This window comes from Streptomyces halobius, assembly GCF_023277745.1.
Classification (GTDB): domain Bacteria; phylum Actinomycetota; class Actinomycetes; order Streptomycetales; family Streptomycetaceae; genus Streptomyces; species Streptomyces halobius.
In genome coordinates, this window is sequence record NZ_CP086322.1 from 5,228,598 (window position 1) to 5,285,570 (window position 56,973).

Below are 56,973 nucleotides of genomic sequence, written 5' to 3' on the forward strand. Positions count from 1 at the left end.
CCTGGGGGCCTCGCATCAGGTCCTCCTTGAGGAGGAGCACGGCAGCTGTTCCGAGACGGTCGCCTGTATGCCGGGAAGCAGTACGCCGCTTCCGCTGGGTGTCGCGAAGCGGCTGGGTGACTGGGAGTACGAATTCGCCGCGCACGTCGAGACGTTGTCGCGCGGATCGTTCGCGGGGCGCGCGCAGGAGTTGCTCGCGCTGGTCGCCGAACATCCGCATGGCCTCGCCGGGACGTTCCCCGGCTCGCCGCACGCGTTCACCGCGATGTTGGCGCAGCGTCAACCAGGACAGGTGCACTGGCGGACCTGGCATGCGTACCCGCAGGAGGGCCGGCTCGTGGCCACCCGTACACGCGTCGGCGTACGGGCGGCGGTCGTCGCGGTCTAGTCGTGGTGGCCCGGGGGATGTCTCGGAGGGCGAGGCGGGTCCCCCTGCTCCTGAAGAGCTCGCGGGAGGATGGCTCGGGGGCGTGGGGCGGGTGTCCGCAGGGGGTGTGAGCGACGTGTCTATCTGCCATTCGGCCGCTGGGTGTAGACCGCAGAGTGCACTCGTGTGGGTGACAAAGGGGTGCGGAACCGTCACGTAGCGTTCATTTCATGATCGACCCGCCAGAGCCCGCTCTCACCGGCGCCCTCCGGCCGTCGGAGGCCATGCAGTCGGCGCGACTGCCCGTGCCGTCGGGGCTCGGCCGACTGCTCGTTCTCGCCGTGGTTTTCGTCTGCGCCGCCTGCGGTCTGGTCTATGAGCTCGAACTGGTCGCTCTGGCAACGTACTTGGTCGGCGACTCGGTCACCCAGGCGTCGGTTGTCCTCTCCGTCATGGTCTTCGCGATGGGCGTCGGCGCGCTGCTGGCGAAGCGACTGCGCTGCCGGGCGGCGGTCGGATTCGGTGCGGTCGAGGCGGCCCTCGCGCTCATCGGCGGCACCTCGGCGATGGCGCTCTACGCCTGCTTCGCCTGGTTCGGCGAGTCCCGCTCCGCGCTCGTCGGCTTCTCCCTGGCCATCGGCGTACTGGTCGGCGCCGAGGTGCCGCTGCTGATGACGCTGATCCAGCGGGTCCGCCGCCAGGACGCGGGCGGTGCGGTCGCCGATCTCTTCGCCGCGGACTACGTGGGCGCGCTCGTCGGCGGCCTGGCGTTCCCCTTCCTTCTGCTGCCCCGCCTGGGGCAGTTGACCGGGGCACTGGTCACCGGCGGGGTCAACGCGGTGGCCGGCGGCGCGCTCGTGCTGTGGCTGTTCCGCCACGATCTGACCGTCCGCGCGCGCTGGACGCTGCTCGCCGTCAACGCGCTGGTGCTCGCCGTGCTCGCCGCGGGCGTGTTGCTGGCCACGCCCTTCGAACAGGCCGCCCGGCGGGCGGTGTACGGCTCGGCGGCGCGGGTCGCGGTGCAGACCGACGTCCAGGAAGTGGTGATGACGGGCGGCGCGGGCCATGGAGCCGGTGCGGGACGGGGGAGGAAAGGTTCCGGCCGTCCGCTGGAGCTCTATCTGGACGGCCGGCTGCGGGTCAGCGCGGACAACGAGTACCGCTACCACGAAGCGCTGGTGCATCCGGCGATGTCGGGCGGCCCGCGCGGCCGGGTACTGGTCCTCGGCGGCGGGGACGGACTCGCCGTCCGCGAGATCCTCCGTTACCGCGCGGTCCGTTCGGTGACCCTGGTCGAACTCGATCCCGGTGTCGTGCGGTTGGCGCGAACGGACTCTGGACTGTCGGCCCTCAACCGGCATTCGCTGAGCGATCCGCGGGTGCGGGTGGTGACGGGGGACGCCTTCGACTGGCTGCGGCGGCAGGGCGCGTCCCCCGGGCGTCGGCGGCCGGTGCCGTACGACGTCATCGTCTCCGACCTCCCCGATCCCGGGATCACCGCCAGCACCAAGCTCTACTCCGAGGAGTTCTACGGCCTCGCGGTGCGCATGCTGGCCGACGACGGGCGGCTGGTGGTGCACGCGGGGCCGCCGCGGGTGCGGCCGCGGGCCTATTGGACGGTCGAGGCGACCCTGCGGTCGGTGGGCCTGTCGACAGCGCCCTACCGCATGCCCGGCCGGTACACGGACTTCGCCGGTGGCCCGGACCGCGAGCTCGGCCTCCCCGGGCCCGGCGGCCCGCCCGGCCTCGGCGACCTGATCGACCTGGATTCGCCCGCCGTCCCGCCGGGCCCGAGGACCGTGCCGACGGCCGACCGGACCCGGTACTGGGGCTTCGTACTCGCCGCGCGACGACCGCCCCGGCCGGCCTTGGCCCCCGACGCGCCACCGCTCGTCGCCGTCACCCGCGAGGCACTACGGGCCAGTGCCCGGGCATCGGCCCGCGCGCGGATCCCCGGTCTGCCGGCGTCGACGTTGATGCATCCGCGGTATCGGGAGTAGGGGGCGTCGGGTGGGCGGGAGGCCCATCCGACGAACTGCCCGGGGGCCGCACCGGGTGCCTGGAGGCTTCGGCTTCTGTCCGGAGGCTTCAACGAGCTCGGCTCCCGTGAGGCGTGACGGCCCCGAACCGCCCCGATTCACACACCACGGACCCTGCGAGGGGGTCCCCGCGGCGCCGGGAAACGAATTAGGCTCCCATGCCATGGAGCATGAGGTGTTCGTTCCGTTTCCCGTCGGGACCGTGCGGCAGGCGCTCACCGAGCCGGAGCGGGTGGCGCGCTGTGTGCCAGGCGTCCAGCTCGACGCCGACGCGACCCCGGACAACCCCGAAGGCCGACTGCGGCTGCGTATCGGCAGCTCCACCATCACCTATCGCGGCACGCTGACGGTGGGGGCCGCCGACGCGGGGGGCGCCGAAGAGGCCGGGGTGACCGTCGAGGCGCAGGGCACCGAGGCGCGCGGCGACGGATCCGTGGCGCTGACGCTGGCCGTCCGGCTGTCCCAGGCCGCCGAACCCGGTCCCGGTACGACGCTGACCTGCGTCGGCACGGTCCAGGGCGACGGCCGGCTCGCCCAGGTCACCGATCAATCCGCCGAAACCGCGGGCCGTCGCCTGCTGGATCGTTTCGCGGCGAACCTGGCCGTGGATCTGGAGCAGCGGCCGGTGGGCGACCAGACGTCGGGTTCGGAGCCGACATCGGGTCCGGAGTCGGAGGTGGGCTCGGAGCCGGAGGCTGGCTCCGAGCCGGAAGCGGGCTCGGGGGACGGGCCTGAGGTGTCCGCCGAGCCGTCCGGGCGTGGGGTGTTCGACACCGAGGTGCCGCCGCCATCGCTCGATCCGCGCAGTGACATGGACGAGACGGGTGAGGCGGATGACGCGGACGGCACGGACGCGGCGGCGGACGCGGCGGAGGCCATGGACGCGGGCGATCTGGCCGACTTGGGAGACGTAAGCGATGCGGACGCCGCGTACGACCACGCCTACGACGACGACATCGACGGCGCTGTGCCCGCCGAGGCCGCGCATGCCCGCCGCACCATGATCGGCCGCAGCGCGGAGGAGGTCGACCACGCACCGCCGCGCGGACGGTACGCGCCGGTGCCCCCGCCGGAGACGAGCGGCACGTCGGCAGCCCTCCGGTGGGCGGCGCCGGCGGCCGCGGTGGTGATCGCTTCCGCTGTGGTGGTGGGTCGCGTGCTGCGCCGCCGCCGATAGGCGCTGCGCTGTGCGGTGGCCGGCTTGGTTGCTCGCCGGTCGCCTGCGGCGGGCCTGCGTCCCACGTTGCCGGCTTTCCCGCCGTGAGGGGGTCGCCTGCGGCGGACGCCCACCGCAGGTGCAGCGGCGGGACAGCCAGATACGTCGGCTCAGGCACAGCGCAGCGGACGCCCACCGCAGGTGCAACGGCGGGACAGCCGGAACGTCGGCTCAGGCCCGCCGCAGGCGAACCCCCACGGCTGGACAGCCGACAACGTGGGGCCCAGGCAAAGCGCAGCGGACAGCAATAGGGTCACCCCGTGAGCATCGACAAAGACACCCAGCCCGCGCCGCAGGCGGCGGGCGTCTCGTTGGCTGCCGGGGACACCGAACTGACCGTTCATCCGGACAACGGCTGCCGCATCGGCAGCTTCCGGGTCGGGGGGATGGAGCTGCTGCGGCAGGGCGCGGCGTATGGCTGTTTCCCCATGGTCCCGTGGTGCGGCCGGATCGACCACGGACGGTTCCGCAGTGGCGGCGTGCTGCATCAGATGTCGGTCAACGACCCGCCGCACGCCCTCCACGGCACCGGCCGCGATCTTCGCTGGCGCACGGCGCGGGCGAGCGCGACACAGGCCGCGTTCACCTACGATCTCGCCGATACGGCGGCCCCCTGGCCGTATCCGGGGCTGGTCACCCAGCTCGTCGAACTCGCCGGGGACGGCCGTTCGCTCACCCTCACCCTGGGTGTCGAGGCGAGCGGCGACTCCTTCCCCGCGCAGGCCGGTTGGCATCCGTGGTTCGTACGGTATCTCGGCGCGGCCGATGGCGAGGGCGGCGGCAGCGGGGCCCAGGTGCAGCTCGACTTCACCGCGGAGTGGCAGGAGGAGCGGGGTGAGGACCACCTGCCGACCGGCCGGCGGATCGTGCCGAAGCCGGGTCCCTGGGACGACTGCTTCGGTATGCCGCGCGGTGTCGCGGTGACGGTCACCTGGCCGGGCCGACTGGAGCTGAAGATCACCAGCCGCGCGGAGTGGGTTGTCGTCTACGACGAGCAGGCGGAGGCGGTCTGCGTCGAACCGCAGTCGGGCCCGCCGAACGGTCTCAATACACTGCCGCGCCTGGTCACGCCCATCGATCCCCTGGAGATCTCCACGACGTGGAGCTGGCGGCCGCTGGCTTAAGCTCGTGCGCATGAGCGACGACGTACGTGGCGATCTGCTGCAGCAGATCAAGGACAAGGCCGTGGTGCACGGCAAGGTGATTCTTTCGTCCGGCAAGGAGGCCGATTACTACATCGACCTGCGCCGGATCACCCTGGACGGCGAGGCATCGCCGCTGGTCGGTCAGCTGATGCTGGATATCACCGCCGATCTGGACTACGACGCGGTCGGCGGGCTGACGCTCGGCGCCGACCCGGTCGCGACGTCGATGCTGCACGCCGCCGCCGCGCGGGGCCGGCGGCTGGACGCGTTTGTCGTCCGCAAGGCGCAGAAGACGCACGGTATGCAGCGCCGTATCGAGGGGCCGGACATCAAGGGCCGCCGGGTGCTGATCGTGGAGGACACCTCCACCACCGGCGGTTCCCCGCTGACCGCCGTCGAGGCGGCGCGCGAGGCAGGTGCCGAGGTCGTCGCGGTCGCCACGATCGTCGACCGCGGCGCCGCGTCGGCCATCGCCGAAGCGGGCGTGCCGTACATCACCGGTTTCCAGCTCGGTGACCTCGGTCTGGCCTGACCGCAGCCGGTTGTGATCGCGGCTTCGGGTGAGCGCGGCCCGGCTTGGCCGGTGCACGACGGAGCTGATCGCGCTGTGAGGGAAGCTGCCAAGTCGTGACGTCGTCCTCGCCGCTTTGCGCAGATCGAGCTGACCTGGGGCTTTCTCGAAGTGGGGTTGGTTTCACGTGAAACCAACCCCACTTCGCGCAGGGCCGGCGTGCGGGCGATGTGGAGCAATCCGGCAAGTCTGGGAAGATGGGCCCGGCGAAGTCGTCGCCCCCTGGTCAGGGCCAAGCACGCACACCCCGCACACACAAGGAGCGGACAGATGCCCATCGCAACTCCCGAGGTCTACAACGAGATGCTGGACCGGGCGAAGGCAGGCAAGTTCGCCTACCCGGCCATCAACGTGACTTCGACCCAGACCCTGCACGCCGCGCTGCGTGGCTTCGCGGAGGCCGAGAGCGACGGCATCATCCAGATCTCCACCGGTGGTGCGGAGTTCCTGGGCGGCCAGTACAACAAGGACATGGTCAGCGGTGCCGTGGCGCTGGCGGAGTTCGCGCACATCGTCGCCAAGAAGTACGACATCAACGTCGCGCTGCACACCGACCACTGCCCCAAGGACAAGCTGGACGGCTACGTCCGCCCGCTGCTGGACATCTCCGCCGAGCGCGTCGCCAAGGGCGAGAACCCGCTGTTCCAGTCGCACATGTGGGACGGCTCGGCCGAGAACCTTGCCGACAACCTGGCCATCGGCCAGGAGCTGCTCGCCAAGGCCGCCGCCGCCAAGATCATCCTTGAGGTCGAGATCACCCCGACCGGCGGCGAAGAGGACGGCGTCAGCCACGAGATCAACGACGAGCTCTACACCACGGTCGACGACGCGCTGCGTACCGCCGAGGCGCTGGGCCTGGGCGAGAAGGGGCGCTACCTGCTCGCCGCGTCCTTCGGCAACGTCCACGGCGTCTACAAGCCGGGCAATGTCGTGCTCCGCCCCGAGCTGCTGAAGGACCTCCAGGAGGGCGTCGGAGCCAAGCACGGCAAGGCCGCCCCGTTCGACTTCGTCTTCCACGGCGGCTCCGGCTCCACCGAGCAGGAGATCGCCACCGCGCTGGAGAACGGCGTGGTCAAGATGAACCTGGACACCGACACCCAGTACGCCTTCACCCGCCCGGTCGCGGACCACATGTTCCGTAACTACGACGGTGTCCTGAAGGTGGACGGCGAGGTCGGCAACAAGAAGACCTACGACCCGCGCAGCTGGGGCAAGCTGGCCGAGGCGGGCATGGCCAAGCGGGTCACGGAGGCTTGCGCGAACCTCCGCTCCACCGGGACCAAGCTCAAGTAGTCGCACGTTGTCGAATGGCCCGCCGTGAGGGGGCGCCTGCGGCGGGCCTGCGCCCCACGTTGTCGGCCTTCCCGCCTGGGGTTCGCCTGCGGCGGGCTTGCTCCGTTTCGGCTGTCCCGCCGTGTGGGTGTTTCGCCGTTGGTCCCCCACGCCCTGTAGGCAGTGGGGGAGCAACAGTGGGACGGACGAAGCGTCGGCCAGGCAAAGCGCAGCGTCGACCGGGCAGACTTAAAGCATGGCCATTCACGAAAACCTCCTAGGGGGCCCGCCCCCCACCCACCTGCCCGATGACCCGGAGCCCCGCGAGCTGCTTGCCGCGGGCACCGCGCCGGCCGATGTTGCCGCGAAGTACCCGACCTCCTCGCTGGCCTGGGCTCAGCTCGCGGATGACGCGTTCGAGGGCGGACGGATCGTCGAGTCGTACGCCTATGCCCGCACCGGCTACCACCGTGGCCTGGACTCGCTGCGCCGGGCCGGCTGGAAGGGCCACGGCCCCGTGCCGTTCGAGCACGAGCCCAACCGCGGCTTCCTGCGTGCCCTGCACGCCCTCGCCCGCGCCGCGCAGGCGATCGGTGAGCAGGACGAGTACGAGCGCTGCACGACGTTCCTGCGTGACTCCTCCCCGACGGCCGCCGACACGCTCGGCTGATTCGCCCGGTCACTCGATGCGGCCGGTCACTCGTAGTTCTGGTCACTCTTAGTATCCGCGGTCACCTTTAGTACCTGCGGTCATGTCTAGTCCCGCCCTTCCCTGCCGGTGAGTTCTCACCGGTGGGAGGGGCGGGGGAAGCCCCGCAGGGCCGGAGCGGGAGGGCACAGCCCGTCGCATCGAGCGCATCCGCCCCGCCGAAACTCCGTCCCCGTGATCGGGACCCATGATCGGGATCGGCTCTTGCGCGGTCCGTGTCCAGCACGGATGATTTTAGTGGGCCGGGTCATCCTGAGCCCGAGGGGACCGGGGCTCCCGAGCCGACAAGGAAGGAGCGGACCGCTACCCGGTAGTTCGCACCTGAGGAGTCCCTCATGTCGCAGCCTTCTCCCATTCCTCCGTCCGGCGACGCGTCCAGAGACGCGGCGGATCCGTCGTTCGCGCCCGATCTGAGTATCGGCAGCCGCACCACGACCCCGTACGAGGACTACGTCCAGGCGGATGTGCTCACCCACCTCCAGCACCCGCTCTCCGACGACCCCGGCGAGATGGTCTTCCTGGTCACGACCCAGGTCATGGAGCTGTGGTTCACGGTCATCGTCCACGAGTGGCAGACCGCCGCCGATGCGCTGCGCCGGGATGAGCTGACGGTGGCGATGGACGCGCTCAAGCGCTCCACGTACGAGCTGGAGGCGCTGAACGCCGCCTGGAAGCCGCTCGCCCGGCTGACCCCGGCGCAGTTCAACGCGTACCGCGGCGCGCTCGGCGAGGGCTCCGGATTCCAGTCGGCGATGTACCGGCGGCTGGAGTTCCTGCTGGGTGAGAAGTCCGCCTCGATGCTGGTGCCGCACCGCGGCGCATCGCGTGAGTACGCCGAGCTGGAGAAGGCCCTTCAGGAGCCGAGTCTGTGGGACGAGGTGCTGCGGCTGCTCGCGCGCCGCGGCTATTCGATTCCGGACGCCGTGCTCTGGCGGGATCCCACCGTCCGTCATGAAGCGGACCCGGCTGTCGAGGCCGTCTGGGCGGAGATCTTCGCCGGCCCGCAGGAGTCCGAACTGGTCCGGCTCGGCGAGGCGCTGACGGATGTCGCCGAGCTGGTCTGGCGCTGGCGCAACGACCATCTGGTGGCGACCCGGCGGGCGATGGGCGCGAAGCCGGGGACCGGCGGTTCCGCGGGGGTGGCCTGGCTGGAGAAGCGGGCCCGCAAGAACGTCTTTCCCGAGCTGTGGACGGCGCGCAGTCATGTCTGAGTCCCCCGGAACCCCTGAGCCGGCCGAGGCCCCGTCCCCCGACGTCGAGGCACAGGCCGCCCAACAGGTCGCGCACGCACGGCGGTTGGACACCGATGACCCGCTCGCCGCGCTGCGCGACCGCTTCACCCTCGACGACGTCACCTACCTCGACGGCAACTCGCTCGGCGCCCTGCCCCGTGCCGTGCCCGGCCGGATCGCCGATGTCATCGCCCGCGAATGGGGCGAGCTGCGCATCCGGTCCTGGACCGAATCCGGCTGGTGGACCGCGCCCGAGCGGATCGGCGACAAGATCGCGCCGCTGATCGGGGCGGCGCCCGGCCGGGTCGTGGTCGGCGACTCCACCAGCGTCAATGTCTTCAAGGCCGTGGTCGGCGGCATCCGGATGGCCGGGAAGGGCTGTACGGAGATCCTGGTCGATGCGACGACCTTCCCGACCGACGGCTATATCGCCCGGTCCGCGGCCCGGATGACCGGCCTCGCGGTGCGGCCTGTCGAGCCTGCGCGGATCTCCGACGAGGTCACCGAGCGGACCGCGCTCGCGCTGGTCAACCATGTCGACTACCGCACCGGAGCGCTCAACGATCTGCCCGGCATCACCCACGCCCTGCACTCCGCCGGCGCGCTTGCCGTCTGGGACCTGTGCCACAGCGCGGGCGCCCTGCCGGTGGGGCTGGACGCGCACCATGTCGACCTCGCCGTCGGCTGCACCTACAAGTACCTGAACGGCGGCCCGGGTTCGCCCGCGTATCTCTACATCCGCGAGAGCCTCCAGAACCGGTTCGAGTCACCGCTGCCCGGCTGGAACTCACACGCCGAACCGTTCGGCATGGACCCCAACTACACCCCCGCCGACGGCATCGTGCGCGGCCGGGTCGGTACCCCCGACATCCTGTCGCTGCTCGCACTGGAGGCGGCGCTGGACGTCTGGGAGGACGTCTCCATCGAGGACGTACGCACCAAGAGCCTCGCCCTGACCGACTTCTTCCTCGACTGTGTGGCCCTGTACGCGCCGCCCGGCCGGGTCCGTTCGGTCACGCCGTACGACCACAGGCGGCGCGGCAGCCAGGTGTCGTTGGAGTGCTCGCGGGCCGGCGGCGTGATGGACGGGCTGATCCGGCGCGGGGTGGTCGGCGACTTCCGGGAGCCGGATGTGCTGCGGTTCGGCTTCACCCCGCTCTACACCTCCTTCGTGGACGCGGAGCGGGCGGCACGGGTGCTCGGCGAGGTGCTGCGGGAGCTGCCCGAGGAGCAGCCGGAGCCGGCCGGGGACGGCGGGTGAGCGCATCGGACGAGGAGTCGGCGCTGCTGGGGCTCGCCCCGGTGGCGCCGGACCGGACGGTGGCGTACGGGCCGCATCCGGACCAGATCGTGGATCTGTACGAGCCGACGGGCGCGGGGCCCGGCAGCGGCGCGCGCCCGCTTGCCGTGCTGCTGCACGGAGGGTTCTGGCGCGCGGCCTACGACCGCCGTCATCTCTCGCCGTGCGCCGCCGAGCTGGCCCGGCACGGTCTGCCGGTAGCGCTGGCCGAGTACCGGCGGGTCGGCGCGGGCGGTGGCGCACCACGGACGTTCGAGGATGTGACGGCGGCCATCGAGGCGGCACGAGCAGAGTTTCACGTGAAACAGTTTCACGTGAAACATCGCCCAGTGACGGCACCTGCGGCCGGGGACGAGCGGGCGGCACCCGGCGGCCTCGTCCTCGTCGGGCACTCGGCGGGCGGCCATCTCGCGCTGCTCGCCGCTGCCCGCCCCGGCACCCCGGTGACGCGTGTCCTCGCCGTCTCACCGGTCGCCGACCTCGCCCGCGCCCACGAGCTGGAGCTGAGCGAGGGCGCGGTCGCCGAGCTGGTGGACGCCAGGGGCGGGGATGCTGTCGACGCCGGAGACGGGGACGCCGGCGACGACGGGGAAGGGGACGCTGTCGGCACCGGGGAGGCGGACGCGCCCGCCCTCGCCGCCAGGATCGCCGCGGCCGATCCGATGTGCCACCCCTTGCCCGCCGACCTCCCCGTCACCCTCCTGCACGGCACCGACGACGCCGACGTCCCCCTGGAGATCTCCCGTCGCTACGCCGCCGCCCACCCCAGCGCCACGACGCTCTTCGAGCTCCGCGGCGTCGGCCACTACGCCACCGTCACCCCGGGCACCCCGGCCTTCCGTACCCTCCTCGCGGCCCTGCTCGACGAGTGACCGGCGGATGACCTGACGGGATATTCGGCAGGGGACGCGGCCGCGCCCTGCCCGCGGCTGCCCGCTCCCTGCCCGCAGCCCTGTGACCTGTGCCGAAGCCTTCTCCGCCCCCGTAGTACTTGAGACGGACCCCCACGGATCCCCACTGGTGGGGACGCCTGCCACGCTCCCACTGCTTACCGTTGTCAGCGTGAACGAGAAGACCCCGCCGCGGAGCACCCTGCACTCAGAGGCCCGGATAGCCCATGGCGCGCTGCACCGGCTGCGCCAGGACCTGTTCGTCGACGCCTTCGCCTTCCGCCCGCTGCCGCCGTTGGACGACGCCAAGGTGGCCCGGTGGGTGCCGTTTCTGCCGGAGCGGGTCCGGCGCTGGGTGCGCTGGCTGCCGCATTCCGCTGTCGGCTTCTTCGCCGCGTGTGTCTTCCTGGCGACCTTCGCCTCGGCCTACGAGGGGGGCCCGGTGGCCGGCGTCATCTTCACGGGTTTCTCCCTGCTGGTCGCCGTACCGCCGGTGCTCACTCTCTTCCGCCCGGTGGGTGCCTTCTGGCTCTCACTGTTCGGGTCCGGGGTGGCGGCGAGCGGCACTGCCGTTTTCGGCGGGTACGCAGGCAGTGCCTGGATGGGTGTCGGCTTCATCGCCCACCTCGCCGTGATGACGCTGGTCGTGCTGCGTACCCGCCCGCGGCTGGCCGTGGAGATGTGGCTGGTCACCTTTGCTCTCGGGGCGGTGTGGTCGGTGTTCACCGGCATCGGTACGGGCGCACTGCCGCCGGTGGCGGTCTTCTCCGGGGTGGTGCTGATCTCCGCGGCCGCGATCCGCGCCTGGCGCGAGGAGCGCCGGCAGGTCGTCGAGACCCAGACCGTCACCGCCGAGGAACGCTCCCGGCGCACGCTGCTGGAGGAGCGCGCCACCATCGCCCGGGAGCTGCACGACGTCGTCGCGCACCATATGTCGGTGATCGCGATCCAGGCCGAGGCCGCCCCGTACCGTGTCGAGAACACCCCGCCCGAGCTGGCCACCTCGTTCGCCACGATTCGTGAGAACGCCGTCGCCGCGCTCACCGAACTGCGCCGCATCCTGGGCGTGGTCCGCTCCGAGGATCCGGACGCCTTCCGCGACCACGACCCGGAGGCACCGCAGCCGACCCTGGCCAGCCTCGATTCGCTGCTGGACAGCGTCCGGGGTGCGGGGCTGACCGTCGAGGCGGTGGTCACCGGCTCGCCCCGCCCGCTGCCGCAGGGCGTCGAGCTGTCCGCGTACCGGATCGTGCAGGAGGCGCTGAGCAATGTGCTGCGGCACGCGCCGGGCGCCGAGGCCCGGGTGGAGGTCTCGTATGTGCTGGGCGGGCTCGGTCTGCGGATCGTCAACGGCGCACCGAGCCGTCTCGCCAAGCCGTCCCCGGGTGCCGGCCATGGCGTCCTGGGCATGCGCGAGCGGGTTCAGATGCTGGGCGGTGAGATGACGGTCTACGACACCGAGGACGGCGGCTTCGAGGTCGCCGCGTTCATCCCGGTGGCGAACACCGCGGGGGAGACCATGGCCGGGGGGAGCGCCGCATGATCAGGGTACTGATCGTCGACGACCAGGTGATGGTCCGCGAGGGCTTCTCCGTGCTGCTCAACGCCATGCCGGACATCGAGGTCGTCGGCGAGGCCGTCGACGGCCGCCAGGCGGTGCAGAAGGTGGCCGTCCTCAAGCCCGATGTCGTACTGATGGACATCCGGATGCCCGAGATGAACGGGCTGGAGGCGACCCGTGAGATCGTCGCCGCCGACGCGGATGCCAAGGTCCTGGTGCTCACCACCTTCGACCTGGACGAATACGTCTACCAAGCGCTGCGGGCCGGGGCCAGCGGCTTTTTGCTCAAGGACGCCTCGGCCGGCCAGCTCGCCGACGGCGTACGCATCGTCGCGTCCGGTGAGGCGCTGCTGGCCCCGACCGTCACCAAGCGGCTGATCTCCGAGTTCTCCCGCCTCGGCACCCCCCGTGCTCCCGCTCAGGAACGCATCGGCGATCTGACGGAGCGGGAGACGGAGGTCCTGGTGCTGGTGGCCCAGGGGCTGTCGAACGGGGAGATCGCCGAGCATCTCGTCGTCGCCGAGTCGACGGTGAAGACGCACGTCAGCCGGATTCTGGTGAAGCTGGGGCTGCGGGACCGCACCCAGGCGGCGGTGTTCGCGTACGAGGCGCGGCTGGTGACGCCGGGGGCTGACCGGGGCCGGTGACGCGGGACGTTGGCCGGGCCGGTGGCCGGGTGGCTGACCGGGGCGTTGTCCGGGGCGTTGTCCGGGGGCTGTCCCGGGTGGTTGACCCGGGAGCGGGGTTACTCCGCGGGGATCTCCCTTACCAGGCGGGAGCTCCAGGGGCACCAGATCAGGCCGGGCAGGAACGCGCCGCCGGCCTCGCGGAGATGGTCTTCGACGTAGGGGATCGTCGCGTCACACACTTCGATGGCGTAGTCGAAGAAATCGATCGTGTCCGGTTTGATGTGATAGCTCCAGCGCGGGTTGTACGCAACGCGGCGCTTGTCGATCCGTCCGACGACGTGGGGCTCGCTGTCGGACGTTCCGTTCACGAGGTCTCGGGCGTGCCGGATCTTGGCCGGGTCGGTGAGCGCGATGACGAACCTCTGGCCGGTGACGTCGGTCATCTCGAAGTAGGCCGTGGGGGCCTTGCCGCGGTGTGCGGTGTGCTGCGTCGGTACTCCTTGGGCGTTCTCCGCCGCCGCGAGGGCGAGCGCCATAGTCGCTGCGAGCACGCCGATCTTGATGGTCAAACGTCGCATGAGCACTCCGGTGCGGATCGGGTCGTGTTCACGACCGTTCACCACGCAAGGTAATGACGTGCTCACGTAAGCCTCTATGGTTACCAGTGGTTATCGCGGCATGAGGTGAAATGGCGGAGAGTGGCTGGCGCCGGGGCGGCCGTCGTGCTGTTGTCCACAGCCTGTGGATGGTGCGGCGAGGGGGGACGGGAGTGCCCGGAGGGGTGCGCCGATGGTGCGGCGAGGGGGTGCCGGAGCGCCGGAGGGGTGCGCCGCTCGATACCCGGGAGTGCGCCGCCGGAGTCCGCTACAGCTCCGGCGGCGCACGGGTGAGGGGCGGCTCGCCCGTGCGCGGCACCGACCCGTCGCGGGCCCCGCCCGGGTGCGTCCCGCCCCCTTCGCGGGGCAGCCCCGGGGCGTCAGCCGATGTCGCGGCGGCGGAAGCCGACGAGACCGGCGGCCAGGAGGACGGCCGCGAGGGCGAGCAGCCAGACGAACGGGGTGGCGGTGACCTCCGCGCCGGGGAGCTTGGGAAGGTGTCCGTAGGGCGAGAGGTCCATGGCCCAGTCCGGCAGCTTGAGGGCCGGGCCGACCCAGCCGATGACCAGGCAGCCGCCGATCACCGCCCAGGCGGCGGCCGAGGCCTTGGGCACCACTCCGAAGAGGAGCACCGCCAGGGAGGTGAGGACCCAGACCGCTGGTATCTGGGCGAGCGCGGCACCCAGGACCGGCCCGATCTGTCCGCCGACGTCCTCCACGGCGAGGCCGTAACTGATGCCCAGCGCCAGCCCGCCCACGGCCAGCACCACGACCGAACCGAGATAGGCGATCACCAGATGGCTGGCCGCCCAGCGCAGCCGCCGGACCGCGCCCGCGAGGACCGGTTCGGCGAGGTCGCCGGTCTCCTCGCCGCGCAGGCGCAGCACGGAGCCCGCCCCGTAGAGCGCGGCGACCATCCCGAGCATGCCGACGATGGCGGCCAGGAAGGCGTCGGCCAGGACCTGCTGGCCGCCCATCCGCTCGACGATCGCGCGGGTCTGTGCGTTGTCGCCGACCACATCGGCCACGCCCTCCGCGACACCGCCGAAGACGGCGCCGGCGAAGGCGAAGCCGAGCGCCCAGCCCAGCAGGGTGGTGCGCTGCAGACGCCAGGCGAGGCCGAAGACGCCGCTGAGGGAGGCGGCCGCCCGCGCCGGGCCGGGGCGGGCGGGCAGGAAGCTCATGCCCAGGTCGCGGCGGGCGGTGAGGGTGTACGCCACGCAGACGGCGGAGGCGATGGCGGCCAGGAAGAGGAGCAGCACCCACCAGCGCTCGTCGGCGAAGGCCCGCAGATTCTCCGCCCAGCCGACCGGCGAGACCCATGTCAGCGGGGAGGAGGCTCCCCCGGACTCCGTCCGGGGGGACCCCCCTTGGGACGCCGCGTCGCCCGCCGCGCGGAGCACGAAGGCGAGGCCGAGGGCGGCCCCGGTCAGGCCCTTGGCCAGCCGCGCGCTCTCGGTGAGCTGCGCGGCGATCGCGGCCAGGGCGGCGAAGAGCATGCCGGTGCCGCCGATGGCGAGGCCCAGGGCGAGCGAACCGCCCGCCGGCCGGCCGGTGTTGGCCAGGCCGGCGGTGATGATCAGGGTGAGCGCCCCGTTGGCGACGAGCGCGGCCAGCAGGGCGGCGGTCAGCGGGGCACGGCGGCCCACCATCGCGGCGGAGAGCAGCTCCTGACGGCCGGTCTCTTCTTCCTCGCGGGTGTGCCGTACGACGATGAGCAGGCTCATCACGGCGGCGAGGACGGCCGCCATACCGCCGATGCGCCAGGCGACCAGGCCGCCGATGGAGTCGCTGAAGACCGGCCCGTACATCGCGCGCAGCGAGCCGTTGGCGTTCATGGAGGCGGCGACCTCGGCCCGCTGGGCGGGGGTGTCGTACAGCGTCTCCAGGGTCGAGCCCATGCTGACGACGGTGAGGCCCAGCAGCACCACCCACATCGGGATCATGATCCGGTCGCGGCGCAGCGCCAGGCGCAACAGGGCGCCGGTGCCGGCCAGATCGCGGGATCCGCCCCCGCGGGCGACCTTGGCGGCGGTCACGGCGGTCATCGTGCCTTCGCCCCTTCGGCGCGGGCGCCGGCGCCGACGTCGTCCTGGTAGTGACGGAGGAACAGTTCCTCCAGGGTGGGCGGGGTGCTGGTGAGGCTGCGGACGCCGGACTTGCTGAGCGAGCGCAGTACGGCGTCGAGCTTGTCGGTGTCGACCTGGAGCTTGACGCGGTGGCCCTTGACGTCCAGGTCGTGGACACCGGGAAGGTGCGTCAGGCCGTTGGGCGGGCCCGCGAGTTCGGCGGTCACGAAGGTACGGGTGAGGTGCCGCAGTTCGCCGAGCGAGCCGGATTCGACGGTCTGCCCCTTGCGGATGATGCTGACCCGGTCGCAGAGCGCCTCGACCTCGGACAGGATGTGGCTGGAGAGCAGGACCGTACGGCCGCGGTCGCGCTCCTGCTCCACACAGTCGCGGAAGACCCCTTCCATGAGCGGGTCGAGTCCCGAGGTCGGCTCGTCCAGGATCAGCAGATCGACCTTGGAGGCGAAGGCGGCGACCAGCGCGACCTTCTGGCGGTTGCCCTTGGAGTACGTGCGCCCCTTCTTCGTGGGATCGAGCTCGAACCGCTCCAGGAGCTCGGCCCGGCGCCGCGGGTCCAGCCCTCCGCGCAGCCGCCCGTAGAGATCGATGACCTCCCCGCCGGAGAGATTGCGCCACAGGGTGACGTCACCGGGGACGTAGGCGACGCTGCGGTGCAGCTCGACCGCGTCGCGCCAGGGGTCCTTGCCCAGGAGCTGTGCGGCGCCGCGGTCGGCGCGCAGCAGGCCCAGCAGGACGCGGATCGTTGTGGACTTTCCCGAGCCGTTGGGACCCAGAAAGCCGTGGACCTCGCCGGCCTCGACGCCGAGGTCGAGGCCGGCCAACGCGTGCGTCGGGCCGAAGGACTTGTGCAGGCCGGCCACCGAGACTGCCTTCGTCATGATTTCGAAGGTACGTTAGATTCACAAAATTGTGAAGCTAAGAAACCATATAAACTTTTCTTGGGGCTCTGATCAGGGGAGATGATGCGCAGATGGACGCGGAGAAGGCCGAGAGGGCCGAGCAGGCCGAGCTGAGTGAGCTGAGTGAGCGGTCGCGGCAGGGCGGTGGCCGACAGAGCGACCAGCAGAGCGGGGGGCGGGGGGCGGACGACCGCCGCGACGAGGCGGTCATGACCTTCGTCGAGCGGTTCGCCGCGCAGCTCGTCGACGCCGGGATGACGCGGATGCCCTCCCGCGTCTTCGCCTGCCTGCTGGCCACCGACGACGGCGTGCTGACGTCCGCCGAGCTCGGCGAGCGCCTCCAGGTCAGCCCCGCCGCGGTCTCCGGTGCCGTTCGCTATCTCGCCCAGGTCGGCATGCTCAGCCGCGAACGCGAGCCCGGCTCCCGCCGCGAGCGGTATCGCGTACACAGCGACCAGTGGTACGAGGCCCTGACCCGCCGGGACAGCATCCTGTCCCGCTGGGAGGGCACACTGCGCGAGGGCGTCGAGAGCCTCGGCGAGGACTCCGACGCGGGCCGGCGGATCAGCGAGACCCTGGCCTTCATGGCGTTCATGCAGAAGGAGCTCTCCGGGATGATGGAGCGCTGGCGCGATCACCTGGAGGGGCTGCGGGCGGAGGAGAGCGGGACTTCGCAGCGCTGAGTGCTGTGTTTCTCCCCGGCGTTTTTCCCCGCCGTTTTCCCCCGCCGCCCACCCCCCTTCGGGGGGTTGGGCGGGTGTAGATGGGTCACTTTCGCGGCAACGTCAGCCGCCACGCCCCCGGCTGGACCGTCCACGTACGGGTGCGCACCGGTCCGCCCACCACCGTGTCCGCCCGGTAGTGGAAGTCGGGTCCGGACACCGTCACCGCCCGCGCCCGGGTCCGTACCGGCCGCTCGGAACCCGGCCAGTGCACCACGACCTCGGCCAGCCCGTCGGCACCGGAACCCCCGGCCGCCGCGTCCGCCGCCCGCACCCCGTCAGCCCCGCCCGAACCGTCCGAACCAACCGAACCGTCAGAGCCGTCCGAACCGTCAGCCCGGGCCACCCCGACCGCCCTGTTCGCCCCACCCGGCATCACGGAAACCCCCCGCACCGGCCGGTCCAGATCGGCCAGCAGCACCCCGTCCGCCTCGACCCGCAGCCGCAGCCGCTGGGCCGGCACCCGTCCGCGCCGCCCGCCGGCCGGCGACGACAGCAGCGCCAGCGCACTCCGCGCGGTCCGCGCCGCCGGCGCCCACCACGGCCGCCGCCCGGCCAGGACCTCATCGCCGCCCGCACCCGCCAGACCGCTCCCGGAGCCCCCGGAGCGCGCCGCGCCCCCGTTCTCCGCCGAGCCGAGAGAGTGCGCCGAGCCGGCCAGGCAAGCACCGGGCCCCGCCCCCAGCAGATGCCCGTTCGGCTGCCCATACGGAGCCGGAGCCCCGTCCCGCTCCCCGCCCCCGCAAGGAATCCGCAGCCCGCCCAGCACGATCCCGTCACTGTCGTCCGTGAGCAGATCCATCGGCCGCTCCCCGCCGTCCAGGACGGTCCGCGCGGCCGCCACCGTGTCCGTCGGGACGCCCAGCGCACCGCTCAGCGCCAGCGCGCCCGGAGCCCCCACCGGCACCACCGACAGCGCCACCCGCCCCAGCTCCCGCTCCTTGTGGAGCAGGCCCACGGCCCGTAGCAGCGCACGGTCATCGCCGATCACCACCGGGCGCCGTTGACCGCGCCGGGCGAGCGCCCGCGCGAATTCCTCCGGCCCCTCGGGAAGGCAGATTTTCGCTCCCGCGCCCGCACACAGGACATCCTTCGCGATCCGTACGGACTCACCGTCCGTACTACGGGCGGCCGGGTCGATGACTACGAGCAAGGGGTACCCCCGAACGGACTCCGCGGGAGAGTGCCCAGAAGGCTGCGCCGACACCTCGGTCCTTCCTCAGGTAGCATCTCGGTGCAAGAGCCCCTTGCGCTATTGCGCCAGGGGCTTCGTCTATTCCGGGGCACCGGTCCGACGGCTCCAGCGTCGACGTCCGCGTGAACACGCACGCCGACGCCATCCACGCACGTTGGACATGCCCCGCCCGGAAGGGGTGTACGCCTGTGCCCGCACTTGTGCTGCTCGGTGCTCAGTGGGGTGATGAAGGCAAGGGAAAGGCCACCGATCTGCTCGGTGGATCCGTTGATTACGTGGTGCGCTACCAGGGCGGCAACAACGCCGGCCACACGGTCGTCGTCGGCGACCAGAAGTACGCGCTGCACCTTCTCCCTTCCGGAATCCTCTCCCCGGGGTGCACCCCGGTCATCGGCAACGGCGTCGTCGTCGACCCTTCGGTCCTGCTCTCCGAGCTGAGCGGACTCAACGAGCGAGGTGTCGATACGTCCAAGCTGTTGATCAGCGGTAACGCGCATCTGATCACGCCGTACAACATCACCGTCGACAAGGTGACGGAGCGCTTCCTCGGCAAGCGGAAGATCGGTACGACCGGCCGCGGCATCGGCCCGACCTACGCCGACAAGATCAACCGCACCGGCATCCGCGTCCAGGACCTCTACGACGAGTCGATCCTGGCGCAGAAGGTCGAGGCGGCCCTCGACGTCAAGAACCAGCTGCTCACCAAGCTCTACAACCGGCGCGCCATCGACGCGGCCAAGGTCGTCGACGAGCTGCTGGGCTACGCCGACCAGATCAAGGGCTACGTGGCCGACACGACCCTGATCCTCAACGACGCCCTCGACCAGGACAAGGTCGTCCTCTTCGAAGGCGGGCAGGGCACGCTGCTCGACATCGATCACGGCACGTACCCCTTCGTCACGTCCTCGAACCCGACCGCCGGCGGCGCCTGCACCGGTGCGGGCGTCGGCCCGACGAAGATCAACCGGGTCATCGGCATCCTCAAGGCGTACACGACGCGGGTCGGCGCCGGTCCGTTCCCGACCGAGCTGTTCGACGAGGACGGTGAGGCGCTGCGCACCATCGGCGGCGAGCGCGGTGTCACCACCGGCCGTGACCGCCGCTGCGGCTGGTTCGACGCCGTTATCGCACGCTACGCGACCCGAGTCAACGGTCTGACGGACTTCTTCCTGACCAAGCTCGACGTCCTCACGGGCTGGGAGCAGATCCCGGTCTGTGTCGCGTACGAGATCGACGGCAAGCGGTTCGAGGAACTGCCCTACAGCCAGAGCGACTTCCACCACGCGAAGCCGGTCTACGAGAACCTGCCGGGCTGGTCCGAGGACATCACCAAGGCGAAGTCCTTCTCCGACCTGCCGAAGAACGCGCAGGCGTATGTGAAGGCGCTGGAGGAGATGTCGGGCGCGCCGATCTCCGCGATCGGGGTCGGGCCCGGCCGGGACGAGACGATCGAGGTCAACTCGTTCCTGTCGTAATCGCGTAGTTCGCGTACGTATGTGCCGTGGTCGGCTGGCGTCGTTGTCAGTCGGCCACGGCACAATTGCATCCGGATGCGTGGAGTGGCGGAGGGGGGAGCGAATGCCGGTACGGAAGCCTCCGACGGAGCGGCAGCGGCGGTTGGGTGCGGAGCTGCGCAAGATGCGCGAGCGGGCGGGGTTGACGATCAACGCGGCTGCCGCGATGCACCATACGGACCGGACCACCGTTACCAACACCGAAGTCGGCCGCATCGGAGTGAGCGCGGACCGGGTACGTATCTGGGCCGCTAACTACTGTTGTCCCGAACGTGATTACGCAGACGCGTTAGTCGCGATGGCTAGGGAGCGGCGCATCGCCGAACCGGGCTGGTGGGACGAGTACCGGGGCATGGTTGTTGCGAGGCTTCTGGATCTCGCGGAGATGGAACACCATGCCGTGGCGCTCCGGACGGTGCAGATCGTGTACATGCCGGGGCTCCTACAGTGCGAGGACTACGCGCGCGCCGTGATCGAAGAAGCGATGCCGCCACCGACGCCCGAGGCTCTTGAGCGCATGCTCTCCTTCCGGATGCGGCGTAGCGACGTATTGGACGGGCCACGACCACCGAAGGGCACCTTCATCGTCCATGAGGCCGCCCTGCGCATGCGGTTCGGCACCAGGGAAGTGAGCAAGGCCCAACTTGCTCATCTGCTGAAGCAGTCCGAGCGGGAGAACGTGATGATCCGCGTCGTGCCGTTCGCAGCTGGCGGGTTCCCTCAGGCGGGAAGCTCGACTCTCTACGCTCACGGGCCGGTCCCGCAGCTGGACACGGTGCAGATTGAAACCGCAATGGGTGCGGAGTTCCTCGACGCAGAAAACCATCTCGCAAACTATCGCGCGGTGCTGGATCGTACGGAGCAGCGTGCCCTCAGTCCGGCTCGCTCGCAGGACTTCATTCGTGAAGTGGCTCGGCAACTATGAAGGCGTGAGAAGAGTGGAAATACGCTGGCGCAAGTCCTCGTTCTCCGGACACCCCGAAGCAGACTGCCTCGAACTCGCCTCTTACGAAGGCGACATTCTCGTGCGGGAGAGCGACGACCCCGGCGTGATCGTCACGACCACGCCAGAGCAGTTGCGGGCATTCCTGGCATATGCCGACTGTCTCAACATGTTGAAACGGCGCGGCTGCTGACGCTAGCGTGAACGCAAGGCGCCCCGGCGGTGTGCCAGCACCCCGGGGCTTGGCCAACGCTGAATAGGAGCGCCAGCATGCGCCAGCGTATCCGCTGTGCCCTTTTCCGAACACTCACCCACCTGCTCACGCTCTTAATTCCCGCCACTGGGCGGAGGCGTAAGGGCGTGCCCGTGGCGGCTGCCGCAACGCCCGTGCCGCCGCCCCGCCGCCGCAAGTGGGAACCACTGCTCGACGGCGGGCCGCTGTTCGTCGACGGGCAGCCCCTCGTCCGCCCCTACCTCCTCGCCTACGAGCGGGAGGTGGCGGCATGAACGGCGGCATGAGCAACAACTGCGACCCGCGCGGGCTGCGCATCAGCCGCGTCCCCGGCAAGCCCGTCCGGCGCGACGAATACGGCGACTACGAAATCCCTCTCTGGCTACGCCACGACGGCAAGTTCGACGGCGACATCACACTTCTACTCACACCGGCGGAGACCGAGCAGTTGCACGCCCAGCTCTGCTTCGCGCTGGACGGCGAGCCGGTGACGACATACGCCGACGTCACTCCGGACTGCCGCAAGGACCCCCGCGGCTTCGCCGCTCGCGTGCGGTGGCCGTAGCCGCGCCGGGGAGGCGGGGCCGCGCCCCTACTCCGCCCTGGAGTACGTCCGCGGCTGCTTGTCCCCGCCCAGGAACTCGCGCCGCAGCGTTCCGTCCTCGTGGAGACGGAAGACGGACGGGCTGCTCGGGGCGCAGCCGGGGGCGGCCCTGTCGATGACCGAGGGGCCGACGGTCAGTTTTCCCTCGGCCGAGTAGAGGTCGGCGTGCGCGGTGCAGCGGCCGTTGGGGCCGTCGACGACCGCGGTCAGTACCCGGCTGCCGACCGGGGCCCGCTTGACGGTGAGGCGGTGGGAGCTGCCATTGGCGGTCGATCGCTGCCAGGTGCCGAGGTATGCGGACGGGACCGTCTCGGCGGTGGCGCTCAGGCGGTGCAGTGTCGCGGTGCGGCCTGCCGCCGCCCACTTCAGGGTGTTGCCGTTGCCCGGTTCCAGGGTGTGCTCCCCGAGCGCGGAGCAGCGGCCGGCCGGGACCGATGCCACGACCTTGGTGTCGAGGCGCAGTGCGGGGCGGCCGTCGCCCGCCGTGACGGAGACCAGTTTGCCGTCGCTCTTGCACTCGTACGTCCTGCCGAGGCTGGTGCTGTTCGCGACCACTTCGCCGACCTTGCCGTGCGAGATCACGAACCGGCGCTGCTGCCCCGTGGGCGTGCCGTCGCGCAGGACGGGGCCCGACCATGTGCCGACGTAGCGGGCGGAGATGTCGGAGGAGCGGTCAGCGCCGCCGGAGTTGCCTGAGTCGTCGTTCGCGCCGGTCAGGAGAGGCACCGCGATGGCGGTTGCGGTGGCGGCGGCGACGGCCGTGACGAGGAGGGGAAGCCAGCGGCGGCGGGGAGGGGAGGGCGGCGGACCCGCCGGGGACGGTGAGGCGTGGGCCGGTGGGTGGGAGGGGGTGGTCTGCGGTTTGTTCGAGGACTTCGAGGGCGGCGTCGGGGGCGTCTCGGGTGTTGTTTCACGTGAAACGGCCTCTGGGGAACTGGGGTTGGGCCGTGCCATCAGCGTCGTCGTGCCCGTCCTGCCCGCCGTCGGCGGGTGCCCGCCGGGCGGGGTGTCCGTGTCCAGGAGGCGTACGGCGTGCTGGCCCAGGCTTGCGATCAGCTCGGCCGGCAGCCACGGGGCCGTCGACCCGCCGCTGTTCACCGGACCGAACCGGTCCACGATCCGGCCCACGACCTCCTCGGGCGCGGGCCGCGCCGCCGGGTCCTTGGCCAGGCAACCCTCGATCAGCCCCCGGATTCCCTCCGGCGCGTCGGCCAGATCCGGCGGGTCCTGCGCGATCCGGAACATCACCGCATGCACGCCCGACGCCACGCTGCCGAACGGCGTCCGCCCGGTCGCCGCGTACGCGAGCACCGATCCGACACAGAAGACATCGCTGGCCGGGCCGACGCGATGGCCCTGCACCTGCTCGGGCGACATGAAGCTGGGCGAGCCGACGACCATGCCGGCACGGGTCTGGGTCTGGTCGCCGACCGCGTCCAGGGCGCGTGCGATGCCGAAGTCGATGACGCGGGGCCCGTCGATGGTGAGCAGGACGTTGGACGGCTTGAGGTCGCGGTGCACCAGGCCGACGCCGTGGATGTCGCGCAGGGCGCAGGCGAGGCCGTAGGCGAGGTGCCGCAGCGAGTGCTCGGGGAGCGCGCCGTAGGTGCCGGCCCGGCCGTACGATCCGCCGACGACCGCGCTGAGCGCGGGGCCCGCGATGTATCCGGTGGCGACCCACGGGACGTCGGCCTCGGTGTCGGCGTCCAGGACGGGCGCGGTCCACTGGCCGCCGACCCGGCGCGCGGCCGCCACCTCGGCCCGGAAGCGGTCCCGGAACTCCTCCTCGGCGGCCAGCTCGGCCTTCACCAGTTTCACGGCGACGGTCCGGCCGCCCTCGGAACGGGCGAGGTAGACCCGGCCCATCCCGCCGCTGCCGAGGCGGCTGAGCAGCCGGTAGTCCCCGATCCACGGTGGATCGTCGGCCGTCAGTCCGCGCAGGCCCTCCATGCGAGCGCCGTCCCCCTGTCCCCTGTCGTTCGTCGCCGGGCCATCGTCCCCGTGCCCTTCCGTGCTCCGCCGAGCCTAGGGCGCCGCTTATCGCGCGACGGCAGACGGAGCGTTACGACGGGAGAACGATCGAGGGGAGTATCGAGGGGGAGTGAAGCGAGACGTCAGTCCGTCTTTCGCGCAGGTCAGTGCAGGTCAGTACCGACTTGCGGTGATGATCTTCCGCGGAGTTCCGGCCCCACCGGGGATTGAGGTCGATCATCGCGTCTCGGGATCCCGGAGAATCACGTCATCCGGCTTGAGGCCCACACGATCGAGCCCGACGCGTCCCCGTACGGTGACAACCATGACCGGTACGTCGGCACCATGAAGGTGCGCAGCTGAGCGCAAGGTGACGCGGTCAGGGGGACAGCCCGTCCAGGGCCCGGTCGAGCCGTTCCAGAGCTTCCGGCACGTGACGGAACCCCCGCCGGCCGCCCAGCCGTTCGACCCGCTTCTCCGCACCGGGCTTCGACCCGCACCTCAGGCGCGTCAACTCACGTCGAAGTCCTGTTAACCCGTACGGGAGGCGCGCTTAACCCCACCGTTCCTAGCGTCCGTGCCGTACTGCACGTCCCGAGCAGAGGAGCGGTGGACGCCTTGGAGACATACGGGCAACTGGCGGCGCGGCTGGCGATCGACCTGGCCGCGGTGAGTGTGCTGACCTTCGCCGTGTACTACCCGCGGCACCGGCGCCGTGACCTCGTACCGGCCTATCTGGCGCTGAATGTCGCGCTGTTCTCCGTGGTCGCGGCGCTGGCGAGGGTCGGCGAAGGCGGCGGCATGGCGCTCGGCTTCGGGCTCTTCGGGGTGCTGTCGATCATCCGGTTGCGCTCGGACTCCATCCAGCACGAGGAGGTCGCGTACTACTTCACGACCCTGGTGCTCGGCCTGCTGTGTGCGCTGCCGCATCTCCCGATTGCCCTGGCCGGGGCGCTGGCCGGCCTCCTCCTGCTGGTCATTCACTTCGCCGATCATCCGCGACTGCTGGCCGGTACCCGTCGTGCTGTGGTCACTCTGGACGTCGTCCACTCCGACTCGGCCGCGCTCCGCGCCGACCTGGCCCGCCGCCTTGGCGAGCCGCTGACCTGGACCGTGAAGAGTGTGGATTTTGTCCGGGACTTGATGGTGGTGGATGTCCGGTTCCGTGTGGCGGAACTTTCCGGGGGTGTGGAGCGTAGAACGCGCAGCACCGCACAGAGCGCTCCCCGGTCCCGTGCGATCCCCCGGGCGCGCGCGAACCCCCTTCCCCAAGCTCTCAACTCCGATCGAGCTGGGGACCCCTATCGTCCGCCCGCCAAGGAGACCGTGTGATTCCCGCCGTACGAGCCATCGCGCGCGCCGCCATGGCCGCACGCCCCGTCCCGCTCGCCGACGTCCAGGCGCGCGCCGAACTCCTCGCCCGCTACGACCACAGCTATCTCGTACCGGTCGACGTCTTCGCCGCCTTCGCGGCCGAACTCACCGACCAGCGCAGGCCCGGCGGCCCGTTCGCCGCGCTCTGCATCGACGGCCGCCGCTGGTTCCGCTATCACTCCACCTACTACGACACCCCTGACCTGCGGTGTTACCACGACCACCGGCAGGGCCGCCGACTGCGCTACAAGATCCGCGAGCGGCTCTACGAGGACACCGGTGAGCGGCAGTTCGAGATCAAGCTCAAGGGACGGCGCGGCGAAACGGTCAAGCACCGGCAGCCGCTGCTGCCCGGCGACACGCCCCTCGGCCACGCCCCGCGAGGCTTCCTCTCCTCCGTACTGGGCCGTGCGTACGGCATCGAGGCCCCCACCGGACTCGGGCTCTCCATAGAGACCGACTACCAGCGCACCACCCTTGTCGCGGACGGACAGCGCATCACCTGTGACGCGGCCCTGGCCTGCCGCGACCTGGAAACCGGCCGCACCGTACGGGCCGACGACGGCCTCGTCCTCGTCGAGACCAAGACCACCGGTCATCTGACGGAGGCGGACCGGCTGCTGCACGGCTACGGGCTGCGCGCCGCCGAATTCACCAAATACTGCGGGGCGTTGGCGGCCCTGCGCCCGGAGCTGACCGCCAGCCACTGGCGGCGGGCGGTGCGGACGGTCTTTCCTGCGGAGGCGGGCTCTTCCTCGGAGGCAGGCCCCCCTTCGGGGGAAATTGGTCCTTCGGATGCGGGTTCCTCTTCAGAGGCGGGCTTTTCTTCGGGGGCCTAACGGGGAGGACCTTCCCCGGCCCCGAACATCGCTGTGATCCGGGTCCCGCCCCCCGGCACAGCGCCGAATTCCACCGCGCCGCCCGACTCCCGGGCGGCCCGGCGCACGATGTCCAGGCCGAGGCCCGTGGAGCCGCCGCCGCTGTTGCCGCGTTCGGGGACATGGCCGTCGGGAAAGCCGGGCCCATCGTCCTCGATGACGAGCCGGGCGGCGGGCCGTTCATGCCCTGCGTCCCCTTCCCCGCGTACGACCGTGATCCGCATTCCCGCGCCCTCCGGTGTGTGGTCGAAGACGTTGCCGATCAACGCGTCGACGGCGGCGGCCAGTGCGGTGCCATCGACCTGTACGACGACAGGGGACGACGGGGCGGTGAAATCGAGCGCGCGGCCCTGGTCCTCCGCCAACGCGCGCCAGAAGTCCGCCCGGTCGCGGGCGACGGCGGCCAGGTCGGCGCGTGCCGCCTCTGCGGCGCCCTCCCGCAGCGGCTTGCGGGCCGTACGGATCACCTCGTCGACGCCGCGCTCCAGCGCCGCCACGCCCGCCGCGATCCGCTCCGCCTCCGTCGGGTCGCGCAGCCCCTCCGCGTCCAGGCGCAGCACGGCGACCGGCGTACGGAGGCGGTGCGCGAGGTCGGCGGCGTTCTCGCGTTCGGCGGTCAGGAAACCGTGGATGCGCTCGGCGAGATGGTTGAGCTGGCGGGCGACGAGGCGGAGTTCGGGCGGCCCGGAGGGCTCGGCGCGGGCCGTGAGATCGCCGCCGGCCAGGCGGTCCGCGACGGCGGCCAGACGGCGGGCGGAGCCGACGAGGCGGGAGCCGAGACGGTCGGCGAACAGCAGGCCCAGCAGCATCAGCCCGGCGCCGATTCCGGCGAACGCGAGAGACGAGGCGCGCGTGCCCGCGTACAACTGCCCGCTGGTGAGGGCGACGCGGACGACGGCGCTGCCCCTGTCGACGCCCTGCACCGGGACGAGGACGGTCCGGCCGCCGCCGGAAGGCTCGTAGGTGAAGGCCCGCCCGTAGCGCGCCAGCCGCACCGCGTCGTTGACCGGTGCCGGGGGACCGAGGACCGTGCCGTCGGCCAGGATCACCGACGTACGGGGGAGTCCGGGGCCGTTGGCGGACGCGACGAGGGTGGCGGCGGAACGGCGTCCGGAGGGCCCGGCCAGCGCTCCGCCGAGACTGGCGGCCAGGGAGTGGGCGCGCGCGGTGGCGTCGGCGGTCGCCCGGTCGGCGGCGTGGCTGCGGGCCAGGAGGGACAACGGGACGAGCAGTGCCGCCAGCACGAGCGCGGTCGTGGCGGCGGTCAGCAGGAGGATACTGCGGCGCATGGCTAGGGCCGCTCTTGGCCGGTGGGCTGCGGAGCGGTCTGCGGGGTGGCCGGCAGCGCCGGGGCAGCGTCGGGGGCGGGGGCCGACGGGGCGGGTGTCGCGTCCGGTGGAGCGTCGGAGACGGCGTCCCGTGGGGCATCGGGTGCCGCGCCCGGCGGGGCCAGTTTCACGCCCACCGTACGGACCGTATGGAGATAGCGCGGCCGCTGCGCCGTCTCCCCCAGCTTCCGCCGCAGCCACGACAGATGCACGTCCACCGTCTTGTCGGCGCCGCCCAGCGGCTGCTGCCACACCTCCGCGAGCAGCTCCCGCCGCGAGACCACCTGACCTGCGCGGCGGGCCAGATACGCCAGCAGGTCGAACTCCCGGGGGGTGAGGTCCAGCGGCCGGCCCGTCAGCGTCACCTCGCGCGCCGCCACATCCAGCACCAGCTCACCGACACGGAGAGCCGGGTCGGGCTCCTCGGGGCCGAGGCGGCGCAGCACCGCCTTGATCCTCGCGTCCAACTGGTCCGCCCCGAACGGCTTGACGATGTAGTCGTCCGCGCCGTCCCCGAGCGCCGCGACCATATCGGGCTCGTCGTCCCGGGCGGTGGCGACGATCACCGGGACATCGCTGACCGCGCGCAGCATCCGCAGGACCTGGGCGCCGTCCACATCCGGCAGCCCCAGATCCAGGACGACGAGATCGGGGCGGTCGGTGACGGCGGCGTCGAGTCCGGACATTCCGGTCGCGGCGGTGGCGACGGCATGGCCGCGGTCGCGCAGCGCACGCACCAGCGCACCGCGCAGCCGCGGGTCGTCCTCGACGACGAGTAGGTGGGGCATACAGCCACCGTAGTCAGCGTCCAGGCTTTAACAGGAGGGGCGGCGGCGGGCTTTGAGCGGGCTTTAACCGGGCGTTAGGGAAGGGTGCGAAAGACTGGAACCGGGCAGGCCGGTTCGGGCAGGGGCTGGACGGGGCACGAGGTCGGGATGGACGCGAGGTCGGGACAGACACGAGGTTGCGTCGGGCACGCCACCGGGGCGGGTAGGAGGTCGTGCCGGCTACCGGCTCGGGCCGGGCACTCGGGGGAGAGGCGATGGCCATGAGGTGGCGTGGTGCCGTGACGGTGGTTGCCTGGGCCGCCGGGGTGGGCGCGGCGAGCGTGCTGGGCGCCTGCTCTCTCGCCGGCACGGTGGACCGCGGTGCCGGCGCCGCTCCCATGGACGACGCGGCCGTACGGCAGCAGCTCGCCGAGGCCCGCTCCGCCTCCCCGGGACCGTCGGCCACCGCGTCCCCGCCGCCCCCGCCGTCCACCTCCTTACCGTCGGCGCACGCGAACACCGCGACCGTACGGGTCACCGGGGGCAGCATCAGCGCCGCATGCCGCGCCGACGGCCGGATCTACCTCACCGCCTGGAGCCCCGCCACCGGCTACCACGTGGACGACGACGTCACCCGGGGGCCAGTCGGCACCGCCACCGTCGAGTTCGAGCCACTGGACGACGCAGGTGGCGAGGATCGTCCCTACGACGTCCACTGCGCCGACGGCCGCCCCAAGGCCACACCGGTCCCCGACCAGGACGACGCGGACGACTGAGCGGCGGCGACGCCCGACCGACAGACGCGGACGGCTGAGGCGCGGCAACGCCCCTCGTCCCCTCCAGCCGCTCCCTCCCGCCGACACTCTGTCCACCCCCGTGGCGAGCGCCATACACCCTGTCGGTACCGGTCAGCACACCGTGATCCATACGCTGGAGGAGTTCGCCGCCGTCCCCGGCGGACCCGAGCGACCCGATCCGAGGTACTGACCGTGACCACGACGCATCCCGCCTCCGCCTCCGCCTCCTCCTTCGCCGACTCCGCCGCCGGCGCGGCCGTGAAGGCCGACGACCGCGCGCATGTCTTCCACTCCTGGTCCGCGCAGGGCCTCATCGACCCGCTCGCGGTCGCCGGCGCGGAGGGCGCGTACTTCTGGGACTACGACGGCAACCGCTACCTCGACTTCTCCTCGCAGCTGGTCAACACCAACATCGGCCACCAGCACCCCAAGGTCGTCGCGGCCATCCAGGAGCAGGCCGGAAAGCTGTGCACCCTGGCGCCCGGTTTCGCGGTGGACGTACGGTCCGAGGCCGCCCGGCTGGTCGCCGAGCGCACCCCCGGCGACCTCGACAAGATCTTCTTCACCAACGGCGGCGCGGAGGCCGTGGAGAACGCCGTCCGGATGGCCCGGCTGCACACCGGCCGCCCCAAGGTGCTGTCCGCCTACCGCTCGTACCACGGCGCCACCGCCGCCGCGATCAACCTGACCGGTGACCCGCGCCGCTGGCCCTCGGACACCGCGTCGGCCGGCGTGGTGCACTTCTGGGGCCCGTTCCGCTACCGCTCGGCCTTCCACGCCGAGAACGAGGCGCAGGAGTGCGAGCGTGCCCTGGCGCACCTTGAGCAGACCATCGCCTTCGAAGGCCCGCAGTCGATCGCGGCGATCATCCTGGAGTCCGTCCCCGGCACCGCGGGGATCATGGTCCCGCCGCCCGGCTATCTGGCCGGCGTCCGCGAGATCTGCGACCGCTACGGCATCGTCTACATCCTCGACGAGGTGATGGCGGGCTTCGGCCGCACCGGCCGCTGGTTCGCCGCCGACCACTTCGACGTCACCCCGGACCTGCTGACCTTCGCCAAGGGCGTGAACTCCGGGTATGTCCCGCTCGGCGGCGTCGCGATCAGCGCCGGGATCGCCGCCACCTTCGAGACCCGGCCCTTCCCGGGCGGCCTGACCTACTCGGGCCACCCGCTGGCCTGCGCCTCCGCCGTCGCCACGATCAACACGATGGCCGAGGAACGGATCGTCGAGAACGCGGCCGAGATCGGCGAGAAGGTCATCGGCCCGGCCCTCCGCGAGATCGCCGGGTGCCATCCGTCCGTCGGCGAGGTCCGGGGCATGGGCGTCTTCTGGGCCCTGGACCTGGTCAAGAACAAGGAGACCCGCGAACCGCTGGTCCCGTACAACGCGTCGGGCGCCGCCAACGCGCCGATGGCCGAATTCGCGGCGGCCTGCAAGCGCGGCGGACTGTGGCCGTTCGTGAACATGAACCGCACGCATGTCGTCCCGCCCTGCACGATCACCGAGGCCGAGGCCAAGGAGGGCCTGGCCGCGCTGGACGAGGCGCTGACGGTGGCGGACGGGCACACGGACTGAGCGGGCGGGGACGGGGCCCGGTCGCCGTGGTCTTCTCCCCGTCCCCCGACCGTCTCCGGATCACGGTCACCGCGGCCCTCGCCTATCGTGGGCGGGGGCCGCTTTCCGTCCGCGGCCATGGAGTGGTCGAAGGAGACGCACACGATGGCGGCCGGCGCAGACAGCGGAGTCATACGGCGCAGCACCCTGCGCCAGCAGATCGCCGACGCGCTCCGCGACGAGGTCCTGGCCGGCCGGCTGCCGTGCGGCCACGCGTTCACGGTCAAGGAGATCGCGGACCAGTACGGCGTCTCCGCGACCCCGGTGCGCGAGGCGCTGCTCGACCTGTGCGCCCAAGGCCTCCTCGTCGTCGAACAGCACCGCGGCTTCAAGGTGCACGCGTTCACCGCCGACGACTTCCGCGCCATGGTCGAGGCCCGCACCCTGATCACCGAAGGCATCTTCCGCGGCGGCGCGGAACGCGCGCTGCGCGACACCCCCAGCGAGGTGCTGGTCTCCGTCCGGCGCCGGGCCGAGGAGGCCGAACGGGCCGCGCGGGCCGGTGACCTGGACGTCCTCATCGGCTACGACCTGCGGTTCTGGCGTGAACTCAGCGGCATCGTGGGAAACCCGTACATCAGCGACTTCCTGGACCGGGTCCGTGTACAGACCTGGATGTTCGCGGTGCCCCTGCTGCGCCGGGAGGACGACCTCAGGGGGCATCTGTGGCAGGGGCACGGCGCGCTGGCCGACGCCCTCGTCCGGCACGATCTGCGCGAGGCCCAGCGACTGATCGCCGAATACAACGCGCACTCACTGGCCCTCGTCGGAACGCGCGGCTAGCACTACGCTGTCCCGACCATCGGCCGTAAGCGCCGCACTCACGTAGCTACTCCGTGGCCGTTCTGTATGTGCCCGTAGCCGTTCTGTACGTGCGCCGGTGTCCCCGTCCCCGACCGGAAGCGAGCCCCCACTCGTGGCATGTGACCTGTGGCTGGTACCCCTCGTCGATGTGCTGTGCCACAGCCCCGACAACCCGTTCTCCGAAGAGATCGCCGCCTACGACAAGGCCCTGACGGACGCGGGTCTGCCACCGGTCCCGGTCTTCGGCTATATGCCGGGTCTGTCCGGTGAGGTCGCCCCGGTCGCCGGATTCGACTACGACGCGCTGCACTTCCTGCGCCGCGCCTATCTCCTGCGCCTGTGCGGCCTGGAGGTCACTCCGGTGGACGAACTGGGCGGTGACTACGAGCAGTTGCTGGAGATGTTCGAGAGCACCGCACGGCAGTCCCACCTGGTGTGGCACTACGACCACGCGGGCGCGTACGTCCCGGTCGACTTCGCGCATCCGCTCGCCAACGACGAACTGCTGGAGGGCGGCGGCCCGTTGGGGTCCGCGCACGGGCTGCTGCGAGAACTCGAAACGGTCGCGCCGTCCCTCGGTATCGATCCGGCCAATCCGCCGGCCGCGCCCGCCCCGCCGGCCGGTCCCACCTCACTGGAGGAGCGGGCGGGCGTGATACCCCTGGACGACGGCCCGTTCGCCCGGGAGCGGCATGTCTGGCTGGGACTGCATGCGGCGGCCACGCGGAGCCTCGGGCAAGGATCCATGATCGTCTTCAGTTGAGGCGTCGGGGCGCTTCCGGGGGCCTGAGGTGTCAGGGCGTGTCCCGGGGCTGAGGTCTCGGGGCATGTCCGGGGGGCTGAGGTGTCGGAGCGCGTCCCGGGACGTGGCCCAGGACGCGATGCCACCTCAGCGCGGCGGCTCCGGCGGCCGCTGCCGTGGCATGTTCGGCTGCCGCGGCATGTTCGGCCGGGCGCCGGGCGGCAGGGCGAACCGGCCCTGCTGCCCCGCCGCCTCCTGCCGCGGCGCCGCCCACGGCACCAGCGCATGCGTGGCCTGGGGCATCCGCCCGGCCCGGAAGTCCGCCATCCAGTGCGCCGTCTCGGACCGTACGAGCTCGCCGATGTCCTCGTTGAACCGGCGCAGCACCGCCAGGCAGCGCTCCGCCGCCTCGCTCGCCGTGCCCTCCGTGGGCCCGAGCACCTCTCGCACGCACTCCACCGCCCAGTCGAATTGCAGCGCCTCCAGACGCCGGTGAATCGCCTGGGCGGTGGCCAGGTCCCGCATCCACCCGGCCGTCACCCCGAAGTACCGGTCACAGCCGACACACACCGCCGCCAGCAGCAGCGTCAGATAGCCCCACGGCGCCCCGCCGCTCCAGATCCTGGTCAGATCCAGCATCGGAAGCGCTCCGCCCGCCGACACCCCGGCCGCGGCGCCCAGCCGCAGCAGCCGCGCTCCGCGGCGCTTCGCCAGCCGGTCGTGCAGATACCAGTCGGCGGCCCGCAGAGCGCCCTGCTCCGTCCACAGATAGAGCGCGTCCAGGCGGTCGGCCGGCTCACCCCAGTCACCGAGCGGGAAGACCCGCCCCACCAGATCCTCCCGGCCGACGGCCCGGACCTGCCCCGGGCCCCGCTCCCCGAACCGTCGCCGCTCGCGGTCCTGGCCCCGTCCCTGCCCGCCCTTCTCCCGAGGGGGCCCCTCGGGCTGCATCTCCGGCTGACTCACCCGTGCACTCCCTCTATACGGATACGTGCGGTGCGCGCGAGGGGGCACCTCCCATGCCTTTCGGGCCATGGGGGAGTGCGAGACGGCTGATGCGCGCAGCCCCTTCCTACCGCCGAACGGTTGGCCTTGTGCCCAAGATCGCCCGAATTCCGCCCGGAAGTAGTGCGACGTCGGGTATAAGGCCATCGGGCATCTCACTCGAAAGAGTTCGCCGAGGGGGGAACGGAGGTTTCGCGGCCGGGCGGCGCGCATGCGGAGGATTCCCCGGCCGTGCCCGGCGGCTCTGCCCGGCGGCGCGTACGCAAAGGTCCTCGGCTCTGGCCCAGGCCGGGCGTGCGCAAAGGTCCCTAGCCCTTCCCGGTACGCCACCCTCCACCAATTCCGGTACGCCACCCTCCCCAAGATCTACGGCACCCCCGCCCCCGCCCCCCCCAAGGCCCGCGGGGTCTCCCGCCGCCGGAGGCGACTAGGCTGCCCCGCGTGAAGGTCCTCGTCATCGGCGGCGGTGCCCGCGAACACGCCCTGTGCCGCTCTCTGTCCCTCGACCCCGACGTCACCGCGCTGCACTGCGCCCCCGGCAACGCCGGTATCGCCGAGGTGGCCGAACTGCACGGGGTCAACGCCCTCGACGGCACCGCCGTCGCCGACCTGGCCGCCCGCCTGGCGGCCGACCTGGTCGTGGTCGGCCCCGAAGCCCCCCTGGTGGCGGGCGTCGCGGACGCGGTACGCGCCCGGGGCGTCCCGGTCTTCGGCCCCTCGGCCGAGGCCGCCCAGCTGGAGGGCTCCAAGGCGTTCGCCAAGGACGTGATGGCCGCCGCCGGCGTGCCCACCGCCCGCAGCTATGTCTGCACCACCCCGGAAGAGGTCGACGAGGCCCTGGACGCGTTCGGCGCCCCGTACGTCGTCAAGGACGACGGCCTGGCGGCGGGCAAGGGCGTCGTCGTCACCGAGGACGTCGAGCAGGCCCGCGCGCACGCCAACGCCTGCGACCGCGTTGTGATCGAGGAGTTCCTCGACGGTCCCGAGGTCTCCCTCTTCGCCGTCACCGACGGCGAGACCGTCGTCCCGCTCCAGCCCGCCCAGGACTTCAAGCGTGCCTACGACGGCGACGCCGGCCCGAACACCGGCGGCATGGGCGCGTACAGCCCGCTGCCCTGGGCCGACCCGAAGCTGGTCGCCGAGGTCATGGACACCGTCCTGCAGCCCACCGTCGACGAGCTGCGCCGCCGCGGCACCCCGTTCTCCGGGCTGCTCTACGCGGGCCTGGCGATCACCTCGCGCGGCGTCCGCGTGATCGAGTTCAACGCGCGCTTCGGCGACCCCGAGACCCAGGTCGTCCTGGCCCGCCTCAAGACCCCGCTGGCCGGCCTGCTGCACGCCGCCGCCACCGGCACGCTCGCCTCCTTCCCACCGCTGCGCTGGACCGACGGCGCGGCGGTCACCGTCGTCATCGCGTCCCACAACTACCCGGGCACCCCGCGCACCGGCGACCCCATCGAGGGCCTCGCCGACGTCGCGGAGCAGGACGGACCCAAGGCGTACGTGCTGCACGCCGGCACCAGGCGGGACGAGTCCGGCGCCGTGCTCAGCGCGGGCGGCCGGGTGCTGTCCGTCACGGCCACCGGCGCCGACCTCGCCACCGCCCGGCAGCGCGCCTACCACGCCGTCGGCCGGATCTCGCTGGACGGCTCCCAGCACCGGACGGACATCGCGGCCAAGGCTGCCGAGTCGGCCGTGGCTTAAGGGGAGGTCGCTCCGGCTGCGACTTCGGAGGCGGGCCGGGCCATCGGGAGAGGCCGCTCCGCAGGCGTAGGGCACCCGCCCACCCTTGCCGGCACCGGCCCCGGGCGCACGTCCCGAGCGGACGGGCACCCGGGGGCCGAGGTTTGTGGGCGCCGGGTGCCGACGCATACGCGTACGGGGACGCGATCTCCCGGGGATGAGCTCCCCGTACGCGGGCTTGCGGCCGCCGCGGCGTACGCGCGTACGAGGCTGCGGCGCCCTGTACGTACACGCGCACGGACGGCCCGGTGGCCCAACCCCGCACGACCGCCCCGCGCCCCCGCCTCCGCTCGCCCCGCGCTCTCCGGGCCTGCTGAGGCTGCTGCGCCGCCGTGGCACAGCCCCGCCCGCCGCCAGTTCCCGGCTTTGCCCAAAGCCATTCCATCGAGTGACCGCACCGGGTATCCGGCTGACGTGGGCCACACCCCCAACTAGGGTGCCGCGCAAGCGTCCTGCGGTTGCCGCGCCGGAATCCGGCACGGTTGCCACGGCGGCGTCCGGCAAGTGGCTCACCGGCATTGCGATGTCAGTGGCCAGTGCCACAGTGGTGGGGGAGTGAGCAACGCCCACGGCGGACGCCCGCGTCCACCAGACCGGCAGCGGAGTTCTCTCGCCCGCCCGATCCGTTCCGTGTTCTCTCCGTCGTCTCCGTCCGGCTCCATCAGGACAGCAGGGGGTGTACAGGCTCGTGACAGATCCGGAAACAGGCGTCCTGGCAGCGCGTGCCCGCGCCCTCGCCGTGCTGCGGATCCGAGGTGCGGCGCTGGCCGTGGCGGTGCTGCCCGCGGCTGTCGCCGTGGTGCTGCTCGTCGGCGGCGCGACCGGCCATATCGGCGGCTCCGGCCCGGCCTGGCAGGCGGCCCTTTGGATCGTGAGCGGTCTCGCCGTGGGCGTCCTGCTCCTGGCGGCCCTGGTCGCCGCGGTCGTCACCCGCGCCAGACCCGCGCTCAGTCCGTCCGTGCCGATCGCCGAGACATCCGCCCCCGACCTCTACCGCCTCGTGCGCGACCTCGCCGACCGCCTCGGCGTCCCGCCGCCGTCCGCGATAGCGCTCACCCCGGACTGCGACAGCTGGCTGGAGGACCGTACGCACCGCGCCCACGCCCCGCCCCGCGACGACGGGACGCCGGGGCGGTCCGCCGCCGAAGGCCGCCGGGAGCCCGAGGCGCCGGTCCTCGTCATCGGCTCGCCGTTCCTGTGGTGGATGCGGGTCGCCGAGCTGCGCGCCCTGCTCGCCCCGGTCGTCGCCGGCACCGGCCCGTCCGCCCACCCCGACATAGCCGCCGCCCGCCGCTTCATCCGCGGGCTGGACGCCGCCGTCGCGGTCTCCGCCCGCGCCCGGGGCGGGCTCCGCCGCCCCGCGCTCCGCTTCGTCGGCCGGGTGGCCCGGCTGCTGCTCCGCGCCTGCCGCGACCACGCCACGATCATGGAGCGGGGTGTCGCGGCCGCCGCCTCCGAGCGCGCCCAGGGCGTCGACTACGGCCTGCGGGTCGTCGCCCAGGAGCAGGTCGGCCTGGCGTACGCGGGCTGGGACCGGCTGCTGACGAGGGTCGCGCTGCCCGCCTGGCGGATGGGCCGCTGGCCGTCCCGCCTGGACGCCGGTGTCGTCTCGGCGCTCACCGAACTCTCCCGCCGCGACCGCCTCGCCGAGGGCTTCGCCTCCCGCCTCGGCGAACGCCCCGCCTGCGACCTCCTGGAAGAGCCCGGCGCCATCGACCGCGCCGCCTCCCTGCTGGCCGCCCGGCTCTTCCACGGCGGCCCGGCCGAGCCCGGCCCGGACTGGTCGCCGGTCGGCTGGCAGCAGTACCCCCAGGAGGTCGTCGACCGGAAGTGGCGTACGGAAGCCGCTCGCCTCCACCGCATCCTCGACGACCTCCCGCCCACGGGGCCGTCCGCGACGGCGGCCGGCACCGCACCGGCGCCGGACACCGCACCCCTCCCGGGCACCGCGCCCACGGCGAACACCCCGGCCGGCGCGAGCACCGCGCCCGGAGCCACCGACCCGCCCTCCGCTTCCTCCGCCGCCTCACATTCCACGGTCCGGCCCGCCGCCCGGCCCCTCGCGTATGCCCGCGCCCGTGCCCGTACGCCCGTGGACCACCGCCCCCGAGGCCACCACCCCGCCACCCCTCAGCCCGGCGGCCTCCCCGCCGCCGAGCCGGGCCCGCCGCCCCCCGGGCCGACCCTCGCCCGGGTCATCGACCGACTCGCCCGCGACGCCCGCGCCGGTGACCTCGTCGCCGCCCGCCTCGGCGCCGAGGTCGAGCGCGAGGAGCGCGCAGAAGCGGCCCGCCAGGCCGCCCGCACTTCCGTCCAGGACACCGCCGCCGACGTGGCCTGGGGCGACGGCCTGGCCGAAGACGGCCTCCCGCTCTTCCCGCTGCAACCGCCCCGCACCGGCCGGGAACTCCTCGCCGACCACGTCACGGCCATGGTCTGCTGCGCCGCCGTCGACACCGCCGGCGCCGCCCCCGGCCTCGACTGGCTGGACGGCCCGGCACTGCTCGTCGACGGCGCCCGCCGCTCCGACCTCGGCAACCCCGTGCTCAGCCTGGTCGACGAGGGCGACGCCGAACCCCTCCGCGGCTGGCTGTCCACCGTCGGCGTCCGCCCCGAGAAGCCGGTCCGGCTGGGGTGACCCGCCCGCAACCCGCCGGCCGCCGCACGCTCCCGCCCGGCTGCGTGTTCCCCTCCGGTTCAATTTTCGGGTGGGGCCCCCGAATTCACGACGAAGGGTGACGAAGTGAGCGCGTAATGTGATGTGCTGAGGAGGGCCGGGTTCGTCCAATCATCAACAGCCGGACACCACAGGGCCCGTCCCGCACCACGAGACGGCGAGACGAACCGCCAACGGCCGGTCGGCCGCGGCCATGGGGGACCCGGGAGGGGAGTGGAAGGTGGCGACGGAACAGATCAGGCGCTGGGAATCGGGCGCCCTCGCCCACGCGGTCACGGACCCGTTCGGACAGGGCCCGCTGCCCTGGCTGCGCGGCAGCGAACACTACTTCGACAACGGACAGGTCGTCCCCTGGTACGTCGACCCCGCCGTCGCCCAGGGCGACCCCCGCGTCCCACCACCCCGCAAGCACAACGGCCCCCGCAGCGCCGACGACGTCCACCGCCAGATCAAGGGCTTCGCCAGCACCGGCGCGGTCGCCCCCGGCGAACCCATCGACTTCCGCGTCTCCGTCGACCCGCCCCAGCCCTTCAGCATCGACATCTACCGCATCGGCCATTACGGCGGCGCCGGCGCCGCCAAAATCACCACCAGCCCCCGCCTCGCCGGCATCGTCCAGCCCTCCCCGCTCACCGCGGACCGCACCGTCTCCTGCCACCACTGGTGGCTCTCCTGGCGTCTCCAGGTCCCCACGTACTGGAACCTCGGCGCCTACGTCGCCGTCCTCACCACCGCCGACGGCTACCGCAGCCACATCCCCTTCACCGTCCGCGACGACCACCCCGCCGACCTGCTCCTGCTGCTCCCCGACATCACCTGGCAGGCATACAACCTCTACCCGGAGGACGGCCGCACCGGCGCCAGCCTCTACCACGCCTGGGACGAGAAGGGCGCCCTCCTCGGCGAACGGGACGCCGCCACCACCGTCTCCTTCGACCGCCCCTACGCCGGCGCCGGCCTCCCCCTCCACGTCGGCCACGCCTACGACTTCATCCGCTGGGCCGAGCGCTACGGCTACGACCTCGCCTACGCCGACGCCCGCGATCTGCACGCCGGCCTCGTCGACCCCGCCCGCTACCGCGGCCTGGTCTTCCCCGGCCACGACGAATACTGGACGGTGCCCATGCGCCGCACCGTCGAAAGCGCCCGCGACAGCGGCACCTCCCTCGTCTTCCTCGCCGCCAACACCATGTACTGGCAGGTCGAGCTCTCCCCGTCCCCCTCGGGACCGGACTCCCTGCTCAGCTGCCGCAAACGCCAGGGCCCCGGACGCCCCGCCCTCTGGCGCGAGCTGGGCGAACCCGAGCAGCGGTTGATGGGCATCCAGTACGCGGGCCGGGTCCCCGACCCCGCCCCTCTCGTCGTCCGTAACGGCGACCACTGGCTGTGGGAAGCCACCGGCGCCCACGAAGGCGACGAACTCCCCGGCCTCGTCGCCGGCGAAGCCGACCGCTACTTCCCCCGCACCAGCCTCCCCGAGCACACCAGCCGCATCCTGCTCGCCCACTCCCCCTACCGCGACAGCGAAGGCATCCGCCGCCACCAGGAGACCTCCCTCTACCGCGCCCCCAGTGGCGCCCTGGTCTTCTCCTCCGGCACCTTCGCCTGGTCCCCGGCCCTAGATCGCCCCGGCCACGTCGACCAACGCGTCCAACGCGCCACGGCCAACCTCCTCGACCGCATCTGCAAACGCGACTAGACCGGAGAGACACCGGGGTGGACCTTGCGGCGGGCCTCCCAACGGGCCCCGCAGCGCCCCGCCGACCCTGCGGCACCGGCCCCGCCCCGCATACGGGAGAATCGGAACGACTCCTGGATCAACCTACGCGGAGGCAGCGTGTCCGGTTTCGTAGAAAGGCCCGAGCCCGTGCAGGTCCCCGGGCTCACTCACCTGCACACCGGCAAGGTGCGCGACCTCTATCAGAACGCCGCCGGCGAACTGATCATGGTCGCCAGCGACCGCACCTCCGCCTACGACTGGGTGCTGCCCACCGAGATCCCGGACAAGGGCCGCATCCTCACCCAGCTGTCCCTGTGGTGGTTCGACCAGCTGGCCGACCTGGCCCCCAGCCATGTCCGCTCCACCGACATCCCGGCCGGCGCCCCCGCCGACTGGGCCGGCCGCACCCTCGTCTGCACCTCCCTCGACATGGTCCCGGTCGAATGCGTGGCCCGCGGCTACCTCACCGGCTCCGGCCTCGCCGAGTACCAGCAGTCCCGCACCGTCTGCGGTCTGGCCCTCCCCGAGGGCCTGGTCAACGGCTCCGAACTGCCAGCGCCGATCTTCACCCCGGCCACCAAGGCCGCCGTCGGCGACCACGACGAGAACGTCTCCTACGAAGAGGTCGCCCGCCAGGTCGGCGCCGAGATCGCCGCCCAGCTCCGCCAGACGACCCTCGCCGTCTACAACCGGGCCCGCGATATCGCCCGCGAGCGCGGTGTCATCCTCGCGGACACCAAGTTCGAGTTCGGCTTCGACGAGCGCCCTGGGGGCGAGAAGGTGCTGACCCTGGCCGACGAGGTCCTCACGCCCGACTCCTCCCGCTTCTGGCCCGCCGACCAGTGGCAGCCCGGCCGCCCCCAGCCGTCCTTCGACAAGCAGATCATCCGGGACTGGCTGACCTCACCGGCCGCAGACTGGGACCGTACGGGCGAGCAGCCGCCGCCCGCCCTCCCGCAGGACGTCATCGACCACACCCGCGCCAAGTACGTCGAGGCATACGAACGCCTCACCGGCCTCAGCTGGACCTGACCGCCCGGTGCGCATACACGGGCGGGAACACACGGAAAAGCCCCGGCCGATATCCCATCGACCGGGGCTTTCCTCCTCTGAGCGGACGACGAGGCTCGAACTCGCGACCTCAACCTTGGCAAGGTTGCGCTCTACCAACTGAGCTACGTCCGCACGCCCCGCGAAAGCGCCTGAAACCAGTCGCCGCTGCGCGGTGCGGGCTCCACTATAGCCAACCCCGCTCGCGTGCGATGCGCGCCGCCGCATGACGGTTTTCCGCGGACAGCTTCGCGGTGGCCGACGACAGGTAATTGCGCACCGTCCCCGGAGACAGCGCGGCCCGCTCCGCGATCTCTGTCACGGGCGCTCCGGCCTCGGCGTATTCCAGCACCTCGGCCTCCCGCGCCGTCAGCGGGGAATCCCCCGCACTGATCGCGTCCGCCGCCAACTCCTGATCGACATAACGCTTTCCGGCATGCACCGTGCGAATGATCTCCGCCAGCTGCTGCGCCGACACCGTCTTCGGTACGAACCCCCGCACCCCGGCCTCCAGGGCCCGCTTCAGATGCCCCGGACGCCCATGACTCGTCACGATCATCGACCGGCACCACGGCACCTCACTCCGCAACGATGTGGCCACCGCCACACCGTCCGCCCCCGGCATCTGCAGATCCAGCACCGCCACATCCGGCTCATGCGCCCGCGCCATCGCCCGCGCCTCCGGCCCCGACGCCGCCTCCGCCACCACCAGAAGATCGCCTTCCAGCGACAACAGGGCGGCCAGCGCGCCGCGGATCAGATGCTCGTCGTCGGCGAGCAGTACACGGATCACGTTGTCACTCATCTCGCTTCCCCTCTCCCCCGCCCCCGCCCCGCCCGCCCCGGCCCCCATCCCCGTCCCATCCCCTCGGTCCCTGCCTCCCCTGCCCTGCCCCATCCCTATCCCTGACCGCTCCCCTAGCCCCGATCCCTCAGCCCTCAGTCCTCAGCCCTCACCAAGCCCGCCCCGTGCGACGCCCCCCGCTCCGGTGTCTCCCCCTCCGCGGCCACCGGGAGTTCGACCGTCAGGCGGTACGAGCCCTTCGCGAAGGGGCCCGATTTCAGGGTTCCGCTCAACGGGTCCAGGCGTTCTCGCAGGCCCTTGAGGCCGCTTCCGCTCTGTGGCTCGGTGACATCGCCCGGGGGTGTCACCACGCCGTCGTTCTCCATGGTCATCACCAGTACGCCCAGGTCCCGGTCGACTCGGGTCCGCAGGACGCAGTGGCGGGCTTCGGCCGCATGCCGCAGAACGTTGGTGGTGCCTTCGCGTACGACCCAGCCGAGTGCCGACTCCACCTCCGCCGGCAGCCGCAGGCCCTCCTCTCCCTCGATCCGGCAGTCGACCCCCGCTGCCCGCAGTATGGAACGCGCCCCGGCCAACTCCGCCTGAAGATCAGCTCTCCGGTATCCGCGCACCACCTCCCGTACCTCCCGCTGTGATTCCTGCGCTATCCGCTGCACCTCCACCATCTGCTCGACGGCCTCCGGCCGCTGCCGCCGGGCCAGCTGGACCGCCAGCTCGCTCTTCAGAGCGATCACCGCCAGATTCCGGCCCATGACGTCGTGCAGGTCCCGGCCGAACCGCAGCCGCTCCTCGGCGACCGCGAGCTGCGCCTGGGTCTTGCGCGCCGCGTCCAGTTTCCAGAACACGGCGAGGAGCCAACCCGACGGCCGCGCTATCAGCAAGCTCCACATCCCGGCGATGAACAGGAAGATCCCCAGCATCACCGCGCCCAGCCACACCTGGGTCACCAGGCCGGCCAGGAGCACCAGCCCCGTGGTCGCACCGACCACCGATGCCAGATACCTCCGCTTGGAAACCAGCAGGCTGTAGGCCATGCAGAACGGGGTGAGGGTCGCGCCCACCGCCAATACCACCGTGGCCGCGGTGTCCTCGTCCCAGCCTTCGTTGACTCCCTTGATGGCGAGGACGGCGAACAGCGCGATCTCGGCGGCCAGCGTCAGCACACCCGAGACCAGCATCAGCCGGTGCGGTGTCGCCCCCTGTTGCAGATACCGCCGCAGAGCGCGGTTGAACAGGCTGATCGCCAGGAACCCCTGAGCCGCATTCAGCCCCAGGGCCGCACCGGCCAGGGTGAGGGCCAACGGTTCGTCGACGGTGGTCTTTCCGAGGACGGGTCCCACCCCGCCGATGATGGGGAACCAGGGCAGGAGACACAGCGTCCAGCGGAAGTACGCGTCGACCAGCGCCAACTGGCCCCGGCGCCGCAGCTGCGTCCGCACCCGTCCGATCATGTCCTCCGTGCCCCCGTCGTCCCTCATTGCCGTATGCCGCTAGCGTCGTGGCTCCCAGCGGAACCACCGATGGACAGCAAACACCGCGAGCCCGGCCCAGACCAAGCCGCTGATCAGCAGCTTCACGGTCGCCGCCGGATCCGGGCCGCCGGTCCAGCCGGCACGTATGAGCTCCATCGCCGGTGACATCGGCAGCAGTTGGAGCACACCGGCGACGCGGTCCGGCAGCACTTCGAGCGGAACAACCATTCCGGAACCCATCAGCGACATCATCATGAGGGGCAGCACCACCAGCTGTGAGGCTTCGGCGGACTTGGCGAGGGCGGAGGACGCCGCGGCGAATCCCACGACCGTCAGCATGCCGATCACCAGCCCGGTTATCAGCAGATGCGGCGCGGTCGGCAGCCCCAGGTCCAGCACCACTCCGCCCAGCACCACCAGCAGCACGCACTGCGCCAGCCCCATGAGCACGGACGGCAGGGCGGTGCCGGCCACTATCTCCAGATCCCGCGGCTCTCCGGTGCGCAGCCGCTTGAGGACCAGCTCCTCGCGGCGCGCGACATAGGAGCCGGTGAGGTTGGAGTACACACCGAAGAGCAGCACATAGCCGAGAGCCGCCGGCAACAGCACCGTCCCGACGGACAGGCCGGACCCGCGGAGGTCCATGCCACTGACGGCTTGTTTCATGGCGAACGCCAGGGCGACGGGGATGACCAGCGACATGAACAGCGCCGTCTTGTTGCGACAGAGCAGCGTCAACTCTGCCCGCCCCAGCGCCGTCAGCCGCGCCGTGGCACTGGTCACGGCCGGCGCTCCCGCCCGCTCGGCCGCGGTTGCTCCGATGGTGTTCGTGCTCATGCTTTTTCCAGCCCCTTCGCTATCTCCAGGAAGGCTTCTTCGAGGGACGCGGATCGGACGTCCAGGCCGCGCAGCTCTATCCCCTTGTCCCGCGCCCACACCAGCACTCCGGTCGCGGTCCGTTGCAGTTCGTCGGTCCGCAGCCGGACCGTGCGCCCGGCTATGTCGTGTCCGGTGACGCCCAGGCCCTCCAGGGCCGGGAGATCGCCGAGATGGAAGCCGGCGGGCAGCTCGAAGGAGATATGCGAGGGATGCGCGGCGACGACATCCATGACCTGACCGGCTGCCGCTATCTGCCCGTTGTGCATGATCGCCAGCCGGTCCGCCAGTTCCTCGGCCTCTTCGAGGTAGTGCGTGGTCAGCACGATCGTCGTGCCGGAGTCGCGCAGCTCGCGGACCAACTTCCAGGTTTCGTGACGGGCTTCGGTGTCCAGGCCGGTGGTCGGCTCGTCCAGGAACAGCACCTCGGGTCGGCCGAGCAGTGCCAGGGCGAGGTCCAGCCGCCGTCGTTCACCGCCGGACAGCTGCTTGACCCGGACATCTCTGCGTCGCATCAGCCCCACAGAGCTGAGGGCTTCGTCGACGGGGCGTGCCCCGCTGGTGCAGCCCGCCCACATGCGCAGCGTCTCGGCGGGGGTCAGCTCGGTCGGGAAGCCGCCCTCTTGCAGCATGACGCCGATGCGTGGCCGTACCTTCCGGCGCTCGGTGAAGGGGTCATGGCCGAGCACCCGCACCCGGCCCGCGCTCGGCGCGGCCAGGCCCTCCAGCAGCTCGACCGTGGAGGTCTTGCCCGCGCCGTTGGTTCCCAGGAGCGCGAACAGTTCGCCCTGCCCGACAGAGAAGTCGATGCCGCGTACCGCTTCGAAGCTCTTCTGCGATTTCGCGCGCCGGCCGGTCGTTCCGTAGCTTCTGCGCAGTCCGGTGGCGTCGATCACATTGCAGCCGGTGCCTGCGGTCCTGGTGCCGCTGGGACCGGTGCCCCCGATGTCTTTCTCCCCGATGTTCATGTGTCCAGCGTTCCGCCGGATCATGGTTTCGGGCAGTGCGCCCTGTCATCGCGGCAGATGACAAATGTCAGTTGTCCAAGGGCAGGGAACGGGTTTGCGCGCGGGCGCGCAGAAGAGGGAGGGAAAAGCGAAGAAGGCCCGGTCGCGACGACCGGGCCTTCTTTTTCCGAGCGGACGACGAGGCTCGAACTCGCGACCTCAACCTTGGCAAGGTTGCGCTCTACCAACTGAGCTACGTCCGCAGGCATCCACCCGGCTTTCACCGAGCGGCGCGACAGCTACTCTACCTGATCCTTTGGACTGGTCGAGCAGTCAGAGCGGGTGACAGGGATTGCACACTGCGCCTCCCCCTTGGAAAGGGGGCGCTCTACTACTGAGCTACACCCGCGTGACTCCGTGAGGTCCGGCCTTTCGGCCTCGCCCCTCGGCGTGCTCCAGACTCTAGCTGATCAGTAGGGGTACTGTGCAAGTCGGCTGCGTGCGGACTGTGGAGCGCCGGCAAGTTGGTTAGTGGTTGGCGGCGTTGAAGGCTTCGTAGACCTTCTTCGGGATGCGGCCCCGGGGTGGGACGTCCATCTGGTGGGAGCGGGCCCAGGCGCGGACGGCCGCCGGGTCGGGGGTGACCGCGGTCCGGTGGTAGGTCTTGCCGGACTTGGCGTGCTTGCGTCCCGCTTCCACGAACGGAGCGAGACAAGCGCGCAGTTTCTTCGCATTGGCGGGATTGAGGTCGATCTCGTACGACTTCCCGTCCAATCCGAAGGCGACCGTCTCTGCGGCTTCTCCTCCGTCGATGTCATCGGAGAGCGTTACTACTACTCGCTGCGCCACGGATATCGGTCCTTTCGTGCAGCAGTCCCGTGTTGACATGGGGTGATGCTGCAGATCCGGCTGATTGGAATCAATGCTTTTTCATTTGTACAGTGATGGGCATTGCATTGTGAAGCCCAGTTAATTTCGTCAGCGTGTCATCCCGCAATGCGGACCCTAGATCTTTTCGAGGATTTTCCCCACCGCTCACTCGTGCCGATGCCGGACCGTGATGAAGTCATCAGATATCTATGCGTGTAGATTTTCGAACACGGTACTGTGAGGACACCGATCGGGGTCCGGGGTTCCCCGGAGAAACACAGCCGCACCACACCACCGGGAGTGCCAGTGGCACGCGTCGTAGTCGACGTCATGCTCAAGCCGGAGATCCTCGACCCGCAGGGCCAGGCGGTGCAGCGCGCACTGCCACGCCTGGGTTTCGAGGGGATCGCCGACGTCCGTCAGGGCAAGCGTTTTGAACTTGAGGTGGAGGGTCCGGTCGACGACGCCGCCCTCTCCCGCATCCACGAGATGGCCGAGACCTTCCTCGCCAACACCGTTATCGAAGACTTCACCGTGCACGTCGATGAGCCGGCCGAGGCCAGGTCATGACGGCTCGTATCGGAGTCATTACTTTTCCCGGCACGCTCGACGACCGCGACACCCAGCGCGCGGTCCGGGCCGCCGGGGCCGAAGCGGTACCGCTGTGGCACCGCGACAAGGACCTCAAGCAGGCCGATGCCGTGGTCCTGCCCGGTGGCTTCTCTTATGGCGACTACCTGCGGGCCGGGGCCATCTCTCGTTTCTCGCCGGTGATGGAGACCGTTATCGAGCAGGCGAAGGCCGGAATGCCGGTTCTGGGTATCTGCAACGGCTTCCAGTTGCTCACCGAGTCGCATCTCCTGCCCGGCGCGATGCTGCGCAACAACCATCTGCACTTCATCTGCCGCGACCAGAAGCTGCGGGTGGAGAACGCCGACACCTCCTGGACGACGGACTACGAGACCGGCCAGGAGATCAGCATCCCGCTGAAGAACATCGACGGCCGGTACGTCGCCGACGAGCGCACCCTGGACATGCTGGAGGTCGAGGGCCGGGTGGCCTTCCGCTACCTGGTCGGCGGCGAGGCCGCCGAGGGATACGGAAACCCCAACGGCTCGCTCCGCGACATCGCCGGCATCACCAATGAGGCGGGCAATGTCGTCGGCCTGATGCCGCACCCCGAGCACGCCGTCGAGCCGCTGATCGGTACGGGGCGTACCGACGGCCTCGGATTCTTCACCTCGATCCTGAAGAAGCTGGTCAACGCATGACTCTGGACACCGTCAAGCACGCAGCCGAGACGCCGGACGCCGGCCAGCCGTGGGCCGAACTGGGCCTGAAGCAGGACGAGTACGAGCGGATCCGGGAGATCCTCGGACGCCGTCCCACCGGCGCCGAGCTCGCCATGTACTCGGTCATGTGGTCCGAGCACTGCTCCTACAAGAGCAGCAAGGTCCATCTGAAGCAGTTCGGCGAGAAGGCCCCGCAGACCGACGCGCTGCTCGTCGGCATCGGGGAGAACGCCGGGGTCGTCGACGCCGGCCAGGGGTACGCGGTCACCTTCAAGGTCGAGTCGCACAATCACCCCTCGTACATCGAGCCGTACCAGGGCGCGGCCACGGGTGTGGGCGGCATCGTCCGCGACATTCTCGCGATGGGCGCCCGGCCGGTCGCCGTGATGGACCCGCTGCGCTTCGGTGCGGCCGATCACCCCGACACCAAGCGGGTGCTGCCCGGTGTCGTCGCGGGCATCGGCGGCTACGGCAACTGCCTGGGCCTGCCCAACATCGGCGGCGAGGTGGTCTTCGACCCTTGTTACCAGGGGAATCCGCTGGTCAACGCGCTGTGCGTGGGCGTGATGAAGCATGAGGACATCCATCTCGCCAAGGCGTCCGGCGCCGGCAACAAGGTGATCCTCTACGGGGCGCGTACGGGCGGCGACGGCATCGGCGGCGTGTCCGTCCTGGCGTCGGAGACCTTTGACTCGACGGGGCCCGCCAAGCGTCCTGCCGTCCAGGTCGGTGACCCCTTCCAGGAGAAGCTGCTCATCGAGTGCACCCTGGAGATCTTCAAGGAGGATCTGGTCACCGGCATCCAGGACCTCGGCGGCGCCGGGCTGTCCTGCGCCACCAGCGAGCTGGCCTCGGCCGGCTCCGGCGGGATGCGCGTCGAGCTGGACACCGTGCCGCTGCGTGACTCCTCCCTCTCGCCCGAGGAGATCCTCATGAGCGAGTCGCAGGAGCGGATGTGCGCGATCGTCGAGCCCGGGAAGGTCGACCGCTTCCTGGAGATCTGCGAGAAGTGGGATGTCATCGCGACCGTCATCGGTGAGGTGACCGACGGCGAGCGGCTGGAGATCTTCTGGCACGGTCGGCAGATCGTGGATGTGCCGCCGCGCTCCGTCGCCCATGAGGGGCCGACCTACCACCGGCCGTTCGCACGCCCGGAGTGGCAGGACGCCCTGCAGGCGGACGACGCGAACAAGCTGGCCCGGCCGGACGGCGCCGAGGAGCTGCGCGCGCAGGTCCTCAAGCTGGTGGCCTCGCCCAACCAGGCGTCGAAGGCGTGGATCACCGATCAGTACGACCGCTTCGTGCAGGGCAACACGGTGCTCGCACAGCCGGAGGACTCCGGCATGGTGCGGATCGATGAGCACTCCGACCTGGGCGTGGCGGTGGCCACGGACGGCAACGGGCGGTATGCCAAGCTCGACCCGTACGCAGGTGCGCAACTGGCGCTGGCCGAGGCGTACCGGAATGTCGCCGCGTCCGGCGCCAAGCCGCTGGGGGTCTCCAACTGCCTGAATTTCGGTTCGCCCGAGGACCCGGCGGTGATGTGGCAGTTCGCCGAGGCCACGCGGGGTCTCGCGGACGCCTGCCAGACGCTGGGCACGCCGGTCACCGGCGGCAATGTGTCGCTCTACAACCAGACCGGTGAGGTCGCGATCCATCCGACGCCGGTGGTCGCGGTGCTGGGTGTCATCGATGACGTCAACCGGCGCACCCCGATGGCTTTCGCGGACGAGGGCCACCTGATCCACCTGCTGGGTGACACCCGGGAGGAGCTGGGCGGCTCGGCGTGGTCGCAGGTGGTGCACGAGCACCTCGGTGGGCTGCCGCCGAAGGTCGATCTGGCCCGGGAGCAGCTGCTGGCGGAAATCCTGATCTCGGCTTCGCGTGACGGCATGGTCGACGCGGCGCATGATCTTTCCGACGGTGGTCTGGTCCAGGCGCTGGTGGAGTCGTGTCTGCGCGGCGGCAAGGGTGCCCGCCTGGTGGTGCCCGACGGGATCGACCCGTTCGTGTTCCTGTTCTCGGAGTCGGCGGGCCGGGCGATCGTCGCCGTGCCGCGCAGCGAGGAGCTCCGCTTCACCGACATGTGCGGTGCGCGGGGGCTTCCGGCGACGCGTATCGGTGTGGTCGACGGCGCGGAGATCGACGTCCAGGGGCAGTTCAGCATTCCGCTGAGCGAGCTGAAGGCCGCGCACGAGGAGACCATTCCGGGGCTTGTCGTCTGAGGCTCCGGGCTGGATTCCGGTCCGACGGCCCGCTCTCCCCGCTCGGGGGAGAGCGGGCCGTCGACATTCCCGGGTGGCTGCGGGGCGCGGCACGCGGCGGATTCCGCACGCCGCAATCCCTCGCCTGTGGACAACCGCGCACACCCTCCTGCCCTGTGGAAAACTCCGAGCCGGTGTCGTGCGGTCGCAGTAGCCTCGGCGCATGTCATCAATCCACAGCAGGCCCCGCGCCCGCAGTTACGACTCCGCCAAGATCCGCGCCGCGCTGATCGCGCAGCTCGACCATGTGCGCGCGGCTGTGGGCGAGTTGACGCCGGAGCGGTTCGCGCTGCCGACCAGGCTGGGCGACTGGACGGTGCGGGAGCTGGCCGCGCATCTGTCGCTGGCGATCGGCAGCGTGGCCCGCATATCGCGGGAGCCGGCCCCGGCGAACGTGGAGGTCGAGCTGCTGGACTGGCCGTTCGTCACCGCCGCGTACACATCCGGGGGCGATGAGCACACCCGCGCGCTGGCCGCCGCCAACGATCCCGTGGAGCTGCTGACGCGCACCGCCGAAGAGTTCGCCGAGATACTCCCTGCCGCGTCCGATGACCGGCTGGTGCACGCACGGCCCGGCGCGATGCGGCTGTCCGACTACCTGGTGACCCGCTGCATCGAGCTGGTCGTGCACACCGACGACCTGGCGGCGGCGACCGGTGTGGAGATCCCGTACGACCGTCAGGCCCTGGCCACCGCCACCCGTCTGCTGGCCGACGCGCTCGCCGTCAAGGCGCCCGGCGGGTCGGTGGAGCTCCGGGTGCCGCCGTTCGCGGTGGTGCAGTGCGTGGAGGGCCCGAAGCACACCCGTGGCACTCCGCCGAATGTCGTCGAGACCGACCCGCTGACCTGGCTGCGCCTCGCCACGGGCCGTATGGGGTGGGCCGAGGCGCTGGACGCGGCGACCGTCAGCGCCAGCGGGGAGCGAGCGGACATCAGCGGGTATCTGCCTGTGTTGAGCTGAGGGGAGGGGGGCGAGGGGGGTGGGGGCGGGGGCCCCAGGGAAGCCCCCCGCACCGGGGGGAGGGGCCCCAGGGAAGCCCCCACCCCACTCCCCTTACGTAGCCTCACCCCTCGCCCCTCCCCACCCCACGTCGCGCATCTCACACCCCGCGCTCAGCCCCCTCCACCGCACCCCGCACAAGCGGCTGCCCGAGGCGTGGTACCCGGCAACACCCCAGGTGCCCCAAGGGATGCGGGACCTCCCTGGCCGAAAAGCGCCGCCGCGTAGAGGTGGGCACGCCAAGCGCGTCCGCGTCTCGTTCATGCACTCATCCAGGTGCGCGGCCATCCCCGGTTCGGATGAATCCTCGACCTGCCCTAGACTCATGAACGTGCCACGTGGTGACGGACGACTCAACCACGACCTGCTCCCCGGCGAGAAAGGCCCCCAGGACGCTTGCGGCGTCTTCGGAGTCTGGGCTCCGGGTGAAGAGGTCGCCAAACTCACCTATTTCGGGCTGTACGCGCTGCAGCACCGTGGACAGGAGTCCGCGGGCATCGCAGTGAGCAACGGCTCCCAGATCCTCGTTTTCAAGGACATGGGTCTGGTTTCCCAGGTCTTCGACGAGACTTCCCTCGGCTCCCTCCAGGGCCATATCGCCGTGGGCCACGCCCGCTACTCCACCACCGGTGCCTCGGTGTGGGAGAACGCCCAGCCGACCTTCCGTGCCACCGCGCACGGCTCGATCGCGCTCGGCCACAACGGCAACCTGGTCAACACCGCCGAGCTGGCCGAGATGGTCGCCGCGCTGCCCCGCGAGGGCGGCCGCGCGACCCAGGTCGCGGCCACCAACGACACCGACCTCGTGACCGCGCTGCTGGCCGGCCAGGTCGACGACGACGGCAAGCCGCTGACCGTCGAGGAGGCCGCCCCGCGCGTGCTCCCCAAGGTCATCGGTGCCTTCTCGCTGTGCTTCATGGACGAGCACACCCTCTACGCCGCCCGCGACCCGCAGGGCATCCGCCCGCTGGTTCTGGGCCGCCTGGAGCGCGGCTGGGTGGTGGCCTCCGAAACCGCCGCCCTCGACATCGTGGGTGCCAGCTTCATCCGGGAGATCGAGCCCGGCGAGATGGTCGCCATCGACGAGAACGGCCTGCGCAGCACGCGGTTCGCCGAGGCCCGCCCCAAGGGCTGTGTCTTCGAGTACGTCTACCTCGCCCGCCCGGACACCGACATCGCCGGCCGCAATGTGTACCTCTCCCGGGTGGAGATGGGCCGCAAGCTGGCCGCCGAGGCGCCGGCCGACGCCGATCTGGTGATAGCGACACCGGAGTCCGGCACCCCGGCCGCCGTCGGGTACGCCGAGGCCAGCGGCATTCCGTACGGCTCCGGACTGGTCAAGAACTCCTACGTCGGCCGGACGTTCATCCAGCCCTCGCAGACCATCCGCCAGCTGGGCATCCGCCTCAAGCTCAACCCGCTGAAGGAAGTCATCCGCGGCAAGCGCCTGGTGGTCGTCGACGACTCGATCGTCCGCGGCAACACCCAGCGCGCGCTCGTCCGGATGCTCCGCGAGGCCGGGGCGGCCGAGGTGCACATCCGCATCAGCAGCCCTCCCATCAAATGGCCGTGCTTCTTCGGCATCGACTTCGCCACCCGCGCGGAACTGATCGCCAACGGGCTGAGCGTCGAGGAGATCGGCAAGTCGCTGGGCGCCGACTCCCTGGCGTACATCTCCATCGACGGCATGATCGAGGCGACCACCATCGCCAAGCCGAATCTGTGCCGCGCCTGCTTCGACGGCGAGTACCCGATGGAGCTGCCCGACCCCGGGCTGCTGGGCAAGCACCTCCTGGAGTCGGAGACCGCCGCGCCGACGAAGTCCGATGTGGACGGCGTCCAGACGCTGACGGCCGGCGTCGGCGGCGCCGACGCGCTGCGCCGCCCGTAGAGCTCGTACACACACGAAACGAAAGTTCTCAGCCATGTCCGCTGAATCCATGGGTGCCAGCTACGCAGCCGCCGGTGTCGACATCGAAGCCGGCGACCGCGCCGTCGACCTCATGAAGGAGTGGGTCAGGAAGGCCACCCGCCCCGAGGCCGTCGGCGGGCTCGGCGGTTTCGCCGGCCTCTTCGACGCGTCGGCGCTGAAGCGGTACGAGCGTCCGCTGCTGGCCTCGGCCACCGACGGCGTCGGCACCAAGGTCGACATCGCCCGCAAGATGGGCGTGTACGACACGATCGGCCACGACCTCGTCGGCATGGTCGTCGACGACCTGGTCGTCTGCGGCGCCGAGCCGCTGTTCATGACCGACTACATCTGCGTCGGCAAGGTCTACCCCGAGCGGGTCGCCGCGATCGTGAAGGGCATCGCCGAGGGCTGTGTCCTGGCCGGCTGCGCGCTGGTCGGCGGGGAGACCGCCGAGCATCCGGGGCTGCTGGGCGTGGACGAGTTCGATGTCGCCGGCGCCGGTACGGGCGTGGTCGAGGCCGACCGGCTGCTGGGCGCGGATCGCATCCGTACGGGCGACGCGGTGATCGCGATGGCATCGTCCGGACTTCACTCGAACGGGTACTCGCTGGTCCGCCACGTGCTGTTCGACCGCGCGGGAATGGTCCTGGACCGGGACGTCCCGGAGTTCGGCCGCACCCTGGGCGAGGAGCTGCTGGAGCCCACCAAGATCTACTCGCTGGACTGCCTGGCGCTCACCCGTACGGCCGAGGTGCACGCCTTCTCGCACATCACCGGCGGCGGCCTGGCCAACAACCTCGCCCGGGTGATCCCGGACGGTCTGCACGCCACGATCGACCGCTCCACCTGGACGCCGGGCGCGGTCTTCGACCTCGTCGGCGCGGCCGGCTCGGTCGAGCGCCCGGAGCTGGAGAAGACCCTGAACATGGGCGTCGGCATGATCGCCGTCGTCCCCCAGGAGGCGGTCGATGTCGCGCTGACCACCCTCGCCGACCGCGGCGTGGACGCCTGGCTCAGCGGGGAGATCGTCGAGCGCGGTGACCGCGCCGAGGCAGTGACCCTGACCGGTGCGTACGCACGCTAGCCGCCGTCGCCGGCCGGGCCGTGGAGCCCTTCCCCATGCCCTGAACGGGCCGGGGGAGGTACCCCATCATCGTCGGCCGTCCGAGCAGCACAGAACCCGGTCCGGGCGCGATGTCCCGGACCGGGTCCTCGGTGCTGTTGTCAGAGCCGCGTACGCGCGGCAGCCTCAGGCGCGACGGCGCTGGTCGGACGAGTCGCCCTCGTCCTCATCGTCGTCGTCCTTGTTGTACAGCTCTGCGTACCGTGCGTACGGGTCGTCCTCGTCATCCTCGAACGGCTCGCCGTTCGGAGGCTGCTGGCTCGACTGCGATGCACCCAGCTCGTCAGCCAGTCGTGAGAGATCCGTCCCACCGCTGCTGTACTTCAGCTGGCGGGCGACCTTTGTCTGCTTGGCCTTGGCCCGGCCGCGCCCCATGGGTCGACCCCCTCAATGACGGGGCTCGATGGCCCCAGAGTCTTGAACGCGTTCACGATGCAGAGCGGACTCTCGACAGAGAGACCGGCTCGTAGGGCTTCAACGGTACCTGCTTCCGCGGCCATACGGTACGTCGCCCGCATCACCCGCCGGTCGGCACAACCCGCGAGGCGCCCTTTCCTCGCTGGTCAACTGCGATTTTAACCTGTCCCATACGGCGACCCGCCGACGGGTGGTGAGGGATGTCTCCCCGACCACCCGTGACGGGTACCACAAGGCCGGATCTTCAGCGGATTCGGTGGATTCGACGGATTGGGCGGATCTCGCGCGTACGGCGAGATATGTTCCGTGACGGATGGCTGGATTTAATCGGACATATGAGCTGTTCCAGTCTCGGTCAGACGCGCCGGCCTTTGCGTCGGGCGTCGGCCATGCGCTGCTCGGCGAGCCGGTCCGCCGCCTCGGCCGGGGGGATGCCCTCCGCCTTCGCACGAGCGAATATCGCCAGCGTGGTGTCGAAGATCTTCGTGGCCTTGGCCTTGCAGCGGTCGAAGTCGAAGCCGTGCAGCTCGTCGGCGACCTGGATGACGCCGCCGGCGTTCACGACGTAGTCCGGGGCGTAGAGGATGCCCCGGTCGGACAGGTCCTTCTCGACCCCGGGGTGCGCGAGCTGGTTGTTGGCGGCACCGCACACGATCTTCGCGGTCATCGCCGCCACCGAGTCGTCGTCCAGCGCGCCGCCCAGGGCGCACGGCGCGTACACGTCCAGACCCTCGACGCGGATCAGCGCGTCGGTGTCCGCGACGGCGGTCACCTGCGGGTGCCTGGCGCGGACCCGGCCCACCGGCTCGGCGCGCACATCCGTGATCACGACCTCGGCGCCGTCCTGGAGGAGGTGTTCGACGAGGTGGTGGCCCACCTTGCCGACGCCCGCGATGCCGACCGTGCGGCCGCGCAGCGTCGGGTCGCCCCACAGGTGCTGCGCCGAGGCGCGCATGCCCTGGAAGACGCCGAATGCGGTCAGCACGGAGGAGTCGCCGGCGCCGCCGTTCTCGGGCGAGCGGCCGGTGGTCCACTTGTTGGTACGGGCGACGACGTTCATGTCGGCGACGTAGGTGCCGACATCGCACGCGGTGACATAGCGGCCCCCGAGGGAGGCCACAAATCGGCCGTAGGAGAGCAGGAGTTCCTCGGTTTTGACCACCTCGGGGTCACCGATGATCACGGCCTTGCCGCCGCCGTGCTCCAGCCCGGCGAGGGCGTTCTTGTACGACATACCGCGTGAGAGGTTGAGAGCGTCCAGGACGGCCTCTTCCTCGGAGGCGTACGCGTGGAAGCGGGTACCGCCGAGAGCGGGGCCCAGAGCGGTGCTGTGGATGGCGATCACGGCCTTGAGGCCGCTGGCGCGGTCCTGGCAGAGCACGACTTGCTCATGTCCGCCCTGCTCCGTGCGGAACAGGGTGTGCAGAACGCCGCCGTCGGCGTGTGGGGGTCCCCCCTGCTCGAACGCAGCTGAGAGCCTGGGGGTAGCGGCAGGACGTACGTCAGTCACTGTGGTGACTCCCATAAGTCGCGGAGGACGCCCTCCTGCGGGTGGGGGAGGGCCGGTCGGGAAGAGCGTAAGACCTCCGGGGTGTGCTGATCGGCCAGGTGCCGAGGATCACCCACTCCTGGGGGACGGGCGTGGCACGATCTGCCGTATCCCAGGCCGGGCGGGGGTAGGCAACTCCCGGCGGTGGACTTCCCTTTGAAGGAGCGGGCGTGGCCTTGGCGTCGTCGGTGATGGTCCCGTATGTGGCATATCTACGGGTCTACGAGCCGCTGGCAGCGTTCCCGGAGCCGGAGCGCTCCCATTGGGCCCGTTACGCCAAGCGTAGGCACACCCCCACCGCCCAGGACGAACAGCGCCGGGCGCTGGCCGATCTGCTGCCCACCCCGCCGGTGCCGGTCCCGGTCCACGAGAGCGCCGACGCGTTCGTCGCCGTGGTGAACGGGGTGGTCTGCGTCTGTCCGTGGCGCACCCGGCTGCGCGGCTGGCAGGCCCTGGAGTCGCTGGAGCGGCTGCTGCCGACGCCGGTGCTGGACGCGGCGCTGCCCCCGGTGGTGCGCCGGCAGGCGGCCACCGACTATGAGCAGTGGCGGGAGCGGAATCCGGACGCCCGGCCGTGGATCCGTGAGGCGAGCTGGCATGTTCCGGTCCGCTGGTTCGTGCTGTTCGACGACTCCGAGCGGGAGTACACGAAGGGTGAGCACGGGTTGCTGCTGCGTTACCGGACGCCGATGGTGCAGGCGCGGCGCCGGGTCGCGCGCGGGCTGCGGACGCTGCGGGACGCGCTTGAGGAAGGGCGGCTGATCGACGGCCTGGTAGATGTGGGGCGCTGGCTCGAAGAATTCCATCCGCGTTCGTTCGTGGAACTGGATTACGGAGGGCTGGTGCACGCGGTGCCCGAGGGGCAGCTCGCCGAGGACCATTCCGCCGCGGAGGTGGCGGAGGGGCTGGCGGCGCTGCGCGAGGGGGACGGCGAGCGGGCCGGCGCCGCGTACGAGAGGTTGTCGGAGCGGTGGCGTGCGGTGCGTGAGCGCCAATTCGCCAGCTGAGCGCAATAACGGTTTGTGCTCGGAGGCTTCGCTATTCGGGCCATGTCCGAAAAGATGTGCTGGGTTTGATTGTCCATGAGTATGACATGGGACGTAGGTCCTGATCCGGACGATTGCCTCAAGCGTGACCTAAAGCACTGACTTCGGGTCTTGCCCCCAAGCCATACCCTCGTGCCAAAATAGGACAAGGAGCCTGACAAGGGCTCCATCCGTCCAACTAAGGGCGGATAGATCGCTCTTGCGCTCCTTGTGTGCCTCGTGGCGGCTGATCACGTTGTGACTGTTCGTCACGGTGGTGTGACTGTCCGCTATGGGTCGGTCCATCGGCTTCCGCCGAGGTTGAACACCTGAGAGGGCAATTCCATCGGTTTGGCCGACGTGGCTGGACAGATGGTGTAGTTGTAGTGCCGAGGACAAGCCGTTCGTCCTATAACCGACTCGGCCCGCGTCCGCCATTTCGGGCAACGCGGGTCAAGGTGCAGAATTTAGAGGAAAGAACCGTGATGGTTCGGTTCTCCCGAGGAGGCCGCTCATGACCGCTCGCACCCCTGACGCCGAGCCGCTGCTTACCCCTGCCGAGGTTGCCACGATGTTCCGCGTGGACCCGAAGACGGTGACCCGTTGGGCCAAGGCAGGCAAGCTCACGTCCATCCGCACGCTCGGAGGGCATCGGCGTTACCGCGAGGCTGAGGTCCGCGCACTGCTCGCGGGTATCCCGCAGCAGCGCAGCGAGGCCTGAATAACCGCATAGCCGGGCTGTTTTCGGGCCCCCCAACCCGTAAACACCCACTTGGCACCACTTAGCTCCACCTGTTCCATCAAGCTCCACTCAGCTTTACCGACGCGGCGCCTGCCCCAACAGGCCCGGCACCCGCTCCATCTGGGTACGTCATCGATCGCGCTGGACTCCGCCGGGTCCAGCGCGATTTTTTTGTGTGTACGCCCGCTCCCGGGCCGCTCGCCGGGGTTCGGTCGACCGGGCGCCGGCGCACCCCAGGACGGCGTCGAAGGCGCCGTCAGGGCTCCTCAGAGGGCCTCTCCGAGTGGACGCGGCGGTCCCGTTCGGGAGCCGTCGGAGGATGGTGCAATTGCACATATTAAATTGACCAGTTGTAGGAAGGGTGTAAGTTCCCCGTTCCGTAAAACTTGTTCGGTGACTCCCGTCACACGGCGAAGTGCTTGAACGCGGTGTGGCGACTGCGGTAATGAACTCCCGACGCCGTCACCCAACAGCGTGTCA

General features: G+C 71.0%; 51 protein-coding genes and 3 tRNA genes (1 of these 54 cut by a window edge). 36 read left to right on the forward strand and 18 right to left on the reverse strand.

What is annotated here, in order from left to right; genetic code table 11:
* The 12 genes from K9S39_RS23755 to K9S39_RS23810 form a co-directional block, all read left to right on the forward strand.
* Positions 1 to 388, forward strand: partial view of a DUF2617 family protein gene (locus tag K9S39_RS23755; RefSeq protein ID WP_248865361.1) — the 3' portion only. It extends 134 nt beyond the left edge of the window; the window shows 388 of its 522 coding nt (coding positions 135–522); its start codon lies beyond the left edge, outside the window; its stop codon occupies positions 386 to 388.
* Positions 389 to 597: 209 nt separating this feature from the next.
* Positions 598 to 2,367, forward strand: coding sequence for a polyamine aminopropyltransferase (locus tag K9S39_RS23760; RefSeq protein WP_248865362.1), 1,770 nt, complete (start codon positions 598 to 600; stop codon positions 2,365 to 2,367).
* A 202-nt stretch (positions 2,368 to 2,569) separates the two neighbouring features.
* Positions 2,570 to 3,583 carry an SRPBCC domain-containing protein gene (locus K9S39_RS23765; protein ID WP_248865363.1) on the forward strand — a complete coding sequence of 338 codons (1,014 nt, stop codon included), beginning with the start codon at positions 2,570 to 2,572 and terminating at the stop codon, positions 3,581 to 3,583.
* Between the two features lie 299 nt (positions 3,584 to 3,882).
* Complete coding sequence (locus K9S39_RS23770; protein ID WP_248865364.1) at positions 3,883 to 4,746, forward strand: aldose epimerase family protein; 864 nt, start codon at positions 3,883 to 3,885, stop codon at positions 4,744 to 4,746.
* 10 nt (positions 4,747 to 4,756) lie between these two features.
* Positions 4,757 to 5,299: an orotate phosphoribosyltransferase gene (gene pyrE, locus K9S39_RS23775; protein ID WP_248865365.1), complete on the forward strand. Its 543-nt coding sequence runs from the start codon at positions 4,757 to 4,759 to the stop codon at positions 5,297 to 5,299.
* Positions 5,300 to 5,608: 309 nt separating this feature from the next.
* Positions 5,609 to 6,631 carry a class II fructose-bisphosphate aldolase gene (gene fbaA, locus K9S39_RS23780; RefSeq protein ID WP_248865366.1) on the forward strand — a complete coding sequence of 341 codons (1,023 nt, stop codon included), beginning with the start codon at positions 5,609 to 5,611 and terminating at the stop codon, positions 6,629 to 6,631.
* Between the two features lie 235 nt (positions 6,632 to 6,866).
* A complete protein-coding gene (locus K9S39_RS23785) occupies positions 6,867 to 7,280 on the forward strand; it encodes a DUF3151 domain-containing protein (RefSeq protein ID WP_248865367.1) in 414 nt (137 codons plus the stop codon).
* Positions 7,281 to 7,654: 374 nt separating this feature from the next.
* Positions 7,655 to 8,530, forward strand: a complete 876-nt coding sequence (locus K9S39_RS23790; protein ID WP_248865368.1) for a tryptophan 2,3-dioxygenase family protein — start codon at positions 7,655 to 7,657, stop codon at positions 8,528 to 8,530.
* The gene (kynU, locus tag K9S39_RS23795; RefSeq protein WP_248865369.1) at positions 8,523 to 9,812 is read left to right on the forward strand and encodes a kynureninase; all 1,290 of its coding nucleotides are present in this window, start codon (positions 8,523 to 8,525) and stop codon (positions 9,810 to 9,812) included. The genes K9S39_RS23790 and kynU overlap by 8 nt, the downstream gene beginning before the upstream one ends.
* On the forward strand, positions 9,809 to 10,723 hold the full coding sequence (locus K9S39_RS23800; protein ID WP_248865370.1) for an alpha/beta hydrolase: 915 nt from the start codon (positions 9,809 to 9,811) through the stop codon (positions 10,721 to 10,723). The genes kynU and K9S39_RS23800 overlap by 4 nt, the downstream gene beginning before the upstream one ends.
* A 190-nt stretch (positions 10,724 to 10,913) precedes the next feature.
* Complete coding sequence (locus K9S39_RS23805) at positions 10,914 to 12,284, forward strand: sensor histidine kinase (RefSeq protein WP_248865371.1); 1,371 nt, start codon at positions 10,914 to 10,916, stop codon at positions 12,282 to 12,284.
* Positions 12,281 to 12,949, forward strand: a complete 669-nt coding sequence (locus tag K9S39_RS23810; RefSeq protein ID WP_248865372.1) for a response regulator — start codon at positions 12,281 to 12,283, stop codon at positions 12,947 to 12,949. Before K9S39_RS23805 ends, K9S39_RS23810 begins: the two co-directional genes overlap by 4 nt.
* A gap of 98 nt (positions 12,950 to 13,047) precedes the next feature.
* Here K9S39_RS23810 and K9S39_RS23815 read toward each other — a convergent pair whose 3' ends face one another.
* The 3 genes from K9S39_RS23815 to K9S39_RS23825 form a co-directional block, all read right to left on the reverse strand.
* Positions 13,048 to 13,509 carry a BP74-related protein gene (locus K9S39_RS23815; RefSeq protein ID WP_248865373.1) on the reverse strand — a complete coding sequence of 154 codons (462 nt, stop codon included), beginning with the start codon at positions 13,507 to 13,509 and terminating at the stop codon, positions 13,048 to 13,050.
* Positions 13,510 to 13,907: 398 nt separating this feature from the next.
* Positions 13,908 to 15,575, reverse strand: a complete 1,668-nt coding sequence (locus K9S39_RS23820; protein ID WP_248865374.1) for an ABC transporter permease — start codon at positions 15,573 to 15,575, stop codon at positions 13,908 to 13,910.
* Positions 15,572 to 16,495, reverse strand: a complete 924-nt coding sequence (locus tag K9S39_RS23825) for an ABC transporter ATP-binding protein (RefSeq protein ID WP_248865375.1) — start codon at positions 16,493 to 16,495, stop codon at positions 15,572 to 15,574. Before K9S39_RS23825 ends, K9S39_RS23820 begins: the two co-directional genes overlap by 4 nt.
* A 230-nt stretch (positions 16,496 to 16,725) precedes the next feature.
* On the opposite strand from K9S39_RS23825, the gene K9S39_RS23830 reads away from it, so the two are divergent.
* Entirely contained in the window at positions 16,726 to 17,199 is a 474-nt protein-coding gene (locus K9S39_RS23830) for a GbsR/MarR family transcriptional regulator (RefSeq protein WP_248868930.1), read from the forward strand.
* A gap of 85 nt (positions 17,200 to 17,284) precedes the next feature.
* Here the strand turns inward: K9S39_RS23830 and K9S39_RS23835 are convergent, their stop codons facing one another.
* Complete coding sequence (locus K9S39_RS23835) at positions 17,285 to 18,391, reverse strand: diacylglycerol kinase catalytic domain-containing protein (protein WP_248865376.1); 1,107 nt, start codon at positions 18,389 to 18,391, stop codon at positions 17,285 to 17,287.
* A gap of 230 nt (positions 18,392 to 18,621) precedes the next feature.
* On the opposite strand from K9S39_RS23835, the gene K9S39_RS23840 reads away from it, so the two are divergent.
* The 5 genes from K9S39_RS23840 (at position 18,622) to K9S39_RS23860 (ending at position 21,687) form a co-directional block, all read left to right on the forward strand.
* Positions 18,622 to 19,908, forward strand: a complete 1,287-nt coding sequence (locus K9S39_RS23840) for an adenylosuccinate synthase (RefSeq protein ID WP_248865377.1) — start codon at positions 18,622 to 18,624, stop codon at positions 19,906 to 19,908.
* Between the two features lie 103 nt (positions 19,909 to 20,011).
* Positions 20,012 to 20,872, forward strand: coding sequence for a helix-turn-helix domain-containing protein (locus K9S39_RS23845; protein ID WP_248865378.1), 861 nt, complete (start codon positions 20,012 to 20,014; stop codon positions 20,870 to 20,872).
* On the forward strand, positions 20,850 to 21,083 hold the full coding sequence (locus tag K9S39_RS23850; RefSeq protein WP_248865379.1) for a DUF397 domain-containing protein: 234 nt from the start codon (positions 20,850 to 20,852) through the stop codon (positions 21,081 to 21,083). The genes K9S39_RS23845 and K9S39_RS23850 overlap by 23 nt, the downstream gene beginning before the upstream one ends.
* Before the next feature lie 173 nt (positions 21,084 to 21,256).
* The gene (locus K9S39_RS23855) at positions 21,257 to 21,397 is read left to right on the forward strand and encodes a hypothetical protein (protein ID WP_248865380.1); all 141 of its coding nucleotides are present in this window, start codon (positions 21,257 to 21,259) and stop codon (positions 21,395 to 21,397) included.
* Entirely contained in the window at positions 21,394 to 21,687 is a 294-nt protein-coding gene (locus K9S39_RS23860; protein ID WP_248865381.1) for a hypothetical protein, read from the forward strand. Before K9S39_RS23855 ends, K9S39_RS23860 begins: the two co-directional genes overlap by 4 nt.
* Positions 21,688 to 21,714: 27 nt before the next feature.
* Here the strand turns inward: K9S39_RS23860 and K9S39_RS23865 are convergent, their stop codons facing one another.
* Entirely contained in the window at positions 21,715 to 23,676 is a 1,962-nt protein-coding gene (locus tag K9S39_RS23865; RefSeq protein WP_248865382.1) for a serine/threonine-protein kinase, read from the reverse strand.
* 630 nt (positions 23,677 to 24,306) lie between these two features.
* Here K9S39_RS23865 and K9S39_RS23870 point away from each other — a divergent pair.
* Together K9S39_RS23870 and K9S39_RS23875 are read left to right on the forward strand one after the other, a co-directional pair.
* Positions 24,307 to 25,029, forward strand: a complete 723-nt coding sequence (locus K9S39_RS23870; protein WP_319949579.1) for a DUF4956 domain-containing protein — start codon at positions 24,307 to 24,309, stop codon at positions 25,027 to 25,029.
* The gene (locus tag K9S39_RS23875) at positions 25,026 to 25,910 is read left to right on the forward strand and encodes a polyphosphate polymerase domain-containing protein (RefSeq protein ID WP_248865383.1); all 885 of its coding nucleotides are present in this window, start codon (positions 25,026 to 25,028) and stop codon (positions 25,908 to 25,910) included. The genes K9S39_RS23870 and K9S39_RS23875 overlap by 4 nt, the downstream gene beginning before the upstream one ends.
* Here K9S39_RS23875 and K9S39_RS23880 read toward each other — a convergent pair.
* Together K9S39_RS23880 and K9S39_RS23885 are read right to left on the reverse strand one after the other, a co-directional pair.
* Positions 25,907 to 27,238: a sensor histidine kinase gene (locus K9S39_RS23880; RefSeq protein WP_248865384.1), complete on the reverse strand. Its 1,332-nt coding sequence runs from the start codon at positions 27,236 to 27,238 to the stop codon at positions 25,907 to 25,909. The two genes, K9S39_RS23875 and K9S39_RS23880, sit on opposite strands and share 4 nt — an antisense overlap.
* 2 nt (positions 27,239 to 27,240) lie before the next feature.
* Positions 27,241 to 28,065 (reverse strand): response regulator transcription factor, encoded by an 825-nt coding sequence (locus K9S39_RS23885; protein ID WP_248865385.1) that lies wholly within the window; start codon positions 28,063 to 28,065, stop codon positions 27,241 to 27,243.
* A 278-nt stretch (positions 28,066 to 28,343) separates the two neighbouring features.
* Here K9S39_RS23885 and K9S39_RS23890 point away from each other — a divergent pair, with 278 nt between their 5' ends.
* The 4 genes from K9S39_RS23890 to K9S39_RS23905 all read left to right on the forward strand — a co-directional run bounded on the left by K9S39_RS23890 (position 28,344) and on the right by K9S39_RS23905 (position 32,025).
* Entirely contained in the window at positions 28,344 to 28,820 is a 477-nt protein-coding gene (locus tag K9S39_RS23890; RefSeq protein ID WP_248865386.1) for a hypothetical protein, read from the forward strand.
* 213 nt (positions 28,821 to 29,033) lie between these two features.
* On the forward strand, positions 29,034 to 30,419 hold the full coding sequence (locus K9S39_RS23895; protein WP_248865387.1) for an aspartate aminotransferase family protein: 1,386 nt from the start codon (positions 29,034 to 29,036) through the stop codon (positions 30,417 to 30,419).
* A gap of 144 nt (positions 30,420 to 30,563) precedes the next feature.
* Positions 30,564 to 31,241: a GntR family transcriptional regulator gene (locus K9S39_RS23900; protein WP_248865388.1), complete on the forward strand. Its 678-nt coding sequence runs from the start codon at positions 30,564 to 30,566 to the stop codon at positions 31,239 to 31,241.
* A gap of 133 nt (positions 31,242 to 31,374) precedes the next feature.
* Positions 31,375 to 32,025 carry a hypothetical protein gene (locus tag K9S39_RS23905; protein WP_248865389.1) on the forward strand — a complete coding sequence of 217 codons (651 nt, stop codon included), beginning with the start codon at positions 31,375 to 31,377 and terminating at the stop codon, positions 32,023 to 32,025.
* A gap of 126 nt (positions 32,026 to 32,151) precedes the next feature.
* Here K9S39_RS23905 and K9S39_RS23910 read toward each other — a convergent pair whose 3' ends face one another.
* The gene (locus K9S39_RS23910; RefSeq protein ID WP_248865390.1) at positions 32,152 to 32,970 is read right to left on the reverse strand and encodes an SLATT domain-containing protein; all 819 of its coding nucleotides are present in this window, start codon (positions 32,968 to 32,970) and stop codon (positions 32,152 to 32,154) included.
* 480 nt (positions 32,971 to 33,450) lie between these two features.
* Between K9S39_RS23910 and purD the strand changes: the two genes are divergently transcribed.
* The 4 genes from purD to K9S39_RS23930 all read left to right on the forward strand — a co-directional run bounded on the left by purD (position 33,451) and on the right by K9S39_RS23930 (position 40,181).
* Positions 33,451 to 34,713, forward strand: coding sequence for a phosphoribosylamine--glycine ligase (gene purD / locus K9S39_RS23915; RefSeq protein ID WP_248865391.1), 1,263 nt, complete (start codon positions 33,451 to 33,453; stop codon positions 34,711 to 34,713).
* A gap of 727 nt (positions 34,714 to 35,440) precedes the next feature.
* Positions 35,441 to 37,390, forward strand: a complete 1,950-nt coding sequence (locus tag K9S39_RS23920) for a M48 family metalloprotease (protein WP_248865392.1) — start codon at positions 35,441 to 35,443, stop codon at positions 37,388 to 37,390.
* A 259-nt stretch (positions 37,391 to 37,649) separates the two neighbouring features.
* Positions 37,650 to 39,128, forward strand: a complete 1,479-nt coding sequence (locus tag K9S39_RS23925; protein ID WP_248865393.1) for a N,N-dimethylformamidase beta subunit family domain-containing protein — start codon at positions 37,650 to 37,652, stop codon at positions 39,126 to 39,128.
* A 138-nt stretch (positions 39,129 to 39,266) separates the two neighbouring features.
* Positions 39,267 to 40,181, forward strand: coding sequence for a phosphoribosylaminoimidazolesuccinocarboxamide synthase (locus K9S39_RS23930; protein WP_248865394.1), 915 nt, complete (start codon positions 39,267 to 39,269; stop codon positions 40,179 to 40,181).
* An 80-nt stretch (positions 40,182 to 40,261) separates the two neighbouring features.
* On the opposite strand, the gene K9S39_RS23935 is transcribed toward K9S39_RS23930, so the two are convergent.
* From K9S39_RS23935 to K9S39_RS23970, 8 genes are all read right to left on the reverse strand, one after another.
* Positions 40,262 to 40,334, reverse strand: a tRNA-Gly gene (locus K9S39_RS23935).
* Between the two features lie 52 nt (positions 40,335 to 40,386).
* On the reverse strand, positions 40,387 to 41,004 hold the full coding sequence (locus tag K9S39_RS23940) for a response regulator transcription factor (protein WP_248865395.1): 618 nt from the start codon (positions 41,002 to 41,004) through the stop codon (positions 40,387 to 40,389).
* 134 nt (positions 41,005 to 41,138) lie between these two features.
* Positions 41,139 to 42,482: a sensor histidine kinase gene (locus tag K9S39_RS23945; protein WP_248865396.1), complete on the reverse strand. Its 1,344-nt coding sequence runs from the start codon at positions 42,480 to 42,482 to the stop codon at positions 41,139 to 41,141.
* 12 nt (positions 42,483 to 42,494) lie between these two features.
* Complete coding sequence (locus K9S39_RS23950) at positions 42,495 to 43,313, reverse strand: ABC transporter permease (protein ID WP_248865397.1); 819 nt, start codon at positions 43,311 to 43,313, stop codon at positions 42,495 to 42,497.
* On the reverse strand, positions 43,310 to 44,320 hold the full coding sequence (locus tag K9S39_RS23955; RefSeq protein ID WP_248865398.1) for an ABC transporter ATP-binding protein: 1,011 nt from the start codon (positions 44,318 to 44,320) through the stop codon (positions 43,310 to 43,312). The genes K9S39_RS23950 and K9S39_RS23955 overlap by 4 nt, the downstream gene beginning before the upstream one ends.
* Positions 44,321 to 44,489: 169 nt before the next feature.
* Positions 44,490 to 44,562 (reverse strand) — tRNA-Gly (locus tag K9S39_RS23960).
* Between the two features lie 74 nt (positions 44,563 to 44,636).
* A tRNA-Gly gene (locus K9S39_RS23965) sits at positions 44,637 to 44,708 on the reverse strand.
* Between the two features lie 119 nt (positions 44,709 to 44,827).
* Positions 44,828 to 45,148 (reverse strand): histone-like nucleoid-structuring protein Lsr2, encoded by a 321-nt coding sequence (locus K9S39_RS23970; protein WP_248865399.1) that lies wholly within the window; start codon positions 45,146 to 45,148, stop codon positions 44,828 to 44,830.
* Between the two features lie 327 nt (positions 45,149 to 45,475).
* On the opposite strand from K9S39_RS23970, the gene purS reads away from it, so the two are divergent.
* The 6 genes from purS (at position 45,476) to purM (ending at position 52,721) form a co-directional block, all read left to right on the forward strand.
* A complete protein-coding gene (gene purS / locus K9S39_RS23975; protein ID WP_248865400.1) occupies positions 45,476 to 45,739 on the forward strand; it encodes a phosphoribosylformylglycinamidine synthase subunit PurS in 264 nt (87 codons plus the stop codon).
* Positions 45,736 to 46,440: a phosphoribosylformylglycinamidine synthase subunit PurQ gene (gene purQ, locus K9S39_RS23980; RefSeq protein ID WP_248865401.1), complete on the forward strand. Its 705-nt coding sequence runs from the start codon at positions 45,736 to 45,738 to the stop codon at positions 46,438 to 46,440. Before purS ends, purQ begins: the two co-directional genes overlap by 4 nt.
* Positions 46,437 to 48,686 carry a phosphoribosylformylglycinamidine synthase subunit PurL gene (gene purL / locus K9S39_RS23985; RefSeq protein WP_248865402.1) on the forward strand — a complete coding sequence of 750 codons (2,250 nt, stop codon included), beginning with the start codon at positions 46,437 to 46,439 and terminating at the stop codon, positions 48,684 to 48,686. Before purQ ends, purL begins: the two co-directional genes overlap by 4 nt.
* A gap of 202 nt (positions 48,687 to 48,888) precedes the next feature.
* Positions 48,889 to 49,686, forward strand: coding sequence for a maleylpyruvate isomerase family mycothiol-dependent enzyme (locus K9S39_RS23990; RefSeq protein ID WP_248865403.1), 798 nt, complete (start codon positions 48,889 to 48,891; stop codon positions 49,684 to 49,686).
* 370 nt (positions 49,687 to 50,056) lie between these two features.
* Complete coding sequence (gene purF / locus K9S39_RS23995; protein ID WP_248865404.1) at positions 50,057 to 51,616, forward strand: amidophosphoribosyltransferase; 1,560 nt, start codon at positions 50,057 to 50,059, stop codon at positions 51,614 to 51,616.
* Between the two features lie 34 nt (positions 51,617 to 51,650).
* Positions 51,651 to 52,721, forward strand: coding sequence for a phosphoribosylformylglycinamidine cyclo-ligase (purM, locus tag K9S39_RS24000; protein ID WP_248865405.1), 1,071 nt, complete (start codon positions 51,651 to 51,653; stop codon positions 52,719 to 52,721).
* 165 nt (positions 52,722 to 52,886) lie between these two features.
* On the opposite strand, the gene K9S39_RS24005 is transcribed toward purM, so the two are convergent.
* Both K9S39_RS24005 and K9S39_RS24010 read right to left on the reverse strand, forming a co-directional pair.
* Positions 52,887 to 53,135 (reverse strand): DUF3073 domain-containing protein, encoded by a 249-nt coding sequence (locus K9S39_RS24005; RefSeq protein WP_248865406.1) that lies wholly within the window; start codon positions 53,133 to 53,135, stop codon positions 52,887 to 52,889.
* Positions 53,136 to 53,532: 397 nt separating this feature from the next.
* Complete coding sequence (locus K9S39_RS24010) at positions 53,533 to 54,702, reverse strand: Leu/Phe/Val dehydrogenase (RefSeq protein WP_248865407.1); 1,170 nt, start codon at positions 54,700 to 54,702, stop codon at positions 53,533 to 53,535.
* A gap of 194 nt (positions 54,703 to 54,896) precedes the next feature.
* Between K9S39_RS24010 and K9S39_RS24015 the strand changes: the two genes are divergently transcribed.
* Together K9S39_RS24015 and bldC are read left to right on the forward strand one after the other, a co-directional pair.
* Entirely contained in the window at positions 54,897 to 55,733 is an 837-nt protein-coding gene (locus K9S39_RS24015) for a hypothetical protein (RefSeq protein ID WP_248865408.1), read from the forward strand.
* Between the two features lie 532 nt (positions 55,734 to 56,265).
* On the forward strand, positions 56,266 to 56,472 hold the full coding sequence (gene bldC / locus K9S39_RS24020) for a developmental transcriptional regulator BldC (RefSeq protein WP_003949541.1): 207 nt from the start codon (positions 56,266 to 56,268) through the stop codon (positions 56,470 to 56,472).
* The last annotated feature ends 501 nt before the right edge of the window (positions 56,473 to 56,973 follow it).

What these genes read in the sequence shown, in the direction of transcription:
- K9S39_RS23760 (WP_248865362.1), top strand. Translation starts at nt 598, where the DNA reads ATGATCGACCCGCCAGAGCCCGCTCTCACCGGCGCCCTCCGGCCGTCG.
- K9S39_RS23765 (WP_248865363.1), top strand. Translation starts at nt 2,570, where the DNA reads ATGGAGCATGAGGTGTTCGTTCCGTTTCCCGTCGGGACCGTGCGGCAG.
- pyrE (WP_248865365.1), top strand. Translation starts at nt 4,757, where the DNA reads ATGAGCGACGACGTACGTGGCGATCTGCTGCAGCAGATCAAGGACAAG.
- fbaA (WP_248865366.1), top strand. Translation starts at nt 5,609, where the DNA reads ATGCCCATCGCAACTCCCGAGGTCTACAACGAGATGCTGGACCGGGCG.
- K9S39_RS23785 (WP_248865367.1), top strand. Translation starts at nt 6,867, where the DNA reads ATGGCCATTCACGAAAACCTCCTAGGGGGCCCGCCCCCCACCCACCTG.
- K9S39_RS23790 (WP_248865368.1), top strand. Translation starts at nt 7,655, where the DNA reads ATGTCGCAGCCTTCTCCCATTCCTCCGTCCGGCGACGCGTCCAGAGAC.
- kynU (WP_248865369.1), top strand. Translation starts at nt 8,523, where the DNA reads ATGTCTGAGTCCCCCGGAACCCCTGAGCCGGCCGAGGCCCCGTCCCCC.
- K9S39_RS23810 (WP_248865372.1), top strand. Translation starts at nt 12,281, where the DNA reads ATGATCAGGGTACTGATCGTCGACGACCAGGTGATGGTCCGCGAGGGC.
- K9S39_RS23815 (WP_248865373.1), bottom strand. Translation starts at nt 13,509, where the DNA reads ATGCGACGTTTGACCATCAAGATCGGCGTGCTCGCAGCGACTATGGCG.
- K9S39_RS23820 (WP_248865374.1), bottom strand. Translation starts at nt 15,575, where the DNA reads ATGACCGCCGTGACCGCCGCCAAGGTCGCCCGCGGGGGCGGATCCCGC.
- K9S39_RS23825 (WP_248865375.1), bottom strand. Translation starts at nt 16,495, where the DNA reads ATGACGAAGGCAGTCTCGGTGGCCGGCCTGCACAAGTCCTTCGGCCCG.
- K9S39_RS23830 (WP_248868930.1), top strand. Translation starts at nt 16,726, where the DNA reads ATGACCTTCGTCGAGCGGTTCGCCGCGCAGCTCGTCGACGCCGGGATG.
- K9S39_RS23845 (WP_248865378.1), top strand. Translation starts at nt 20,012, where the DNA reads ATGCCGGTACGGAAGCCTCCGACGGAGCGGCAGCGGCGGTTGGGTGCG.
- K9S39_RS23860 (WP_248865381.1), top strand. Translation starts at nt 21,394, where the DNA reads ATGAACGGCGGCATGAGCAACAACTGCGACCCGCGCGGGCTGCGCATC.
- K9S39_RS23865 (WP_248865382.1), bottom strand. Translation starts at nt 23,676, where the DNA reads ATGGAGGGCCTGCGCGGACTGACGGCCGACGATCCACCGTGGATCGGG.
- K9S39_RS23880 (WP_248865384.1), bottom strand. Translation starts at nt 27,238, where the DNA reads ATGCGCCGCAGTATCCTCCTGCTGACCGCCGCCACGACCGCGCTCGTG.
- K9S39_RS23885 (WP_248865385.1), bottom strand. Translation starts at nt 28,065, where the DNA reads ATGCCCCACCTACTCGTCGTCGAGGACGACCCGCGGCTGCGCGGTGCG.
- K9S39_RS23900 (WP_248865388.1), top strand. Translation starts at nt 30,564, where the DNA reads ATGGCGGCCGGCGCAGACAGCGGAGTCATACGGCGCAGCACCCTGCGC.
- K9S39_RS23940 (WP_248865395.1), bottom strand. Translation starts at nt 41,004, where the DNA reads ATGAGTGACAACGTGATCCGTGTACTGCTCGCCGACGACGAGCATCTG.
- K9S39_RS23945 (WP_248865396.1), bottom strand. Translation starts at nt 42,482, where the DNA reads ATGAGGGACGACGGGGGCACGGAGGACATGATCGGACGGGTGCGGACG.
- K9S39_RS23950 (WP_248865397.1), bottom strand. Translation starts at nt 43,313, where the DNA reads ATGAGCACGAACACCATCGGAGCAACCGCGGCCGAGCGGGCGGGAGCG.
- K9S39_RS23955 (WP_248865398.1), bottom strand. Translation starts at nt 44,320, where the DNA reads ATGAACATCGGGGAGAAAGACATCGGGGGCACCGGTCCCAGCGGCACC.
- purQ (WP_248865401.1), top strand. Translation starts at nt 45,736, where the DNA reads ATGACGGCTCGTATCGGAGTCATTACTTTTCCCGGCACGCTCGACGAC.
- purL (WP_248865402.1), top strand. Translation starts at nt 46,437, where the DNA reads ATGACTCTGGACACCGTCAAGCACGCAGCCGAGACGCCGGACGCCGGC.
- K9S39_RS23990 (WP_248865403.1), top strand. Translation starts at nt 48,889, where the DNA reads ATGTCATCAATCCACAGCAGGCCCCGCGCCCGCAGTTACGACTCCGCC.
- purM (WP_248865405.1), top strand. Translation starts at nt 51,651, where the DNA reads ATGTCCGCTGAATCCATGGGTGCCAGCTACGCAGCCGCCGGTGTCGAC.
- K9S39_RS24005 (WP_248865406.1), bottom strand. Translation starts at nt 53,135, where the DNA reads ATGGGGCGCGGCCGGGCCAAGGCCAAGCAGACAAAGGTCGCCCGCCAG.
- K9S39_RS24010 (WP_248865407.1), bottom strand. Translation starts at nt 54,702, where the DNA reads ATGGGAGTCACCACAGTGACTGACGTACGTCCTGCCGCTACCCCCAGG.
- bldC (WP_003949541.1), top strand. Translation starts at nt 56,266, where the DNA reads ATGACCGCTCGCACCCCTGACGCCGAGCCGCTGCTTACCCCTGCCGAG.